Origin of the sequence: Hamadaea sp. NPDC050747 (genome assembly GCF_040654195.1) — a bacterium.
GTDB lineage: Bacteria > Actinomycetota > Actinomycetes > Mycobacteriales > Micromonosporaceae > Hamadaea.
On the sequence record NZ_JBFAHM010000008.1, the window covers coordinates 157,106 to 213,211 of the forward strand.

Genomic DNA, 56,106 nt, shown 5'->3' on the forward strand with positions numbered 1-56,106 from the left:
TGGGCCGCTGGTGCGCAGGAGTTCGGTCAGGCCGAACAGTTGGCCCGCGGTCTGTGACTTGAACTTGGCGTAGTCGCCGGCGAGACCGATGAACGTGGCTCGCTGCGCGGCGAAGCCGGCCAAGGCTGACTTGGGGGCGAACAGTTGGTAGGTGTCGATCGCCTTGGCAAACTGGCCAGCGAAGTGCTGCTTGAGCTGAGGGCTGCTCGCGATATATGCATCAGCCAGCGTCGTGTGCCCCGACTCGGGGCCAGCCGGGTCGCCCTGAACTGGCTCAAGCGGTTCGACGTCAGGACCGCTGGCTGATGTTGGAGCCTCGTCATCCATTAGGGGTTTCGTCAGATGCGATCCGGGCTCTGGCACCCGTCCACAATAGCGACCACGAGCGACAACTTGACGACGCTCATCGGGGAGGTCCAGACGGCTGACTCGATCGCCGATCGATTTCCTCGCCTTGATGAATCACCATCGACAGTGTGGCGCCGCACCGACCTAATGATGTGGCCCGCCAACAGGACGATCGATCCATGGGAACCGATGTGTGCTAGAATCCGGCTGTTGGCTTGCCGACGCCGGCGGTGCCGCCGATCACGGCGATCCTCATCGCCTGCTCCGGTGCGCCCGTCTCCGGGGTCAGGAACGTGTCGAGTCTGTCCAGTTCGGCGGCTCGCCCGGTGAATCCGGCGACGTCCGCCGGAAGCTGTGCCGGCACGACCGTCGAGGTGACCGAAGTGCGTTCGCGCGGCGTCTCCGGTTCTCCGGGAACCAGGTGCGGATCCTGCCGGAGGATGCGGTGATGGAGCTCCCGAAGGGCGGGTCCCGGTTCGTTGCCGATCTCGTCGACCAGCCGTCGGCGCAGCGTCCGGTAGTGGGCCAGGGCGTCGGCCTGGCGGCCGGCCGCGTACAGGGCGAGGAGGTATTGCCCGGCGACGCGTTCGTCGAGGGGATGATCGTCCGACGCCAGGGTGAGCTCAGGGAGGATCGCGGTGTGCTCGCCGGTGCGGAGCAGGACGTCGTTGCGGTCGAGGACGGCTGACCAGCGTTCACGTTCGAGCCCGGCGGCGACGGAGCGCAGCCAATCACTGTCGAGGTCCTCGAACGGCGTACCGCGCCAGAGCGTGAGCGCCTCGGGCCACAGCCGGGCCGCTTCGGTGTCGCCGGCAGCTCTCGCGGCGTCGGCGAACCGCCGGAACCGGTGCAGGTCGACGGCGTCGGGATCGGCGTCGATCAGGTAACCCCGGCCACTCCGCGCGGGCGTCGGGCCGCCGGCCGCTTCCAGCGTCGTACGCAGGCGGGAGAGGTAGCTGTGCAGGGTTTCCCGGGCTCGTTGCGGCGGCCGCTCGCCCCAGACCCGGTCGATCAGTTGCTCCGGCGTGACCGCCGTCCCGGATTCCACCAGCAGGATCGCCAGCACCGTTCGTTGCCGAGTCGGTCCCAACTCGACAGCGCCGTCGAGTCCAGACGCCGTGACCGGCCCCAAGACGCCGAACCGCAAGACGTCTCCTTCCCGCCCGGGACTGCGGGCGTTCGCGCTCACACCCTAGGCGACGGCCGCCAGGGTGGAGTTCGCTACGCCGGGAGCAGCTTGGCGACGTCGGGGGCGTACACGGTCATCCAATGCGGATGGAGGCGGTAGTAGACGACCTCCTCGTCCCAGTCGAAGGCGTCCGCACCGTAGAGGTCCTGGAAGTAGGCCAGCAGCTCCGGCCAGTCGGCGGCAGGTTCGTCGCCGGCCGGGTTGAGGATCTCGACCGTGCCATGGGTGAATACACCAAGGTCCTCGCCGCGTATGTGTGCCACGCTGGCCGCCGGGCGGGCGCCGAGGTGGTGGGCCTTGGCGGCCGTGCGCGCGGTGCCGAAGTGCCACTTGCCATGCAGGAAATGCCCGTCGGCGCCGCTGATCCGGGGTTCACCCCTCGCGGTGACGGTGGCCAGCGCGAGCGTGCACATGCCGGTCAGGACCTGGGTCAGCTGCGGTGCGGTGATCGTGCGGTCCACGACAATCGATCGCAGGTGTGCGGTGGATCCGGCGAGGGACCGGTCCAGCAGGGCTTGCAGTTCGGCGAGTTCTCCAGCGGTTTCGCGCATCACGTCACTCTATCGGCGCCGCACTGTTGAGGATCTTGCTATGGGTGCTCGCCACCAGGGTCGCCAGCTTGAGGTTCGGGTGGTGGGCGAGGATGGGCTCAGTCCCCTCGCCGGCTCAGCCGGCCGGGAACCGCCGGACGAAGCGGCGCTGCCAGGGCGTCTCGACCGCTCGCGGCGAGTAGTGCGTACGGACGAACGCGACCGCGTGTTCGCCGGGTACGCCGTCGAGCACGGCGAGACAGGCCAACGCGGTGCCGGTGCGGCCGAAGCCGCCGCCGCAGGCGACCTCCACCCGCTCGGTCGCGCTCCGTGTCCAGGCTTCGCGCAACGCCTCGACGGCCGCGGCGGGATCGGATGGCAGCCAGAAGTCGGGCCAGCGAATCCAGCGGCGCTGCCACGACGTCGGCGGCGGTTCGTGGCCCAGCAGGTACAGCGCGAAGTCCGGTGACGGCCCGGGCGGAAGGGGTCGCCGCAGCCCGCGTCCGCGCACCAGTCGTCCCGAAGGAAGGCGCAGTACGCCGTCGGCAGCGGGCTCCCAGAGGACGGCCATCGGGCGAGCGTAGCCGTCGGCCAATTTTGCGGATCACGCATCTTTGCGGAGCGCGCAGTTTTGTGTACGCTGGACGCATGGGGCTCCGCGAACGCAAGAAGCAGGCGACCCGGGCTGCGCTCAGCTGGGCGGCGATCCAGCTCGTGGTCGAGCGGGGCTTCGACAACGTCCTGGTGGAAGACATCGCTAACGCCGCCGGGGTGTCTCCGCGTACTTTCAACAACTACTTCTCCAGCAAGGCCGAGGCGGTGGCCGCCCGGCACCTCGACCGGTCGGCGAAGATGGCCGAGGATCTGCGCGACCGGCCGGCTGATGAACCACTGTGGACAGCCATCCGGCATGCTCTCTTGGCGCAGCTCGAACCCGGCCCGGAAGTCGCCGATCATCCGGTCGGCAACCGTGAGCGCTGGGCCGCCGGCATCAGCGCGATGATGGCCGCGCCGTCGCTGCAGGCCGAGTTCCTGCGAGCGGGGGCGACCGCCGAGACCGAAGTCGCCGCGGCCGTCGCCGAACGCACCAAGACGGTCGTCGGCCGCAATCTCTATCCGAGCCTGGTCGCGGCGGCGGTCAACGCCGCGAACATGGTCTGCCAGCAGCAATACCTCCAGGGCGACGCCCAGGCGGACATGAAGTCCCTGCTGATCGAGGCGCTCGACCTGATCGAGGCGGGACTGCCCGACCCCAGCGCCTGATCGTCCGTTCCACCACCCGTCGTCCGCGTCGCGTCGACGGGCGATCCCTCCTACCCGTGAACGGGAGATTTGTCATGGAAGATGTCATTATCGTGGGCGCCGGCCCCAACGGGCTCATGCTGGCGTGCGAACTGGCTCTCGCCGGCGTACGCCCGGTCGTGGTGGAGAAGCTGACCGAGCCACGCACCGAACAACGGGCCAACGGCATGGTCGGGCAGATCGTGCGGATGATGGATCGCCGTGGCCTCTTCGAGCGCCTGACCGGCACGGCCGGCCCGCCTCAGCCGGCCCCGCACTTCATGTTCGCCGCGTACCCGATGCCGTTCGGGGAGTTGGCCGACAACCCGGTCTACGTCCAGCTCGTGCCACAGGCCAAGGTCGAGCAGGTGCTCGCCGGCCGGGCCGCCGAGCTCGGCGTTGAGATCCGTTACGGCTACGAGCTGGTGGGTCTGTCGCCGTCGGAGGAGTCGGTGACAGCACGGTTCGCCGGGCCGTCCGGGCCGGTGGAGATCGCCGGGCGCTATCTCGTTGGAGCCGACGGCGGGCACAGCGCCACTCGCAAACTGGCCGGCATCGGCTTTCCCGGGATCACCAACGATCGGACGGTCAGCCGGACCGCGAATGTCGGCGTACAAGCTGAATTCCGTGATTCGCGCGGCGGCCTCCTGGTGCCGGGTTATGGAGTGATCCCGCCGTTCCGGCACACGCGGACGGAGCACGGCATGGTCTCCTTCGCGGCCTTCCCGGACGGCCGGGTACTGCTGAGCGTCTCCGAGCAGGCCGATGTCGACGAGTCACAACCGATGGACTTCGCCGAGCTGACGGCGGCGTTCCGCCGGGTGGTGGGCGCGGAGGCGCCGGTCGAGGAGCTGCCGGCACCAGGCCTGATGCGCCGCGTCGTCGGAGGCAACACGCGGCTCGCCGAGCGGTATCGGGACGGGCGGGTCTTCCTCGTCGGCGACGCCGCGCACGTGCACTCGGCCATCGGCGGCAACGGCCTCAACCTCGGCCTCCAGGACTCCATCAACCTGGCCTGGAAACTGGGCGCCGAACTGCACGGCTGGGCGCCGGCCGGACTGCTCGACACGTACGAGTCGGAACGTCGGCCGGCCGCGGAGAAGGTGACCACGCAGACCACCGCGCAGGGCGTGCTCGTCGGACCGGGACCGGAGATCACCGCGCTGCGGTCGTTCTTCGGCGACCTGCTCAGCGAACCCGCTGTGCTGCGCCACATCGCCGACCTCATCTCCGGCGCAGACATCCGGTACGCCGACATGGGCGCCTGGGCGCCGGACCTCACCGTCGACGGCCGCCGCCTCGCCGAATTGACCCGCGACGCACGTCCGTTGCTGCTCGACCTGACGGCCGACGGCGGATTGGCCTCGGTCGCCGCACCCTGGCGGGACCGCGTCGAGGTCGTCACCGGGACGAGCACGGACACCAAGGCGACCGGGCTGCTGCTGCGGCCGGACTGCTACGTGGCCTGGGAGTCGCACGACGCCCAGCCCGACCCGCTGACGTTGCGGGGCACGTTGACCCGGTGGTTCGGCCCGGGCGTCTGAGCCGACTGTAATCAAGATCACGAATTGGCGGATCGGCTAGGGTGGCCGGACAGATCCACTGAAAACGGGAGTCACTCGTGCCCAACCACACCACCGTGTCCGTCCACTTCGTGCCTGGCGACGGCGAGGAACTGGACCGAACGTTGGCCCTCTCGTCGAGCGAGCCGGTATGGCGGCTGCCCGCCGACCGCTACCGGGCCGAGGCCGCCGAACGCCAATACCGTCCGGAGTGGACCTGGGTGGCCGAGGACGGCGACGGCGGACTGCTGGCGCGTGCGCTCTGGTGGGGGCAAAGCGACAGCGCCCATCCACTGGCGCTGGACTGCTTGTCGGTCGCCGACGAAGTCCCCGCCGCCGAGCGTGCGACCCTCGCGGCGGCGTTGCTCAGCGCCGGGCACCAGTCGTTCCGGGACGCCGGGGCAGCGGCCCCACCGTTGTACAACCTCCTGCAGCTGCCCGGCGGCTGGCATGCCGACGCCGCGTACGCGACCGCAGTCGCCTGGCGGCGGGAGGCAGCGCAGCGGGCAGGATTGACGGTCGAGGTGGAACGGCTGCAGTTCGAGTGGACGCCGGACGCGGGTCTGCCCGACGCGCCCGGACGGCTGGAGTTCCGGCCCGAGCCGGACGACGAGGTGTTCCTGGCCGCGATGCTGCGCGTGGCCGCGGGCACGCTCGACGCGCATACGCTGGAGAGCGAACAGTCTCAGGGCGCGGAATCCACCGCCCGGGAGTCGCTGGCCTTCTACCTCGATCGCCCGGGCCTGCGCGAATGGTGGCGGCTCGCGTACACCCCGGACGGTGCGCTGGCCGGGCTCGCCATCCCGTCGGCGACGCCTTACCACCGGAACGTCGGGTACCTGGGCGTCGTCCCTGAACTGCGGGGACGCGGCTACGTCACCGAGATTCTGGCGGCGATCACCAGGTTCCACGCCGCCGACGGGGCCGAGCGCATCACCGCGACGACTGATCTGGCCAACCGCCCGATGGCCGCCGCGTTCGAGCGGGCGGGGTATCGCAACACCGAGGTCCGCTTGATCTTCTCCGCCCCGATCGGCTGAGTCAGAGCCGCCGCATCGATCAGGAGTCCGCTCGGGCCGCCTCGGCCAGCTCGACCAGGCGCAAGGTCGCTGTGACGGCGGCGGACAGCTCCGGCTCGGTCGCCGAGACGGCCATGGCGTGCAATCGCCCGGCCGTCTGATCGAGCCGGAGTCCGGCGGTTTCGGGGATCTTCGCGGCCAGCTTGGCGGCGTCGGATCGGGCGAGGTACTTCGCGGCCACTGCCACCCGCAGGAGCACCGCCGCGCCGCCGGACGCACCGGGCGCAGTCGGGTCGCTGTGCTCGGTGATGAGCGGAACGAACGCCAGCGGGCTGGCCGGCAGCCCGAGGTCGTCGTAGATCGGCGTCGCGTCCGCGGGAACCGCCGCAGTCGCGACCGGCCAGTGATACCAGTCCAACCAGAGGACGCCGTCGGCGATCTCCAGGCACACGCCGCGGTAGGAGCCGCCGACGGGAGCCTCTCGCGGGGCGTCGACCGTCGCGAGGACCCGGTTGCCGAAGACGTCGGCGAGGTCGAACGACGGATCGGCGGCGTCGCCGACCGCGATGAGGTCCAAGTCGGACCAGGCGTCGCCGCCGCCCCGGCCGAGCGACCCGATCAGCAGTAGAGCGCCGAGGTTCGCTCGACGAGCGGCCGTCGTGATCGTGTCCAAGGCGGCCTGGCGGTTCATCGTCATCCGCCGGAGTCGGTCGGGCAGGGCGAGCGTCGGCATGGCCCCATCCTTCCCGGCCCGGATCGGAGGCGTCATCACCGGTCCTATGCTGCGGCTACGCTGATCGGCAGACGGCGACCGACGAGGAGGCTGACGTGGCGGGAAGAACTGCGGCCGAGATGACGGTGGCGGGGGTGATGGCCGAGCTGGCCAAGCTCGAAGACCCGAAGGCCCGGGCGGTGAACGAACGGCACGGCGACGACCACGGAGTCAACCTCAGCCGGCTGCGTACGCTCGCGAAGGAGCTGAAGACGCAGCACGATCTCGCCCGCGACCTCTGGGCGACCGGCGACACCGCCGCGCGGCTGCTCGCCCTGCTGATCTGCCGCCCGAAGGCGTACGACCGGGACGAACTGGACAGCATGCTGCGGGCGGCGCGTACGCCGAAAGTGCAGGACTGGCTCGTGAACTACGTCGTGAAGAAGAGCCCGTACGCCGAAGAGCTGCGCCAGACCTGGTTCGCCGACCCGGATCCAGTGGTGGCGAGCGCCGGGTGGGCGTTGACCACCGAACGAGTCGCGAAGAATCCGGTGGGCCTCGACCTGCCCGGGCTGCTCGACCTCATCGAGGCGGAGCTGAAGGACGCCCCGGATCGGCTGCAGTGGGCGATGAACCACTGCCTGGCCCAGATCGGGATCGACCATCCGGCGTACCGGGCGCGGGCCATCGACATCGGCGAGCGCCTGGAGGTGCTCAAGGACTATCCGACGCCGCCCAACTGCACCTCGCCGTACGCCCCGATCTGGATCACCGAGATGGTGCGCCGGAAGGGATAGCCGGCAGCCGCCCCGGCGACCGATGGTCGCCGAGGCGGCTGGGGAGGGGTGCCGGCTCGCCGCGGTCACGCGCGCTTCGTGAAGGTCGACCGCGCCCACAGGTAACCGATGAGGGCGATGGCGACGCACCAGGCGAGGGCCGGGATGACGTCACCGGCGGAAGGCGCCCCGTTGATCAGCCCGCGCAGGGTTTCGATGATCGGGGTGAACGGCTGGTACTCCGCGAACTGCCGCAGGCCGGGACCCATCTTCTCGGCCGGCACGATCGCGCTGCTGAAGAACGGCAGCATGACCAGCGGCACCGCCGCCATGCCGGCCGTCTCCGGAGACTTCGCCGACAACCCGAGGGCGACGGTGAACCATCCGGCGGCGAAGGCCAGCAGCACGACCACCCCGACGACGCCCAGCCACTGGACCAGGTTCGCCTTGGGGTCGAAGCCCAGCAGGAACGCCACCCCGACGAGGGCCGCGATGGCCACCAGGTTGGTCAGTACGCTCGCGACGACGTGCCCGGTCAGCACCGCGCCCCGGGAGACGTCCATCACCTTGAACCGGTTGATGACGCCCTTGGTCATGTCGGCGTTCACCGAGGTCGCGGTCGCGCCGAGGCCGTAGCAGACGGCCAGCAGCATGAGGCCGGGTGTCGCGTAGTCGATGTAGTCGACGCCGACGTCGAACGCATCGCCGAACATGTAGACGAACATCAACATGATGACGATCGGCATGAGGACGGCGTTGAACACCGAGGTCGGGTTCCGCGTGATGTGCTTGGTGTTGCGTCGCAGCATGACCAGCGAGTGGGACTTGGCGCTCATTTGGCGGCCTCCGTGGTGTGGCCCGTCAGGGCGAGGAAAACGTCGTCGAGGTCAGGGGTGTGCACCGAGCACTCCTCGGCGCTGAGGGAGTGCTCGTCGAGCCGGTCCAGCAGCGCGCGCAGCGACTTCGTGCCGCCGTCACCGGGTACGCGCAGCGCCAGCGCCTCCGGCTCACGCGTGGCGTCGGTGAAGATCCGGGCGGCGGCGTCGAGTTCGGCGGCGGAGCTGAAACGCAGCCGGATGTGCGTACCGGGGATCTGGCGCTTGAGTTCGTCCGGAGTGCCGTTGGCGACCAGACGGCCGCCGTCCAGCACCGCGACCCGGTCGGCCAGCTGGTCGGCTTCTTCGAGGTACTGGGTGGTGAGGAAGATCGTCACGCCGTCGGCCACGAGATCGCGGATGATCGCCCACATCGTGTGCCGGCTGCGGGGGTCCAGCCCGGTGGTCGGTTCGTCGAGGAAGATGATCCGCGGATTGCCGACGAGCGTCATGGCCAGATCGAGCTTGCGGCGCATGCCGCCGGAGTAGGTCGACGCCGGCTTGGCCGCCGACTCCGTCAGCTCGAACCGCTCCAGCAGCTCGGCGACGACGCGCTTGCCGTCCTGGGCGGGCACCCGGCTCAGGTCCACCATGAGCTGCAGGTTCTCCTGCCCGGTCAGCAGCTCGTCCACCGCCGCGAACTGGCCGGTGACACCGATCGCCGCGCGTACCGCCTTGGCCTCGGTCGCGATGTCGTGACCGGCGACGCGGACCGTCCCGCCGTCGGCCTTCATCAACGTCGTCAGCACGTTCACCGTGGTGGTCTTGCCCGCGCCGTTCGGACCGAGCAGGGAGAACACCGAGCCGGCGTGGACCTCGAAGTCGATGCCGTCGAGGACGATCTTGTCCTTGTACGCCTTCCGCAGCCCGGAGACTGTGATCGCTGAAGTTGTCATGCGGCCACTATCGGGACCGGGACTGTCACCCTCCTGTCACGGCGCTGACACCGCCGCTGACACCGCGAAGAGCGGCGGGCTGCGTTGCTCTTGCGGCGCACAATAGCAATTTGGCAAAGATTTATCGATATCTTGCGTTGATGTATCGACAAGGCTACGTTTCTCCCGACACGCCTGCCCGCGTCGCCGATCCCTTGGCCTCCCACCCAGAGGAGCCGCGAGATGTCCCTATCGTTTCGTACGCGCAACCGCAGAGCCGCGGTTCTCTCCGCAGGGGCGCTGGTCGCCGCCTGCCTGGTCGTCCTGCCCGCCCAACCGGCGGCCGCCGCCACCGGCGGGGTCGGCGCGACGGTGCCCTACGTCGAGGTCCAGGCGGAGAACGCCACCACCAACGGGAGCGTGATCGGGCCGAGCACGGTCTACGGCACGCTGCCCGCCGAGGCGTCCTATCGCAAAGCGGTGACCCTGCAGGGCACCGGCAAGTACGTCGAGTTCACCACGCCGGTCGCGACGAACTCGATCGTGTTCCGCTACAGCATCCCCGACACCGGGAACGGGTCGGTCTACTCCGCCCAGTTGTCGTTGTACGTCGACGGAACCAAGCAGCCGAACTTCACCCTGACCAACGCCTACAGCTGGTACTACGGCGGCTATCCGTTCACCAACACGCCGGGCGGCAACCCTCATCACTTCTACGACGAGGCGCACCGCCTGTTCACCACCACGTACGCCGCCGGAACGAAGTTCCGCCTGCAAGTGGACTCGGAGGACACCGCCGGGTCCTACACGATCGACTTCGCCGACTTCGAGAACGTCGCCGGGGCGCTCGCCCAGCCCGCCGGGTCGATCTCGGTGACCAGCCGGGGCGCCGATCCGACCGGGGTCAACGACTCGACCGCCGCGTTCGCCGCCGCGATCTCCGCCGCGGGTGCCGGCGGCACCGTGTGGATTCCGGAGGGGACCTTCCGGATCCCAGGCAGCACGCCCGGTTGTGGCATGTCGTGCAGCCACCTCGTGCTGAACAACGTCACCGTCAAGGGCGCCGGGATGTGGCGCTCGACGATCGTCGGCAACGCGCCCGGCTTCTACGGCGGGTGGGCGCCCAACGGGGGCAGCGGCGTCCACCTGGCGGACTTCGCGATCTTCGGCAACGTCCAGGAGCGCAACGACGGAGACCAGGTCAACGGCATCGGCGGCGCGCTGAGCAACTCCACCGTCGACCGGGTCTGGATCGAGCACATGAAGGTCGGCGCCTGGATGGACGGGCCGATGACCAACCTGGTCCTGTCCGGGATGCGCATCCGCAACGTGACCGCCGACGGCGTCAACTTCCACAACGGCGTCACGAGCTCCAAGGTCACCAACAGCGACCTGCGCAACCTCGGAGACGACGGCCTGGCCACGTGGTCGGACACGAACGCCGACGTCAACGACTCGTTCGACCACAACACGGTCCAGTATCCGATCCTGGCGAACGGAATCGCGATCTACGGCGGCCACGACAACTTCGTCACCGACAACCGGGTCGTCGACGCCGGGCTGGCTCAGGGCGGCGGCATCCACGTGGCGCAGCGGTTCGCCTCGACTCCGCTCGGCCGCACCGACGTGCTGCGTAACACGATCATCCGATCCGGCAGCCTCGACCCGAACTGGAACTTCGGCGTCGGCGCGTTGTGGTTCGACGCCCGCGACGCCGCCATGTCGGGTCTGACCAATGTCGACAACATCCTCATCCAGCAGAGCCCGTTCGAGGCGATCCAGTTCGTCTCCGGATCGAGCATCTCCAACGTCAAGATCAACAACGCGACGATCCAGAACACCGGCACCTGGGTGGTCCAGGAGCAGGTCGGCGGCTCGGCCACGATCACCAACAGCACCGCCACCGGCACGCAGGCGCCCGCGGCCGTCTACAACTGCGGAGTCGGGTTCACCCTGACCGACGGCGGCGGCAACTCCGGCATCTTCGGGTCGACCGCGTGCCAGAACATCACCACTCCGGCGTTCCCGCCGTACCTGCCGGACAACGGGTCGCAGATCTCCGTCAGCCCGACCGCGCTCGGCTACGGCTCGGTGGCGACCGGATCGTCCAGCGCTCCGCAGACCGTGACGGTCACCAACAGCGGCACCGCGGCCGCCCCGGTCGGCTCGATCACGACCTCCGGCGACTTCAGCCAGACCAACACCTGCGGCTCCTCGATCGCCGCCGGCTCCTCGTGCACCGTCAACGTCGTCTTCACCCCGACAGCATCTGGTACGCGTACCGGAACGCTCGCCCTGACGGCTTCCGGAATCACGAACACCGTGCCCTTGTCGGGAACGGGCGTCGCGCCCGGACCGGTCCTGAGCCTCAACCCGGCGTCGCTGACCTTCGGCGGAACCGTCGTCGGCAGCCCGGCCGCCACCCAGACGGTGACCGTCACGAACACGGGCACCACCACGGCGACCGTCTCCGGCGTCACGGCCTCCGGCGACTTCAGCCAGACCAACAACTGCTCGTCGTTGGCGGTGAACGCCTCCTGCACGGTGACTGTCGGCTTCACCCCGACCGCGGCCGGTACGCGTACCGGGACCGTGACGCTGACCAGCAACGCCACCAACAACCCGGCCACCGTGGCGTTGTCCGGCAGTGGCATCGGCACCACCACCAACCTCGCCCTGCAGAAGCCCGCCACCGCCAGCAGCCAGGCCAACGGGTCGCTGACCCCGGCGCTGGCCGTCGACGGGGACGCCAACAGCTACTGGGAGAGCGCCAACAACGCCTTCCCGCAGTGGCTGCAGGTCGACCTCGGCGGCACCTACTCCGTCGGCAAGGTCACGCTGAAGCTGCCGCCGTCCAGCGCCTGGGGCACGCGTACGCAGACCCTGTCCGTCCAGACCAGCACCAACGGATCCACCTTCACGACCGCCGTCGGGTCGGCGACCTACACCTTCACCTCACCGGCCAACGTAGTGAACGTCGCCGTCCCCGCCACCAACGCCCGCTACGTCCGGGTGACCTTCACCGCCAACAGTGGCTGGCCGGCCGGGCAGGCATCCGAACTGGAGGTCTACCCGAGCGGCGGCGGCAGCACCTCGCCGGTGCTGAGCGCCGCCCCGGGCTCGCTCACCTTCGCCAGCCAGGCGCTCAACACCACCAGCCCGGCCCAGGCGGTGACCGTGACCAACACCGGCAACGCCACGGCGACCGTGTCCGGCGTCACGACGACCGGCGACTACAGCCAGACCAACAACTGCACTTCGCTGGCGGCCGGCGCGTCCTGCACGGTCAACGTCAGCTTCCGGCCGACGGCGTCCGGTACGCGTACCGGCGCGCTCACGATCACCAGCAACGCCGCCAACAGCCCGGCGACGGTCTCGTTGACCGGCACCGGAACCGGGGGCAGCACCGAGCTGGCGACCGGCAAGCCGACCACCGAATCCAGCCACAACGACGTCTACCCGTCGTCGAACGTGACCGACGGCAACCAGAACACCTACTGGGAGAGCGCCAACAACGCCTTCCCGCAATGGGTTCAGGTCGACCTCGGCTCGGCCCAGAGCGCGAGCCGGATCGTCCTGCAACTGCCCGCCACCTGGGGTGCGCGTACGCAGACCCTGGCGGTCCTGGGCAGCACGGACGGCAGCACGTTCAGCACGGTGAAGGCGTCGGCGGCGTACGCCTTCGATCCGGCGAGCGGCAACACCGTGACGATCACGTTCACCGCCACCAGCCGGCGCTACTGGCGGCTGACCTTCACCGCGAACACGGGCTGGCCCGCGGGGCAGTGTTCCACCTTCCAGCTCTGGACCAGCTGAGCAGCACGAAAGTTCCTCTCCTGGCAAGCCAGTGGTACGCGGTCCCGCCGTCGTCCGGTGGGACCGCGTACGCCTCGACCGGACTCGTCAGCTGAAGCTCGGGACGGCGGTGCTCGGGTCCACCCCCTTGCCGTAGAGGCTCATCACGAAACCGGCGGCCTCCTCCAGTTGCCGGGCGCGGTCCAGCCCGCCGATCGCGACCGGCGTACCGCCGAGATCGGTGACCAGTCGCCCGGCGACGTCGAGCGCGGCCTCGTCGTCACCGCACATCGCCACCGCCCGAGGCTTGTCCTGGGCGGTCAGCCACATCTGGCCGGCGTACATGTGGAGTGCTTTGACGACGGCGGCTCCGGTGGCCTGAGCCGCGATCGTCTCCGCCGCGGAACCCTCGGCCAGCCGATGCGCACCGGTGGTGAAGTCGAGCGGGTTGGTGCAGTCGAGGACCGGTATGCCCCGCAGCGATCCGCCCGGACCGCCGGCCAGGTCCAGGATCTCCGATACGCCCTCCCACAGCACCGCCACGACGACGGCGTCCGCCCCGGCTGCGGCGTCAGCCGGCCGCGCGGCCACGGCGTTGACACGGTTCGCCAGCTCCGTCGTCTTGGCCTCGGAGCGTCCCGCGATCGTGACCGTGTGCCCGGCCGCGATCCAGGCCTGTGCCAACGTCGCCGCCATGTTCCCTGACCCCAGAATGGAAATCTTCATGCCGTCGACGCTAGGGAGGCGGTTCCTACCGATCGGTGGGAAACCGCCTGGCAAGATCGGAGGCATGGCGCACGACGACTGCTATGGCTTCGTCTCCGATTGCCGGATCCGGGCCGTCACGGAGCTGCTCTCCCACACGTGGGACCCGGTCGTGCTGATCGCGCTGCGCCCCGGCCCGCAACGCCGCAGCACATTGATCACGGCGATCGGTGACATCAGCGACAAGGCCCTGACCGAGTCGCTGCGGCGGCTGACCGACCGCGGACTGGTGACGCGAACCAGCGAGTCGACCGCCCGGAACGTCGAATACCGTCTCACCCCGGTGGGGGCGTCCCTGGTGCAGGGCCCGCTCGCCACGATCGGCCAGTGGGCGGTGGACCACGGCGACGAACTCCTGGAGCCCGCCGCCGCTTAGCGGAGCTGCTCCGCCAGGCCGACGATGACGCCCGACGGCCCGCGGAGATAACACAGCAGGAAGATGTCCTCGAAGCGGGAGATCTCGCCGACCAGCTCCCCGCCGTGCTTCCGTAACCGGGCGACGGTGTCCTCGATGTCGTCGACGGCGAACATCACGCGATGCAGACCGACGGTGTTCGCCGGCGAGATCCTCGGCTCAGGAGTGATCGACGCCGGTGCGTGATACCGCATCAGCTCTAGCTTGCCGTGACCGTCCGGCGTCACCATCATCGCGATCTCCGACCGCATCCCGTCGAGCCCCACGACCTTCGCCGCCCAGGCCCCCTCGATCTGCGAGCGGCCCTCCAGCTCCAGGCCCAGCTCCGTGAAGAACGCGACGGCGAGGTCGAGGTCGTCGACGACGATGCCGACGTTGTCCATCCGCTGAATCGCCATCACCGCAGCATACGGGCCGGCGGGCGGCATGGCAGGATCCGCTGCATGGCTGATCGGAAGCACGGGCACGCGCCGCCGCCGACCGAGTCGACGCTGCGGGGCCTCGACTGGTACGGAGAGGACCTCTCCGGGCAGACGCACACGCGGGTGGCGTTCGTCGAGATCGACCTCACCGAGGCCATCGTGCAGAACGCCACCTTCACCGAATGCACCTTCCGGGGCGTGAAGTTCAACGCTTCGGCCCACACCGACGCCGCGTTCATCAACTGCACCTTCGTCCAATGCGGATTCTTCGACGTCGCGTTCGCCGGCTGCAAACTGGTCGGCAGCATGTTCGACGGGTGTGCGTACGACCTGATGACGGTGGCCGGCGGCGACTGGTCCTTCGTCGGCCTGCCCGGCGCCGACCTGCGCCGCACGAAGTTCGAGGGCGTACGCATGCGGGAGGCCGACCTCACGGGCGCCCGTCTCGACGGCGGCAGCTTCCGCCGGGTGGACCTGTCCGGCGCTTGGCTGGCCAAGGCGAGCATGCTCGGCAGCGACCTGCGGGGGAGTGACCTGACGGCCCTGGATCCGTTGACCGTCGCGCTGGCCGGCGCGATCATCGACGTCGATCAGGCCTGTGTCCTCGCCGCCCGCCTCGGACTCGACGTACGCGCCGAGTGATCGGCCGGCCTCACGGTCCACAGCCCGATCCGTTTCGAGATCGGGCTGGTGGGTGAGGCGTTCCCGCCGTCAGTGATTCGGCGTCGCCGAGCTGATGTCGGCCAGCGCGGAGTGCGGATCGCGTTCGACCGCCATGTCGCCGAGCGAGACGACACCGACGAGCTTGCCGCCGTCGGTCACCGGGAGGCGGCGGATCTTCTTGCCGCGCATCAGCTCCACGACGCGCTGGGTGCCGTCGTCGGGCTTCACGGTGATCAGCTCCTGGCTGCACACCTCGCCGACCGTCGTGGTCAGGTCCCGGCCCTCGGCGATCGCCCGGACGATGATGTCGCGGTCGGTCAGGATGCCGACCGCGCGGTCGCCGTCGGTCACGATGACGTCGCCGATGTCGTAGTCCCGCATCATCGTCGCCGCGCCGATCAGCGTCTCGCGCGTGCCGATGGTCACCGGCTCCCGGGTCATCACCTCATGAACCTTTTGTCCGTTCATCCTGGTTCCTTCCTCCTCTCAGGTGCCGTTCGGGTACCCGCGTCACGGAGGACTACTCATCACCGGTCTGGTCATGTGGCGCGGTGACCGGTTTCGACTGCGGCGAGCCGTGCTGGCGCAGCACGACCGAGAGGAGAACCAGCGCCCCGACTGAGAAGAACTCGCTCTGCCAGTTCTGCATGGACTGAAACCAGAAGTCGGGCGTGCCCGCGAACTGCCAGACGCCGATCGCGGCGGCTCCGGTCTGGAGTTTCTGCTCCTCGTTGTACGCGGCCGTCCCCGCGATGAGGTGCCCCAGGAAACTCAGCGCGAAGAAGAGGAGCAGGACCAGCGCGAGACTGTTGCGATACATCACCTGACGCCAGCCGGGGCGTCGTGACCAGCTGGGTGAGTCGTCACCGGCGTGATCCGGATCGTCGCCGGGGCGGTCCTTGCCGTCCAGCGGCTTGGACTCGGGCGAGCCCTTCTGCACCAGGTACGCCGTCAGCAGCACATAGGCGCCCATCTGCAGGAACTCGGACTCCCAGTTCTCGAGCAGTGCTTCGCCGAAGTGGCCCGAGCCCAGGTAGGCCCAGAGGGAGTCGCCGGCCAGGCCCGCCTGGGTGAGCTCCTCGTTGCGGACTTGCCAGCCGGCCAGCGCCTGCCCCGTCACGAAGACGACGAACGCCGCCAGCATGACGATCGACAAGCTGTTCGACCAGAGCCACCGCCGCATCAGGCGGCCACCCGGAGCGCGTTCACGGGCCTCGGCTACCCGGAGCGCGATGATCGCAAACTACTGAGGAGTCCTGGGTCACCTGGGGGTGAGGAGGCAGAACTCGTTGTCCTCGGGGTCGGCGAGAACCTTCCACGAGATGTCGCCGACATCGATGGAGGTGGCGCCGAGACCCCGCAGTCTGGCCGCCTCGGCCTCCAGGTCGTCACCAGGGTAGGGACGGATGTCGAGATGGACGCGGTTCCATCCGGTCTTGACGTCGGCGGTTCGGACGAACCGCAGGTAGGGGCCGACGCCCTGCGCGGAGCGCAGGACCGCGCTGTCGTCGGTCACGGTGTGCACAGTCCAATCCGTGGCCTCGCCCCAGAAGCGGGCCATGGCTCGCGGATCCGCGCAGTCGACGACCACCGACGCGATGGGACCGGTCTCGTCATAGCCGGAGTCCACGACGCAGAACTCGTTGCCCTCCGGGTCGGCCAGGACCGTCCACGAGACGTCACCCTGGCCGATGTCGATCGGCGTCGCGCCGAGTTTCCGCAGGCGTGCGACCAGTTCGGCCTGATGGGCCGCCGAGGTGGCGGCGAGGTCCAGGTGAACGCGGTTCTTCGCCGTCTTGGGTTCCGTCGACGTGACGAGGTCGACGCAGACCGCGACCGGGTCAGGGTAGACGTAGCCGCCCTGGGGTTCGAGGTTGGTCACGCCGGGCGCCTCGCTGTCGACGCCCCAGCCGAGCGCCTCCGCCCAGAAACCGCCCAGGGCGGCATGGTCATGGGCCTTCATGTTGATCTGCACGAGCCGGGTCGCCATTCCGACGATGCTAGCCCGCCACGTTCCGCCCTGACCTGGGCGGGTACGCGTTGTTACTGCGCGGTGTAGCCGCCGTCGGTCAGGTAGTAGGACCCGGTGGTGTTCGACGCCCGGTCGGAGGCCAGGAACGCCACCACCTCGGCGACCTCCTCGGAGGTGCCGAGCCGCTGGACGGGGTGCAGTCCGGAGACGGCCCCGATGATCTCCTCCGTCAGCAGCGGCGTACGGATGAAGCCCGGTCCCACGCTGTTGACCCGGATGTTCTGTGTGGCGTACTCCAGGGCGGTGGCCTTCGTCATGCCGAGGACGCCGTGCTTGGCCGACACGTACGCCACGGACTGGGCGAAGCCGACCGAGCCCAGAATGGAGGCCACGTTGACGATCGAGCCGCCGCCGGCCGTCAGCATCGCCGGGATCTCCGAGCGCATGCAGTAGAAGACGCCCGTCAGGTTCACCCCGATCACGGCGGCCCAGCCGTCGACCGGATATTCGCCGGTCGGGGCCTGCGGGCCGCCGATGCCAGCGTTGTTCACGGCGACGTCGAGCCGGCCGAACGCCTCGACCGCCCGGGCGACCATCGCCTCACAGGACGACAGGTCGCTCACGTCCGTCCGATGGGCGAGGGCGGCCGCGCCGATGCCCTCCGCCACCTTGGTGGCCGCCGGCAGGTCGAGGTCGGCCACCAGCACCTTGGCTCCGCGCTGGGCGAGCAGCACCGCGCAGGCCTCACCGATGCCGGAGCCGCCGCCGGTCACCACGGCGACTTTGCCCGCAAAGTCCGGTTCTGTCATAAGGCCGATGCTGCCACCGGCGACCGGCGCGGCGACGGCAGATTCCCACATCCGCACAGATCAGCGGCGGCTCACGACTGCTGGTACCGCACCTCGCCGCCGACGACCGTGGACAGGACACGCGTACCGAGGACGGCCGCGGGCGAGTCGGCGTACGGGTCGACGTCAACCGCGATGAAGTCGGCCAGCTGCCCCGGCGCCAGCAGCCCCTTGCGGTCCTCCTCACCGGCGGCGTACGCCGCGCCCAAGGTGTGCGCGCGGATCGCCTCGGCCATGGTGATCCGCTGCTCCGGCTGCCAGCCCCCGATCGGGCTGCCGTCCGGCCGCGTCCGGGTCACCGCCGCGTACAGGGCTGCGAACGGATTCGGGTCCTCGACCGGCGCGTCCGAGCCGAAGGCGACGGCGGCGCCCGCGTCGAGCAGGCCGCGCCAGGCGTACGAGGCGAGGTCGTGCCCGGCCAGCAGCGAGTCCACCAGGTCCATGTCGCTCGTGCAGTGCACCGGCTGCATCGACGCGACGACGCCGAGCCGTGCCATGCGCGCCACGTCGCCCGGCTGCAGGTGCTGCGCGTGCTCGATCCGGTGCCGCAGCCCCGGCGTCGGGCCGATCTGCTCGTACGCGTCCAGCACGAGATGGTTGGCCTGATCCCCGATCGCATGGGTGGCGACGGCGATGCCGGCCTGCGCCGCCGTCCGGAACAGGCGTACCAGCTCCTCGTAGGGTTGGACGGCGATGCCCTGGTCGCCGCCGGTCATCGGCCGGCTCGTGTGGCACGTGTGCGAGCCGAGCGCGCCGTCACTGAAGACCTTCAGCGGCCCGACGCGGTACCAGTCGTCGCCCTGCCCGGTCCGGCGGCCTTCGGCGAGCGCGAGGTCGAAGTGCGGCAGCCGGATCGCCTTGTGGACCCGCAGCTTCAGCTCCCCGGCCGCCTTGAGCTCCAGGTACGCCTGATGGCAGTCCTCGCCGTCGATGTCGTGCACGCTGGTGATGCCGAGCGCGAGCAGCTTGTCCTGACCGACGCGGAGCAGCCGGCCCAGATCGGTCGCGGCCATGAACGGATTCAGCGGATGCATCGCGGTCTCGCGGAGAATCCCGGTCGGCTCACCGGAGGCGTCCTTCACGATGTGCCCGCCGACCGGATCCGGCGTGCTCGCGTCGATCCCCGCCACCCGCAGGGCCGCCGAGTTCGCCCAGCACGTGTGGCCGTCCACCGTCGGCAGCGCCACCGGGTTCTCCGGGCACACCGAGTCCAAGGCGTACCGGTCGGGCTGGACGGGCGGGTCCCACACGTTGCTGTTCCAGCGGCCGCCGAGCAGCCACTCGCCGGGACGCAGCGCGGCCGCGCGTTCGGCGATCATCGCCAGCGCCTCCGCCAGCGACCGCGTCCCGGCCAGGTCGACCGTGGTGAGGCTGTGGGCGTACTGGGCGGTGTGGATGTGCGCGTCGTAAAGGCCGGGGATGACCGCCGCCCCGTCGAGGTCGACGAGGTCAGCCGCCGGACCGGCAGTCGCGCGTACTTCGGCTTCGGAGCCGACCGCGAGGATCACCCCGTCCTCGACGGCGATCACCCGGGCGGCCGGACGGTCCCCGGTGTGGATGGCGGCATTGCGAAAGACCCGGATGCTCATGCGACGACACCGTACGCTTTTCGCCGCGATGTGATCACCCTCGAGGCCGCGCTCGATTCACTCCGCCGGGCCGAGCTGGAGCTCACCGCCGGTGATGATCACGTTGGCCGGCAACGGGCCGATGCGGGCGGCGAGCTCTTCGATCGCGACCAGGATCTGATCGACCTTCTCGGCGAGGACCTTCTGCTCCGCCTGGATCTGGGCGACCGTGGCGAGGGTGTTCTTGGCGTCGCGGGACTGCGATCCCGGGGGCCGGTCGTTCGTGTCGTTCTTGAACATCGCGTAATGCAGATCGCTGACTTTCTGGTCGGTCTCGACGGACATCTCGTCCACTCCCCACTGGCCGTAGTCGGCCGGCTCGGCTCGGTTGAGGTCGACCGTGCCGCCGCCCAGCGACACGCCGTTTCGGTACTGCTCGATGTGGTTGCCCGGATACCACTGGCCGCCGGACCACGCGTAGGTCTGCCAGAACCACCGGGCCCGGCCGTTCCCGGCGAGGTGCCGGACGATCGAGTACTCGCCGTAGACGCCGGTGCGGTCGCGGCCGATCACCGACGCGATGCCGTCGAACGCCGCGTCGAGCACCGCCCAGTCGCCGGAGGTGGTGTCGAAGTCGACCGAGAAGTAGATCGGCCGATCCGAGGGCATGCCCAGCGCCCGGAAATGATCGGCGGCCGAGGTCGCCCACGCCACCCCGGCGGCACGGCCCCCCAGCAGGCCGTCGGCGGTGCCTTCGGCGTTGGCGACGATCGCGATCCCGGCCGCCGTCAGCTCGCGTACCTCGGCCAGATCGATGTGCTTCCACGCGCCGCCCGGCCCGCCGTAGCGGCAGGCGAACACCTTCCCGGCCGCCTTGAGCGACGCGACCGTGGGCCGCTCGGGGGTTGTGTAGTCGACGCCCTCAACGCTCATGCTCGAAGATCCCATCCGGCCGCCCCCGCGCCACCGGCACCGTAACCGACGATCCCCACGACACGCCCGTTATGTCGCTCCAACGTGTCGCGAACGGTGTCGTTCAGGCGGTCGGCCCGGACGAGCCGGGCCGAACTCTTCGTCGCGCGGCCTGCCAGATCCGGGCGCCGACGGCGACCGCGCCGAGCCAGGTCAACGCCAACAGCCAGCCGCCGATCACGTCGCTGGGATAGTGCACGCCCAGGTAGACGCGGGACAGCCCGACCAGGACGGCTCCCGCCACGGCCAGCGCCCACGCCGCCGCCCGGACCGCGATCCGCGTCGTCAGCAGGCACAGCAGCCAGGCCAGCAGACAGAAGCCGACCAGGGAACCGGTGGTGTGCCCGGACGGGAACGAGAAGCCGGTGACCGGGACGGCCTGGTCCGGCGGATTCGGCCGGGGCCGGGCGACGAGCACCTTGATGAGGTTCGTCAGCAGGTGGATGCCGCCCAGCCCGGCGAGCGCCAGCAGGATCGGTCCCCAGGACCGCCGCCGCGCGGCCACCGCGATCGCGGCCAGTGATACCACCGGCACCAGCACCTTGGCGTCCCCGAGCGTGGTTATCGCGATCTGCACAGTGGTCAACGGAGGCGTACGGTGGGCGGCCAGCCAGTCCACGGTGGGACGGTCGATGACGGTCAGGTCGTCGGCGTCACCGACGGCGTCGAGCACCTCGACGAACAGTCCGCCCAACGCCAGGACCGCGAAGACCCCGGCGACGAGCACCAGGATCTCCGCGGACACCCAGCGCGTCACGCGTTTCCACCAGATCACGGATATCCCGGCCACCAACGCCCATGATCACATGGATATCCGCGATCTGCCGCTAGGAACGGCGTCAGGTTCCGGCGAGCGCCTCGGTGGGGGAGAGCCGCGAGGCCCGCCACGCCGGATAGATCCCCGCGCATACTCCGATGATCAGGGTGGCGGCGAGACCACCGGCCGAGGCCCACGGCGGCACGACGGCAGGCCAGTCCTGATAGGACGCGTACGCGCTCGTCACCGCGATGCCGAGCAGTGCTCCGCCGGCTCCGCCGAGCCCGGACAGCAGCAGCGACTCGGCGAGGAACTGCAACCGGATGTGCCGCCGGGTTGCGCCGAGGGATCGCCGCAACCCGATCTCCGCCCGCCGTTCGAGGACGGAGATGACCATCGTGTTGGCCACGCCGACCCCACCGACCAGGAGGGCGACCGCGCCCAAGCCCAGCAGCAGTGCGGTCAGTGTGGCGTTGGCGGCCTGTTTGGCGGTCAGCGCGTCCGAGGGCCGGGAGACCTGCACCTCGTTCGGATGCTCCGGATTCGCCGTACGCGCCAGCACACCCTTGACGGCGAGCACGGACTCATCCCGCGTACGCGTGTAGATCGTCACCGGGAAGCCGTCGAACCGCAGCCGGGCCACGGCGACCGGCCAGCCGACCAGCGCGCCGTAGTCCAGCTCGGTGGCCAGCGGCACCGGGTTCAGGATGCCGACCACGGTGAACCACTGCCCTGCCAGCCACACCTTCACTTCGGGCGTGGCCCGGGTGATGCTGAGCCGTTGGGCTGCGGCCGCTCCGAGCACGACCGCCGGGAACCTCCCGATGGCCGGGTTGAGCCACGCCCCGCTGGCGAGCGAGCCGCCGACGGTGTCGAGCAGGTCGTCGCGGGCGGCGAAGACCGTGAGGTTCCCGGTCTCCCCGATGCCGATCTTGTCGCTGCGGTATACGTGGACGTCCGGCAGCCGGGCGGTGGCGCTGGCCGACTCGACCGGGCCGATGCGCTGCACCATGTCGACCGACTCGGCGGGCAGATGCGACGCGTCGCCGTGAATCGTCTGGCCGGGTTCGACGCGCAGCAGATTGGTGCCGAGCACGGCGAGCTGCCGGTCGAGTCCAGCCCGGCTGGAACTGGCGATGCCGACGACGCACACCATGGCCGCGATGCCGATCGCGATGCCCAGTGCGGACAGGAACACGCGCAGTGGACGGGTGCGCAGGCCGGCCGCGCCGACACGCAGCACGTCGCGCGGCAGCAGACGAGACGGCGCGGTCACGAGATCACCGTCCTGCGGCCGGCGCTCGCATGACGGGTACTGTGCCGGCCGATGATCCGCCGAAGGCCGCTCATGCGATCACCTGCCCGTCGCGTACCTTGATCTGCCGGTCGAGCCCGGCCGCCACCTCCTGGTCGTGCGTGATCACCACGACGGTGGTGCCGTCCGCGTTCAGCTCCCGCAACAACCCCATGACCTCCGCGCCCGCCGCCGAGTCCAGGTTGCCCGTCGGCTCGTCCGCCAGCAGCACCTCCGGCCAGCCGATCACGGCCCGCGCGATCGCGACCCGTTGCCGCTCCCCGCCGGACAACTGATGCGGCCGATGCTCCAGCCGATGCCCGAGGCCCACCCGCTCCAGCGCCTCGGCGGCCCGGCGCCGTCGTTCTCGCTGCCCGACCCCGGCATACAGCAGACCGTCGGCGACGTTCTCCACCGCTGATACGCCGGAAGCCAAGTGGAACTGCTGGAACACGAAGCCGATGACGCGACCCCGCAACGCCGACAGGTCGGCGTCGGACAGCCGGGCGACGTCGGCGTCCTTGATGCGTACGGAGCCGGTGGTGGGAGTGTCCAGCGCGCCCAGCAGGTGCAGCAGCGTCGACTTGCCCGAACCCGACGGGCCGACCACCGACACCAGCTCCCCGGCGTCGATTGACAAGGACACGTCGCGCAACGCCGTCACGCCACCGGGATACGTCTTGCCAACCTGATCGAGGACGATCACGACGGCACCCCCACCTTGGTCTGCTCCGACAGGCCGTCGCCGCTGACCTCGACCCGGCCGTCGGCGAACATGCCCAGCTGGACGCTCACGTAGTGGCTGCTCGCGCCGTCGACGACCTGTACGCCGTAACCGCCCTCGGCCAGCGCGACCAGCGCGGCGACCGGCACGGTGATCACGTTCTCCGCCTTCGCGGCAGTGATCGCGACGACGACGGGGGCCTCGTCGAGCCCGCCGAGCTTCGACTGGTCGGCGACGGTGACGGTCACCGCGATGGTGGCCGGCTGGTTGTCCACTCCCGGTGTCGCCACCGTTCCGACCGTGGCCAGCACGCCGTCGACGGTTTGCCCGCCGGGCAGGGTGACCTTCGCCGGGTTTCCCGGCTTCACCAGGTTCTGCAGGGCGACGTCGAGCGCGACGCTGACGACGCGCCGGGTCCCGTTGTAGGAAAGGATCGGGCCGTCGGCGTGGTCGCCCGGGTGGGCCTGGACGGCCGCTACGCGGATCGCGCCCGGGGCGACGACGACCGCCGCCGGGTCGAGCACGCCGGTCTGGGTCAGTCCCACCGCCTTCTGCCATTTTCTCACGGCGGCGGCGGTCGCCGCGGTGTAGCGACTGTCCACAGTGATCCCCGAGTAGCCGAGCGCGGCGAGGTTGCGTTCGATCTCCCGGACGTCGTCGCCGATGTCGCCGGCGTGCAACGCCCGGTAGAGCGGCAATGTGCCGTAGAACAGCACGACCGGCCGGTTGTCCGCCCGGTAGACGGCCCGGCCCCGGCTGATCGTCGCGCCCGGCGTGGGCAGCCAGGTCAGCACCGCCCCCGTGGCGGTGCTGACCGGCGTCGGGGTGCCGTAGCCGAGGGTCCCGTTGACCTCCTGGGTCTGCACCAGCGTCGTCCGCGTGACGGGTGCGGTCGCCTGCTGCGGCGCCTGAGCCGCCGGAGTGCCGGTCCCACCGCCGATACCCAGGGCCGCGGCGGCCACGGCGGCGGTGGCCAGCGCGGCCGACCCGGTCACCAGACCGGTACGCAGCGGCCGCTTCACTTCTTCTTCCCGTCGTCGACGGGCAGCAGGTGCTTGCAGGCGTCCTCGGCCGCCCGGAACTGCGGATCGGCATTGAGCTGCGTACGGTTCAACTGACCCAGCCGGCCGTTGATCTTCATGTTGCCGTCCGGCAGTGGATCGGTCATCTCGATGCCGTGCTCGCGCATGCACACCGCGAAGGCCCGCAGCTTCTCCATCTCCTGGGGCGACGGCGGCTGGCCGAGAAGGTTCTCGCCGAGGAAGCTCTGGCAGGTACGCACCGCGGCCTCGAACTGCTCCCGGGTCACCTCCTTCGGCTTGTCCGGCCGCCATTCCTGGCCCGGCACCGGATCGGGAATGGTGACGTTGTGGTCGCGCATGCATTTGGCGAAGGCCGCGGGGTCCGGCTGGAACGACGCGGTCGGGCTCGGCGATGCCGTGCCCTGAACGGTCGCGATGCCGTCGCCGTCGTTGCTCTTGCACGCCGTCACGGCGAGCGTGGCGAGCGCCGCGGCGGTGGCGATGAGGAGGATTCGTCTCATGCGTCGGTGTCTACGCGTACGCCGGTGACACGGGCGCTACTCGTCGTGTCGGACGGATGTCATCTCGCCCGGCGCACAATTGCCCGCATGCGGGTGCTGGTCGCCGAGGATCACGTGACGTTGGCCGTCCGCGTCGCCGAAGGACTGCGCGACGCCGGGATGGCCGTCGACCTCGTCCATGACGGGGCGAGCGCCCTGACCGAGGCGGGGCTCACGGCGTATGACGTGATCATCCTGGACCGTGACCTGCCCGCGGTGCACGGCGACCAGGTGTGCCGCACGCTCGCGGGCGGCCCGGCGCGGATCCTGATGCTGACCGCGGCGGCCGAGGTCGACGACCGCGTCGACGGCCTGGAGCTGGGCGCGGACGACTACCTGGGCAAGCCGTTCGCCTTCCACGAGCTGGTGGCCCGGGTACGCGCGCTGGCCCGCCGCGCGCCGTCGGCCCCGCCGCTCGTACGCCGCGGCGATCTGGTGGTGGACCGGGCGCGGCACCGGGCCAGCCGCGGTACGCGCGCGTTGTCGTTGACCCGCAAGGAGTTCGGCGTGCTGGAAATGCTGGCGGCGGCCGACGGCGGAGTGGTCAGTGCCGAGGATCTGCTGGAGCACGTGTGGGACGCGCACGCCGATCCGTTCAGCAACATCGTGTCGGTCACGATGACCCGGCTGCGCCGCAAACTCGGCGACCCGCCGCTGATCGAGACCGTCGTCGGACGGGGGTATCGCCTGTGAACCGGCTGTCGATCCGGGTACGCCTGACGCTGCTGTACTCCGCGGTGTTCTTCGTCTTCGGCGCGGTCGTCGTCGGAGTCAGCTACGCGCTGGTCGCGAGCCTGTCGGCGGTGGCGCCGTCCTCGACGACCTCGCCTGCGGGAAAGGCGGACACCGGCCAGGACGTGTACTTCATGGAGCACCCAGATGCGTTCATCGACTATTGCCGGCAGATCGTCGAAACCACGACGGACGAGAACCTGCGGCACAAGTGCGAGTCGGCCTTCCGGGAAGGCGTACGGGCGGGCGCTTTGACGCAACGGGACACCACCCTGTCGCACCTGTTGCGGTACTCGGTGATCACGCTGGTGGTGGTGACGTTGCTGGCGGCGCTGGCCGGCTGGCTCGTCGCCGGGCGGGTGCTGCGTCCGGTGCATCAGATCACGGCGGCGGCGCGGGCGGCGTCGGAGCACAACCTGTCGGCCCGGGTCGGGTTGGCCGGCCCGCACGACGAACTGCGCGAACTCGCCGACACCTTCGACGCCATGCTGACGCGGCTGGAGGCGTCGTTCGTCAGCCAGCGGCGGTTCATCGCCAACGCCTCGCACGAACTGCGTACGCCGCTGGCTGTGATGGGCGCGTCCGTCGACGTCGTGCTGGCCAAACCGGCGCCGACCGCCGACGAGCTGCTGGCGATGGGGCGGGATGTGCGTACGGGGGTGGACCAGGCGGAGGCGGTCGTCGGTGCGCTGCTCACGCTGGCCCGCAACGATCACGGCCTGACCGTACGCGACCAGGTCGACCTCGCCACCGCCGCCGAGGACGCCCTCGACGGCGTCGACACCGGCGACCGGATCGTGCACGCCGACCTCGAACCGGCCGTCACCACCGGCGACCCGGTGCTGCTGGAACGGCTCGCGGCGAACCTGATCGACAACGCGGTGCGCTACAACGTGCCCGGCGGCCAGGTGTGGATCAGCACTCGGGTCGACGGCGACCGGGCGATGCTGGAGGTGGCCAACACCGGTGCGGTCGTGCATCCAGAGCGCGCAGGCGACCTGTTCCAGCCGTTCCAGCGACTGCACGACGGCACCACCCGGGACGGGCTCGGCCTGGGGCTGGCGATCGTCGCCTCGATCGCGTCCGTCCATGGTGGAACGGTCACGGCGGTGCCCCGGCCCGATGGGGGCCTGCTGGTTACGGTGTTGCTGCAGGGTTAGCGACGTGGCACTCCATGATCATGGAAAATTCTGCGGTGCCATGACGACAGGGAATTGACCATGATCATGGGCCGGAAGCGTCACCACGACGGTGAGCCCGCCGTCGGCGTTCGGCGTCGCCGTGATCGCTCCGCCGTGCGCCCGCACGATGGACCGCACGATGGCCAGGCCGAGCCCGGTCGAGCGTACCGGCGCCGGTCGCGTCGAAGGTTGGGCGGGCAGCCGGTGGAACGGTTCGAACAGACGGTCGACCTCGGCTTCCGGGACGACCGCGCCGCTGTTGCGTACGGTCAGCGTCGCGATGCCGTCGTCGTGGGTGGTGGCCACCTCTACCCGACCGCCCTCTTGGTTGTGGCGTACGGCGTTGTGGACCAGGTTCGCCGCCAGCCGATCCAGTAACGCCGGGTCGCCGACGACGGGTGCGGGCCGCAGATCGCTGATGACCGTGAGCGCGGCCTGCTCGGCTTCGTCGTCGGCGTCGGCGAGCGCGGTGGCCGCCGCGACGGCCAGATCGTGCGGTTCGGCGGCGAGCACTCCGCTGTCACTGCGGGCCAAGGCGAGCAGCCCGTCGAGGAGCCGTTCGGCGCGTCCGGCCGCCGACAGCACCCGCCGGGCCGACGCCTCCCACTCGGCCGGGGTGCTGTCGCGTCGCGCCAGCTGAACCTCCGCCCCGGTACGCACGATGGCCAGCGGCGTACGCAGCTCGTGCGCGGCGTCGGCGACGAACCGCCGCTGACTGGCGAACGACGACTCCAGGCGGGTCACCATCTCGTCGAAGGTGTCGGCCAGCTCCTTCAACTCGTCGCGCGGCCCCGTCAGGGCGATGCGTTCGTGCAGCCGGTCCTGCGAGATGCGCCGGGTGGCGGCGGTGAGCGTACGCAACGGGCGCAGCATCCGGCCGGCGAGCAGCCAGCAGATGCCCAGCCCGAGCAGTGCGGCGACGGCCAGCGCGGCCGCTGACGGGCCCGCTGCGCTGCGCAGGGCGCCTGCACGCAGGTCGGCCGCGAGCGTTTGCTGCACCGCTAACGCGTGCGCCTTCCGCGCGTCCTTGTCTGCCAGGTCCTCGGCGTCGGTGGTCGGCTTCGGCTGCGACTGCTCCTCGCTCGAGCCGTTGATCTGCGCGTACAAGCTGTTGTAGAGCAGGGCGTCGTTGATGGCCAGGACCGTGGCGCAGGTGCCCAGCAGCAGGACGGCGAAGGCGAGGGTGAGCCGCAGCCGGATGGTGGGCTTCACAGCCGGTACCCTGCGCCGACGACGGTCTCGATCAGCGGCGGGTCGCCGAGTTTGCGGCGCAACCGGGCCACCGTGACCCGGACGGTGGCGGTGAACGGGTCGGCGTGCTCGTCCCAGGCTCGTTCGAGCAGGTCCTCGGAGCTGACCACCGCGCCGTCGGCGCTCATCAGGATCTCCAGCACGGCCAGCTCCTTGGTGGTCAGCGGCAGGACCCGGCCGTCGCGGGTGACGATCCGGCGGGCGGTGTCGAAGGTCAGCCCGGCCTGGTGCAATGTGCGCGGCGCGTTGGCCGACCGCCGAGCCAGCGCCCGCAGCCGCAGGACCAGCTCGTCGAAGACGAACGGTTTGGGCAGGTAGTCGTCGGCGCCCAGGCGCAGCCCGGCGACCCGGTCCGCGGCCTCGCCGGACGCGGTGAGCATCAGGATGCGGGCCTCGGCCTCGCCGGCGGCCAACGCGGTGCACACCTGATCGCCGTGGACACCAGGCAGGTCACGATCCAGGACGATCACGTCGTAGCGGTTGGCGGCGGCCTTGTGCAACCCGTCCAGCCCGTCCCTGGCCAGGTCGACGGCCATGCCATGGTCGCGCAGGCCCTCTGCGATCTGCTCGGCGAGCAGCTGCTCGTCCTCGATCAGCAGTACGCGCACCAGACCCTCCTCTCCGTCAGTGTCGCCGTCGACCGGTTACACCGGCGTTACAGCCGCTGTGACTGTGGTGTTGCCGCCGCTTTGCTCCACTGAGCCGCGAATTGCTCGCCTTCGCTACCGAGCTGCTGACGGCTCGACCTCGAGGAGGACGGATGCGTACGAGGATATGGGGGATCGTGCTGGTCCCGCTGCTGCTCGCAATCGCGGGCTGCACCGATGACGGGCGACCGTCGGTGGCCAGCGCGGGCACCGCCACGGCTACCCCGGCTCCGTCGAGCACACTGAGCCACTACGACCAGGTGGTCGCGTACACGATGTGCATGCGCCAGCACGGTGTGCCGATGGACGACCCGATCGGCACCGGCGACGACGCCGACGAGGGCCACGTCCAGCCCGGCTTCGACAAGGGCAAGGCGGACGCCGCCCTCGCGGCCTGCCAGAGTCTGCGACCGCCGCGGGTCGGCCCCGAGATCGACTTGAAGACCGAGCTGAGCCGCAGGTACGCGCGCTGCATGCGCGAACACGGCGTCGAGCAGTATCCGGACCCGGACGCTCAGGGCCAGACCCGGGTGTCGCAGGAGGTCGGCGAGGACCCCGACTACCCGGCGGCCAAGAACGTGTGCGATCAGCTCACCGACCAGTGGTACGCGTCGGCGGCGGCGACGTTGCGGCCCAGCTCGTGAACCGCCGTACGCGTACCGCGGTGGCGACCGGGGCGATCGTTCTCGTCGCTGGGGCCGCGACCGCCGCCGCCGTCGGCATCGGCGACTCCGGGCCGGCCGAACGCACGGCCGGCGATCTGCCCCCGCAGACGGCCCAGGTGACCCGGCAGACGTTGCAGGACAGCGTCGAGGTGATCGGCGACCTCGGGTACGGCGCCGCCGACACGGCGCCCGGCTGGATCGGCGGAGTGGTCACGCGGGTGCCGGTCGCCGGTGCGGTGATCAGCCGGGGGCAGGCCGTCTACCGGGTCGACGATCGGCCCGTCGTGCTGCTGTACGGGACGGTCGCGGCGTACCGGGCGATGGGGACGGGGACGGTCGGCAAGGATGTGCGGCAACTGGAGACCAATCTGAAAGCCTTGGGATATCAGGGATTCGACGTCGACGACCGTTTCTCGGCGAGCACCGCGACGGCGGTACGCCGGTGGCAGCGGGCGCTCGGCGTGACCCAGACCGGCCGCGTCGAGCTGGGTCAGGTGCTGTACGCGGCCGGTCCGATCCGGATCGACGCGGTCACGGCCGGGGTGAACCAGCCGACCGGCGGCGGGCAGCCGGTGCTCACCTACACCGGCACCGGCCGGACGATCACCGTACGCCTGGAGGTGACCGAGCAGCGGCTGGCGCGGGTCGGCGTACCGGTGACCGTCCGAATGCCGGACGGCACCGAGACGCCCGGCCGGGTCGAGCGGGTGGCCACGGTGGTCGACGAGCAGACCACCGGCGACGCCGCCCCGACGACGATGATCGAAGTCCTCGTCTCGCTGCGGGACGCGAACGCCGCCCGGGGCGTCGAGGCCGCGGTCGTCACAGTCGGATTCACCGCGGCCGAGCACGTGGATGTGCTCACCGTCCCGATCGCGGCGCTGGTGGCGTTGGCCGAAGGCGGATACGGCGTCGAGGTCCTCGACGGCACGGCCACCCGGTATCTGCCGGTCCAACCCGGTCTGTTCGCCCACGGGCGGGTCGAGGTCACCGGGAACGGGCTGGCTGCCGGGATGACCGTCGGGATGCCCGGATGATCGCGCTCACCGAGGTGACCAAGCAGTACGCGGGCGGCGTACGCGCGCTCGACGGGGCGAGCCTGACGATCGGGGCGGGCGAGTTCGCGGCGATCGTCGGGCCCTCCGGCTCCGGCAAGTCCACATTGCTGCACCTGGCCGGGACGCTCGACCGGCCCACCGCCGGTCGCGTCGTGGTCGACGGGCACGACGTCGCCCGGCTGTCCGACCGGCAGCTGTCGGCGTTGCGGGCGCGCCGCATCGGCTTCGTCTTCCAGCAGTTCCACCTCGCGGCGGGCGTCCCGGCGCTCGACAACGTGGCCGACGGCCTGCTGTACGCCGGGGTGCCCGCCCGATCGCGGCGGGCGCGGGCGCGTACCGCGTTGGAACGAGTCGGCTTGGGACATCGGCTGAACCATGAACCGCATGCCCTGTCCGGTGGCGAACGGCAGCGAGTGGCGATCGCACGTGCCGTCGTCGGCGAGCCGGCGTTGCTGCTGGCCGACGAACCCACCGGCAACCTCGACTCCGCATCCGGCGCGGAGGTGATGGCGTTGCTGCGTAGTCTGCACGACGACGGGACGACGGTCGTGGTGATCACGCACGATCGCGAGGTCGCCGCCGCCACCGACCGATGCATTCGTGTACACGACGGGCGGGTGACCGCATGAGCACGCTCACCCCGAGCCGGTTGGCGCCCGCCGACGTCGTCCGGGTCGGCGCGGCCGGACTGCGTACGCGTCCGGTCCGGGCCTGGCTGTCGGCGCTGGGCATCGCGATCGGCATCGCCGCCATGGTCGCCGTCGTCGGCATTTCCGCCTCGTCGCGCGAACAGCTCAACCGGGAGCTCGCGGCGCTCGGCACCAACCTGCTGACCGTCTCCACTGGACGGACCGCGACCGGCCAGGACGCCGCGCTGCCGGCCGAGGCCGAGGCGATGATCGGCCGGATCGGGCCGGTGACCGGGGTCTCGGCGATCGGCCGGATACCCGGGCTGCGGGTATACCGGTCGGACAAGATCCCCACCGTCGAGACGAACGCGCTCAGTGTGCTGGCCGCCCGGACCGGTCTGCCCGGCACGGTCAGCGCCACCCTCCGCCGGGGAGCCTGGCTCAACGACGCCACCGGCCGTTACCCGGCGGCCGTGCTCGGCGCGTCGGCGGCGACCCGGCTCGGCATCGGCCGGCCCAGTCCAGCGGTGGAGATCCTCGTGGGCGGTGTGCGGTTCACCGTGATCGGGGTGATGGCACCGGCTCGGCTGGCCCCGGAGCTGGACACCGCCGTTCTGATCGGCTGGGACGAGGCGGCGACCGCGTTCCACTTCGACGGGCTGGCCACCACCGTGTACGCACGAGTCGACGACCGCGACGTCGAGGCGGTGCACGCCGTGCTGGCCCCGACGGCGAACCCGCGCGCGCCGGGCAACGTCACCGTCTCGCGCCCGTCGGAACTCCTCGCCGCGCGCCGCGCCACCGACTCGGCGCTCAACGGGCTGCTGCTCGGACTAGGCGCGGTGGCTCTGCTGGTCGGCGGGGTCGGCGTGGCCAACACGATGGTCATCTCGGTACTCGAACGACGGGCCGAGATCGGGCTGCGCCGCGCGCTGGGCGCCACCCGAGGCCAGATCCGGCTGCAGTTCCTCGCCGAATCGCTGCTGCTGTCCGCGCTCGGCGGGCTCGGCGGGGTGGCGGTCGGCGTCGCGGTCACCACGGCGTACGCGGCGTATCAGCACTGGCCGCCGGTCGTCCCGGCCTGGGCGAGTAGCGGCGGTCTGGTCGCCACGATCGTCATCGGCGGCCTGGCCGGGCTGTACCCGGCGATCCGGGCCGCGCGGCTGTCGCCCACCGAGGCCCTCGCCGCCCCATGACAACTGGCGCTCCGCGCGTTGCTTTCGCGCTGGATCAGGGTTCCGGGTCGAATCTTGCACCAAGATTCGACAGAGAACCCTGATCCAGCGCGAATGGCGCTCGGTGGGCGCTCAGGCGGCGGAGCGGGTGAGGCCCTGCGTCGCGATGAGGTCCTCGTGCAGCTCGAACCAGACTCGGTGGCAGGAGTCGACGTCGGTGCGGTCGATCCAGCCGCCATCGCCTGCCACGGCTCGCTGCCGGGCGTCGGCGAAGCGAGCGTCGTAGCCGCGCAACCGGGTCAGGATGTCACCGAGCCGCCGGGCGAGCGGGCCGAGGGCGAGGTCGATGGCGGCCAGTTCGACGTGGACAGCGGCGTCCCACGCGGGATCACTGTGGTCGTTGGGCGCGAGCGGATCGGCGTCGTTCGGCCGTAGCTGCCAATGCGTACAGGCCTGCTGCAAGCGGGTGTTCAGCGGCAGGAACCGCCGGTAGACCTCGCCCACCTCGGCTGCGCCGCCGGCTTGGTCGAGTTCGGCGGCCAGCCGGCGTTCGTTCTCCGTCCGGCCGCGGTCGGTCAGCGACCAGCCGCCCAGGCCGGCGAACTCGGTGTGCGTCACCCAGCCGTACGCCTCGGCGTCGCCGAGCAGCTCCTGCGTCAGGTCTTCGTCGAGGGCGTACCGGGCGGCGATCGCTTGGGCGTCGGCGTAGCCGAGGATGCGTACGGCGTGCAGGACCAGCAGATCGGGTGCGGAGGCGTGGCTCACGACTCGGCGTCCTGCCGGGCGGCCAGGCGGTGGAAGTGCTGCTGGCACGCTTGCGGGGAGTTGAATCCCATGGATTCGGCGATCTGCGCCCACGTCAGTCCCGCGCTGCGGGCCGCGAACAGCAGTCCGCTCTCCAGCGCTTCGACTTCGGCTCGCGCGGCGGGGAGCAGGGTGAGCGCGCTCAGCACGGCTTCGGTGTCCAGGTCGGCCGATCGGAACAGGGCGAAGTGGGCTAGATCGACGGCCGAAGGCGGTACCGGGGCCGGCCGCCACGGCCGGTCGGCGAGCTGGTCGGCCCCCAGGCGCAGCAGCCGGGCGGTCGCCTCCCGCTCGTCGCGGGCTTGGCTTTGATCAGCCTGACTTGTACGCGCGGCGTCGTGCTTGCGGGGCATGACGCCGATCCTGCAGAATCAACAAGTTGTTGTCAACATTATGTTGAAGGTGTCTTGATGATCGTCCCGTTGGTGCAGGCCACCGTGGCGAGCTGCGGTGCGAAGGCGACCGCGCTCGGCGTACTCCTGCGCGCCGGTCTGCCGGTGCCGGACGGCTTCGTCGTGCCGTTCGGCGTCCACCGCCGGGCCGAGGGGAATGCCGACGCAGCGCTGCCCGCCGATCTGGTCGAGTTGTTGCGGCGAGGGCTGGACGAGATCGGTGATCCACCGGTCGCGGTTCGATCGTCAGCCGCGCACGAGGACACCGCAGCCGCGTCGGCCGCCGGGCAATACGACAGTGTTCTCGGCGTACGCGGAGTCGGCGAGGTGGCACAAGCGATCCGGACGTGCTGGGCTTCGCTGCACTCCGCTCGGGCGGTCGCGTACCGGGAGGGGACCGGCTCCGAACCGGCGATGGCGGTACTCGTCCAGCGGCTGGTCGACGCCGATGTCGCCGGGGTCATGTTCACCGCGGGTCCGGACGGCCCGACCGTCATCGAGGCGTCGTGGGGGCTCGGAGCGAGCGTGGTCGGCGGCGCTGTCACGCCGGATGCGTACCAGGTGATGGACGGTGTGGTCAGCACGACCGTCGGCGACAAGCGAATCCGGTTGGACCGGCGGGCCGGTGGTTTGATGACCAGCACCGTGCCCGGTGCGGACCGGTGGCGCGCGTGTCTGGACGACGCGACCGCCGTTCGGGTCGCCCGGTTGGGCGACGTCGCCGCGGGACTGTCCGGCGAACCACAGGACATCGAGTGGGCGATGAGCGACCAATCGATCTGGCTGCTGCAATCCCGGCCGATCACCGTCGCGCCACCTAAGCCACCGTCAGCGCCGTTGTCAGTGCCGCTGTCGATGCCTTCGCCGGGGACGGGCAAGGCGGGCGCGTTCACCGGGACACCGGCCAGCGGGGGGATCGCCACGGGCGTCGCGCGCATCGTCCGTGGGCCGGCCGACTTCGCCCGGTTCCGCCAAGGCGACATCCTTGTCTGCCAATACACCGACCCGGCGTGGACCCCGCTGTTCCGCGTTGCCGCCGGTGTCGTCACCGAGACCGGCGGTGTGCTGTCCCACGCCGCGATCGTCGCCCGCGAATACCGGATTCCGGCCGTGCTCGGCCTGCCGCAGGCCATGACCGTGCTCGGCGACGGAGCCCTCATCACGGTCGACGGGACAGCTGGAACCGTTACGACGCAGTGAATTCCGCTCGACGTCGGAGCCGGCCCGACGTGCCGGACGGCTCGGCTCCCTAGCCGGCGCGGCGGCGAGCACGGCCAAGAACGAACCGATCTGACCGATCGAGAGGAGCGGCGCGGACCGCGCCTGTCACGACCTATGCGAACGCGGCATCTCTATCTCGCCCGCCACGGCCATGCCGACGCCCTCGGCGATCTCACGGCCGACGGCCGCCGGCAGGCGGACCTGCTCGGCCGACGTCTGGCCGCCGTCCCCGCCGACGTCATCTGGCATTCGCCGGTGCCCAGGGCGGCCGCGACCGCGCGGCACATCGCGGAGCACCTGCCCGATGTGATCGTGGCCGCGGCGGACGAACTCGCCGATCACGTGCCGTACATCCCGGCCGCCGAGGAGACACCCTCGGCCTGGCGAGGCCGATTCGACGGCTCCAGCGCCGGGGACGTCGCCGCTGCCTCCCGTCGCGCAACCGCGCTGCTTGCCCGGTTCGCCACGGCCGACCCGGTGCCGGGCGTTCCAGAGACGGACACGCACGAGATTCTGATCGGCCACGCCCCGCCGATCGCCTGGCTGGTCCGTGACGCGCTGGGCGCTCCACCGGCCCGGTGGCTCGGCCTGGACAGCGCGAATACCGCGCTGACCGTTCTCCGCTACCGGATCGGTGAACCTCCCGCACTCGTCGTCTTCAACGACCAGAGCCACCTGCCGCCGGAGCTGCGCTGGACGGGCTTTCCCCGGACGGTGGCGCTATGAGAAGGGTCCGGCCGCTCGTGGCGACCGGACCCGGTGATCACCCGGCGATCAGGCGTGCCGGATGAAGGCGTTGGCCAGAGTCAGGTCCTCCATGATCGCGACCACGTCGGGCAGGCCTTCGGTGTACGCACCGGCGGCCAGTTCCCGCGAGTGCGCCTCGTACCGCGTGGCGAGCACGTTCGTGCGGTGCTGGCCGATCCCGAGAAGGCAGTCGCCGACGGGGTCGCCGCTGGCGCCGGGAGCGCCGTTGGCGGTGCAGCCGTTCCAGACGGTCGCCTGGTTCGCCATCGGGTCGACGAGTTGCGCGCCTTCGGCGCACGCCCCGCCCGGCCCGGTCAGCGCGCAGCCGGCGTAGTTGGTCTGCGCCTGGAGGAAAGCCTGGCTCATCGTGTTGATGCCGTACAGGTCGGACGGCAGTCGTTCGCCGCCGACGGTGAGCAGGCCGAGTAGTTCGTCCTGGCTCATCGCCTTGGCGAAGCCGACCTGCGTGTACGCCCGCAGCATCGCCACCGCCCGGGTGAGGCGGGTGTTGGCGGCGAACAACGGAACGTTGGGCGACGCGAGTGCGGTGACGACGGCGTTGTAGTACGCCTTCTGCCGCCCGGTGAGGTACTCGTTCATCCGCTTGCGGGCGTACGTCGCCGGGGTCTCGTCGGTCTGGGTCGTCGCCCCAGCGGTGAACCCCGCGAGGTACGACGCGTCCCACTTGTTCAGGTAGTAGGTGAGGTTGTTGCAGAAGCCGCCGGGCGCACCGGTGACGTAGCTGCGGCAGATCTCACCGAGGTACCACGACGAGTGCCAGGTGCGGTAGTCCCACTCCTGGCCGCCCCAGGTGACCTTGATCTTGAAGGTCATGTCCAGGTCGGCGTAGGTGTGGTTGAACTTGTAGTCCTCGGCCGTCTCCACGTTGGCGAAACTGGCCGTGTAGCAGAGCCGCACGGTGGGCTGTTGCGGGTGGGCGTACTTGGCGAACTGCAGCGCGCTGGGCGCCTGGGTGATCGACATCGTGGACGGCCGCGTCAGCGACGGCGTCGCGCCGGTGCACGGGCCGACCTTCGCCGGATCGGTGAGCTGCGCCGCCGTGTTCAGCGGCTGGTCGGCGTTGCCGAACATGTTGTAGATCTTGTTGTCGGGGTTGGCGCCCCGGATGGCGCCCAGCTCCGCCGAGAACGACTGCAACGCGGTGCGGTACTCGGCCATCGCGTTGGTGAACAGGGCGTTGGTGCGGTTGCCCTGAGCGTCCGGTGTGGAGCGGGGCACGCTGAACCGCCGGGCGGCGGCCAGAATGCCCTGACCCTTGGCGAGGATCCCGTTGGTCTGGGTCTCGCTGACCTGGACGGCGTAGTTCGGGTTCTCCGCCACCATCCGGGCGTACGCCCGCGCCGACGTCGTCCACGGCCCGATCGCTGCGGGCTTCGTGTCCGACGACCGGGTTCCGCCGTAGTACGTGGCCGCGTACCAGTCGAGATAGTCGATGGCGGTGGCCGGGCCGGTGTCGTCGTCGTCGAAGGCACGCGTGATCGTCACCGGGTCGAGGTCCTCGTACTGGGACTCGACGAACGGGAAGAACACCGTGTTGTACGCCTTGTAGGTGGTGGCCATGACGTCCAGCTCGTTCACCACACCCTGGTATTCGCCATAGGTCTGGATCGGCTCGTTGTAGGTGTACTTGTGACCCACACCCCAGTTGATCGCGACGATGGCGTCGTGCATCTCGGCCTTCGCCAGCGCCCGGACGATGGCCGTACCCCAGTTGTCGACCTTGACGTTGAGGGCGTAGAGCTCCTGCTCCAGGTAGGTCAGCTCGGCGAGCGTCGCGTGCTGGAGACCGATGACCTCGTCGAACCGGCTGAGCATCGCCCCGTACATGACGGTCAGGGCATGGTCGACGCGGTCGAACCGCGAGGTCATCGTGGTGGCCAACTGGCCCACCTGGTCACGGAGCCGGTGAATCTCGTCCATGAGCAGCTGGTCGGGGGTCGGCCCGTCGGCGAAGACCGGCAGCAGCGCACCGATCGCGCCGAGGATGTTGCCGGTCAGCGCCACCGTGCTCATCGAGGTCAGCGCCTGCGTGAGGCTCAGACCGGCGATCGACGGGATGTACTTGTTGATCGCGGTCGCCACCTGCATCAGCGACTTGCCGACTCCGCCGACGATCCGCCCGGCCGTCGGGTCGGCGAAGCCGAGCGCCGTGGCCAGCGCCTGGATCGCCATGCCGGCGGCGTCGATGTCCTTCTGCCGGTCGACGGCCGCCTGCCGCTGAGCGCTGAACGTCGCCGGGCTCGGCGGCGTCGTCGTGGACGTCACCGGGAACTGCTGCCCAAGCTGGCCCACCTGGCCGATGAGCTGGGCGTTCTGGGTCTCCAGCCGGGTGATCGCCGAGACGATCTGCGACCGTGCCTCGGCGATGTAGCCCTCGGTGTTGGCCGCGTGCTCCAGCAGCGCGTTGACGTTCATCCAGGTGGCGATCGCCGGGTCGGCGGCGAGCTGGTCCATGGTGGCGGTCGACAGCACGCCCAGCCGGGAGCCGAAGTTGCCGTCCCAGGCGGCCGCGAAGGTCGGATCACCCTGCGCCTGGGTCGTGATCCGGCGCCAGATCATGTCCTGCACCGGGTAGAACCGTTCGAACTGGTCGTAGGAGAACTGCGCCGTCGCGACCTGATCGATGCGCTCGCCGTACGCCTTGCCCACCGGCGCGACCGTCATCTCGAGCAGTTCTTTCATGATCGGCGCGGCGACGGCCGCCTGCGGCCAGGCCGACATCATGGTCAGCACGTGCGGCAGGGCCTCATAGGTCTGCAGGGCGAAGTCGGTGCCGTCCAGGTGGCCGTCATACCACTGGCTCATGAGCGCCGCGTGCGCCAGGATCTCGTCTTTGGTCTTGGTCGGGAACCGCTGGTGGTAGCCGAGCATCTCGGCGCTGAGCACGAGATCCTTGAGTCCCTGCGCGTCCTGGGTGCGGGAATGCACCGATGCGACGAACAGGTCGTCGCGCAGTCGCTGCGCTTCGACGTCCACCGGGTCGGCGTACGCGGCATTGCTGACCGCGAACACCGCGGCGACCGCGAGAGTGGTCGCGATGGCGACCCTTCGCAGGTTGGCCGTGAGTCTCACGTTACGTCCCTTCTAGGTGGCGAGGCACGGTCGTGCTCGCTTCGCCAGGACAGCCGACGCGACTTGGGAACGACTTGGGTCAGACATCGACGGCGATGCCGCTACCTGGGCGCCGTGACGCACGCCACGCTGGGGCTGTCGATTTCTCGACGATGCAACGAAAGCGATGGAACGAACCGGGTCCCAGGCCGTACTTTCCCTTCCCATGTCCACAGTTGAGATTCGAGTCCTCGGCAGCCTCAGCGCCCGTGTCGACGGCGCCGAGGTTCCCCTGGGCGGCCCCAAACAGCGGGCCGTCCTGGCCAGCCTGCTGCTGGCGCGGCCCCGCTCGGTCTCCACCGGACGCATCATCGATGACGTGTGGGACGGGGAGACCGCTCCGTCGCTGACCACACTGCACGCGTACATCGCCGAACTGCGGCGGGTCCTCGAACCGGGCCGGCGGATTCGAACCGCCGCCCGCGTGCTGACCACCGAAGGCAACGGGTACGCCCTGCGGGTGGACGCCGCCGGCGTCGACAGTGCCGAGTTCGCCCGGCTGGCCGCCGACGGCGCCCGGCTGCTGCGCGACGGTGACTGCGGTCCCGCACTGGCCGCGTTCGACGAGGCGCTCGCGTTGTGGCGCGGCCCGGCGTACGGGGACTTGGACGGCTTCGGTTTCCTGGACGCGGAGATCCGCCGGCTCGAGCAGGCGCACGACACCGTGACGCTCGACCGCTTCGAGGCGCTGATCGACCTCGGGCGGCACAACGAAGTGCTGGGCGACCTGCACGCGTACGCCGCCGAGCAGCCGCTCGCCGAACGCGGCTGGCGGCTCTACGCTCTCGCCCTCTACCGGGCCGGGCGGCAGACCGACGCGCTCGACGTTCTGCGTACCGCTGAGGACCTCCTCGCGGACAGCTTCGGGCTCGACGCGAGCCCGGTGCTGCGCGATCTGCGTACGGCGATCCTGCGGCACGACTCGCAGCTCGCGCCCGCTTCCGTGGCCTCACCGGAAACGATTCCGCACCTGCCGCATCCGGTGTCCTCCTTCATCGGCCGTGCGGACGACCTCGCCGCCACCGAGCGCGCGCTCGCCACCGCCCGGCTCGTCACCGTCACCGGCCCGGCCGGCATCGGCAAGACCCGGCTGGCGATCGAGACCGCCCACCGCCGCCCCGGCCCGGACGGCCCCTGGTTCGTCGACCTCGCCGACCTGCGGCAGCCCGACCTCGTGGCCGCGCAGATCGCCCGGACGCTGGGCGTACCCGTCGAAGCGCTGACCCACCTGCTCGCCGCGCGGCAGACCTTGCTCGTGCTCGACAACTGCGAGCACCTCGTCGACGCGGTCCGCGACTGGTGCGCCCAGATCCTGACCCGATGTCCCGGCGTGCGGATCCTGGCCACCAGCCGCGAAGCGCTGGGCATCATCGGCGAAGTCATCGTCGACCTGCCGCCGATGACCACCGACGCGCACCGGCTCTTCACCGACCGCGCCGCCAACGTCCTGCCCGGTTGGACGCCCGACGCGGACGAGTCGGCGCTCATCGACCGGATCTGCGGGCAGCTCGACGGGCTCCCGCTGGCGATCGAGCTGGCCGCGGCCCAATGCCGGGTGCTGTCGCTCAGCCAGATCGCCGCCGGGCTCCCCGGGCCGACGCCGGTCACGGAACCGGACCGCGCCCCGCGTCATCGCGACCTCGGCCACGCCATCGCCTGGAGCTACGACCTGCTGCCGCCCGCCGAACAAGCCCTCTTCGAACGGCTCAGCACGTTCGCCGGACGCTTCGACCTCGACGCGGCCGCCCAGGTCACCGCCACCCCCGACGCGCTGCCGTCGGTGGCGGCGCTCGTGCGGAAATCACTGCTGCGCGTCGAATACGGCGCCGGGCCACGCCGCTACCGCATGCTCACCGCGCTGCGCGCGTTCGCCGCCGCCAAGCTCTCCACAAGCGACACCGCCGAGCTCGCGGCACGGCATCGGGTCTGGGTCACCGGCTGGGTCGAGGCCGCGGAATCCGGTCTGCGTGGCTTCGAGGCGTACGCCGAGATCCGCCGGCTGGAATCCGATCAAGCCGAAGCCCGAGCGGCGCTCACCTCGGCCCTGCTCGACGGCGACGGTCGCACCGCACTGCGCATCGCGGCCGCCCTGCACTGGTTCTGGTACCGGCGCGGCTACATCACCGAAGGCCTCACCTGGTTGCAGTCGGCGCTCGACCTGGCCCGCGACGCGCCCGACTCGTTGCGCGCGCGGGCGCTGCTCGCGGTCGCCGGACTGAGTTACCTGCGGGGCGACGCGGCGACCGCCATCAGCGCCGCCGAACAGGCGCACGAAGCGGCCCGCCGCGCCCGCGACCGGCTCACCACCACGTATGCGGTGATGCACCTCGGGCACTTCCGCGCCCTCCTCGGCGACCTCGACACCGCGTACGCCCACGCCGTGATGGCCGAGCGAGGTGCGCGGGCACTCCGCGTACCGTGGCTGCAGACGGAATGCCTGATGATCCTGGGCAATGTCCACCGCCTGCGCGGCGACCCCGCGCGAGCGCGCGCCGACCTCGCCACCGCGATCAAGATCGGCGAAGCCTGCGGCCATCGATGGGCGACCGGCTCCGCGGCCTGGACCGCGATGAAGTCCGCGATCGACGCGGGCGAGCCGGAAGCCGCGCTGGCCATGGTGGCCGACATCGTCGGCCCGTTGGAGGCGGACCTGGACCTCACCGCGTGGCTGGTCCTGGCGCACACGACGGCCGCCGCCTTCGCCCACAGCGGCCGTCCCGAGCCGGGCGCGCTGCTCCTCGGGGCCGTCCAGACGCTCGGCGGCCACATCGGCTTCTCGCCCGAACTGATGGACCCGATCGACGGCCCACGCGAAGCCGCCGCCGTCCGCGACGCGCTGCCACCCGCTGTCCTGCGGGAACTCGTGGCACAGGGCGCGCAGCTCAGCCGTGTTCAGGCCACCGAGATCATCGCCGCCGCCCTCCCCGTCGGCTAGGCGTAGGTGATGGCGAAGAGGCGGTCGGCCGGGTCCACCCGGGCGGACAGCAGCGCGCCGGGCACGAGGGCCGAGTCGGTCGCGTGGGTCGTCTCGGCTTCGAAGGTTTCGAACCCGGGGCCGCTGATCCGCAGGCGGAGCATCAGTTCCGGGTCCTCGCCACCCAGATGGTTCGCCACGGTCAGGATCTCCGCCGTCGCGGCGACACCGGCGGCGGTCAGCTGACGGGCGTCGCGGCGGGAGCGGTTCACGATATGCCAGCCGAACAGGCCGAAGCCGACGCCGACGATCGTCGTCAGCACACCGCCGGCGAGCGGGCCCCAGAAGTCCTTTCCCGACAGCTGGCGGCCCTGTGACACGTCGGCGGCGAGCAGGATGGGGCCTGGCAGACAGATCGCCAGGAACAGCAGTCGGCAGAGCAGTGCGCCGATCGGACCGATGCGGGCTTCCGCCTCCCGGGGCGTACTCGTCATCCCGGTAATCTACTGCCTGGCCGTGGTGATCTAGGGGTGCAGATGGTTCGATGGTGAGCGGCAAGCTCATCGAAATCCGGACGGGGAGGATTCATGGCCAGGCGTACGCTTCTGCGCGTCGCTGTCACCGCAGCGCTCGTACTTACGTCCACAGTGGTGCTTCGAGCGCCGGCCGCCGAGGCGGCTGCCGTCAATCCGGTCGTCGTCTGGGACGCCAACGCCCAGCAGGCCATCTGGGACGTCGCCCAGCAACAGCCGAACGAACAGGCCCGCAGCTTCGCGATGGTGCACGGGGCCGTCTACGACGCGGTGAACGCCATCGCAGGGAAGCCGTACCAGCCGTATCTCGTCGCACCGGCCGCCGACGGCACGGAGTCGGCCGAAGCGGCGGTGGCGACCGCTGCGTACCAGATGCTCCTCTCGTTGTTCCCTGCGCAGCAGGCCCGCCTGCTGGCGCAGTACGACGACGCCTTGGCCGCGATTCCCGACGGTGCCGCGAAGCAAGGCGGCATCTCGGTGGGTACGCAGGCCGCGGCCGCGATGATCGCGGATCGGCAGAACGACGGCGCGTTCGGTGCTCAGACGTGGATCGTCGGCACGCAGCCCGGCCGGTGGCGGCCGACGCCCCCGACGTACGCCTCGGCCGGCGCGTGGACCGGGCACGTCAAGCCGTTCCTCCTGCCCAGCGCGTCGATGTTCCGTACCTCCGGGCCGCCCGTGCTCACCAGCGCGGCCTACGCTCGCGACGTCAACGAGGTGAAGCGGATCGGCGGGGCCACCAGCACCGTGCGCACGGCCGACCAGACCGAGGCCGCGATCTGGTGGCACGACCGGCATCTCGCCGAGTGGGAGATCAAGCGCCAGATCGCCGTCGGCCAAGGGCTGAGCACCTTGCAGGCCGCGCGCATGTTCGCCATGGTCGACATGACCGAGGCCGACGCGCTGATCGCCTGCTACAACGAGAAGGAGTACTGGAGCTTCTGGCGGCCGGTGACCGCGATTCAGCTCGCCGACACCGACGGCAACCCGGCGACCGTGGGCGACCCGACCTGGATGCCGCTGCTGGTCACGCCGGCGTTCCCCGAGTACACGTCCGGCCACACCTGCTTCACCTCGGCCTCGATGACGACGCTCGCGTACTTCTTCCACCGCGACGACATCCCCTTCAGCGCCTACAGCCCGGCGGCCGATGCGACCCGGCACTACGGCAGCTTCTCGCAGGCGTTGGCCGAGGTCGTCGAGGCGCGTGTCTGGGGCGGCGTCCACTTCCGGTCCGCCGACAACCAGGGTGTGCGGATCGGCCTGTCGGTGTTCGCGTACATGGCGGCGGGGCGGTACTTCAAGCCGCGCAGGTGAGCGCGGCGGGATCAGTCGTCCGTGGCTGGCGTGATGATCACTGCTAGCGCTGTGCGGTGAACAGACGATCGAGGTGATACGTCAGAATCGCCTCGGCCGCCTGGCCGTCGCGTTGGCCGCCGAGCACGCTGGAGCCGAGCCCGTTGGTGAGCGCCAGCAGCCCGGCGGCGATCGTCGGAGCGTCCAGGTCCCGATCGACCTCGCCCTGCTCTTGGGCACTCTGCAGGTGCCGGGTCAGGAACCGTTCCAGCGCGTCCGGATAAGTGCCGCCGTGCTCGGCGCCCAACGCCGGCTCCGCGAGGACGAGCGTGTAGTAGGCCGCGTAGGTTCGCGTCAGCCGGCGACCCTCGTCGTCGGTGGGCAGGATCGCCAGCAGCGTTCCGTAGACCGTCGATTGTGGAGTGGGCGGCAGACCCCGAGCGCGGATGTGCCGTTCGACCCGGGCCGACAGCTGCTCGCCCAGGTACGCCATCGCCCCGAGCAAAAGCTCGGTCTTGCTGTGGAAGTAGTACTGCACGAGGCGCAGCGACACGCCTGCCTCGGCGGCCACCTCACGCATGCTCGCCGCCTGAAGTCCTCGGGAGGCCGCGATACGCAGCAGCGCCTCGCCGATCTCGCGACGGCGTACGTCGTGGTCCACTCGCTTCGGCATCCGATCAGCCTACCTTCGTGATACAGTCGTATCATCAAAACTAGGGAGGCGCGCCATGGGAATCAGCACCTTCACCGGTGATCACGCCCGCGACAAGTTCCTCTCGGCATACGAGCAGGCGATGGAGCGCTGCTGGCCGGCCGGCTGGACCGTGGCCGACGTCCCCACGACGTTCGGTCCGACGCGGGTTCACCAGTACGGACCGGCTGGCGGCATACCCGTGGTGTTGCTGCCGGGCGCGGGCGGCAACTCTCTGATGTGGCACCGATACGTGGCGGACCTCGGACGCGATCGCCAGGTGCTGGCCGTGGACCCGGTGGGCGAGCCGGGCGGCTCACATCAGGACAGGTCCATCGAGAACTCCAGCGACATCACCGACTGGCTGAGCGAAGTGTTCGCCGAGGTGGGCGTCACACAGGCGCACCTGATCGGCTGCTCCTACGGTGGCTGGACCGCGCTGCAGCTCGCGTTGCGCCATCCGGAGCGCGTGGCGACGATGACGCTGCTGGACCCGGCCGGCTTCGGAAAAGTCGGCAGCCGGTTCCTCGCCTGGGTGATCCTGGGCGGACTGGCCGGCTTGACCCCGAGACCCGTACGCCACCGAGCCGCCCGGTGGCTGCGGAACGCGACGCTGCTCGACGACGACCTCATGGGGCTGGCTCGCGCGACGATGGGGTTCCGGCGACGGCTGCCCGTCCCGCCCGCGTTGACCGACGACGAACTGCGAGGTTGTTCCACGCCCGCGCTCGTTCTGCTGGGCGAGCGCAGCCAGCTCTATGACGCGGCCTCGGTCGCGCGGCGGCTGCAGGCGCTGAGCGACTTCTCCGTGGAGATCGTGCCGGACACGGGGCACGACCTGCCGGTAAGCCATCCTTCGCTGGTTGTGGAGCGCGCCCTGGGCCTCGTGACGCTTTCCTCCACCGGCACGCCCTGACACGCTCCCCGCTTGGCGCTCCCCGCGTGGCGCTCCCCGCGTGGCGCTCCCCGCGTGGCGTGATCATTGCGTCAGCCATGCTGTTTCAACGGACAATTCGCCGCGCGAAGCAGCATGGCTGACGCGATGATCAAGAGGATAGCTGCTCGGCGAGGAAAGCGCGCTCTGCCTCGTTCGTGGTGAGCGCCAGGGCCTGGGTGTAGGCATCCCGAGCCTCGGCCTCGCGGCCGAGCCGCCGCAGCAGGTCGGCCTTGACCGCGGGCAGGTAGTGGTACCCGGGCAGGTCCAGCTGGGAGATCTCGGCGAGCGCGACCTCCGGCCCGGCGACCATGGCCAGCGGCACTGCCCGGTTCAGCGCCACGACCGGCGAGGGCCAGATCTCCAGCAATTTGTCGTAGAGCTGCACGATCTGCGGCCAATCGGTCTCCGCGTACGATGGTGCTTCGGCGTACAAGGCGGCGATCGCGGCCTGCAGCACATAGCGTCCGATACGTCCTGCGCGGAGCCCGGCCACGATCAGCTCGTGCGCCTCGGCCATCGCGGCGCGATCCCACAATGCGCGATCCTGGTCCGGCAGGCGGATCAGACGGCCCGCCGCATCCACGCGGGTCGCTCGCCGGGCATCGGTGACCAGCAGCAATGCGAGCAGGCCGGCCACCTCGGGCTCGTCGGGCATCAGCTCGCGCAGCATCCGCGCGAGGTGCAGCGCGCGATCCACGAGGTCCGTGCGGACCAGCTCCGCGCCCGACGGCGCGGTGTGCCCGGTCGTGAACAGCAGGTGGATGACCGCGAGCACGCCCCGCAGGCGATCGGGCAATTCAGCCCCATGTGGTACGCGATAAGGAATGCGAGCGCCCGAGATCTTCTTCTTCGCGCGCGTGATCCGGGCCGCCATCGTCGGTTCCGAGACGAGGAAGGCGCGCGCCACGTCCGGCGTGGGGATGCCGCAGACCAGCCGCAGAGTCAACGCCACCTGGGCCTCTTGCGCGAGGGCCGGGTGGCAACAGGTGAAGATGAGCCGCAGTCGTTCGTCGGGCACTTCGTCGTCGTGGTCTTCGGCCGGCAGATTGTCCATCACGGTGTCCTCGACGGTCTCCTCGGACGCCGCCAGCAGCGGAAGCTTCGACCGCAGGGTGCGTTCCCGCCGGATCGCGTCCAGCGCTCGCCGCCGGGCCGTGGTCGTCAGCCACGCCTCCGGATTGGCCGGGACGCCGTCGCGGGCCCAGCTCTCCAGCGCTGCGGCGTACGCCTCCTGCACGCACTCCTCGGCCAGGTCCAGGTCGTTCGTCAACCGCGCCGTCGCGGCGAGCACGAGTGCCCAGCCGCGACGGTGTGCCTCGGCGACCGCCTCCTCGATCACCGACGCTCGACCGGCCCGCCGCCGGCGACCGGGCGTACCTCGACGCCGCCGCCGAGTTGGCAGGCCGGGTTGAGCTTGGCGATCGCCAGCGCCGCGTCGAGATCGGGCGCCTCGAGGATGTAGAAACCGGCGACGATCTCCTTCGCCTCGACGAACGGGCCGTCGGTGATCGCGTCGCCGCGTACCGAGGTTGCGAGCTCCCTCGGGGTCAGGGCGTACGCCGCCAGCAGAGCACCGGAGCGCTCCAGCTCCTCGGCGTGCCGGTCGTGCGGCGCGGTGTCCTGCGGGGTCGAGTCCGGCCCGTGGGCGGAGTCACCGGCGTAGATGAGAACTGCGTACTGAGCCATGATGGGTGCCTTCCTGCTCGGCTGTCGATCGGTACGCCTATACGTCGAACAGGCTCCGCGAAATCGACAGGCGGCCGGGCAGATTCTTCCCGGAATGTCGCCACCTTGCGAGCTCGTGTGCTCAGTATCCCGCGACCTGCGAGTAAGCGGGACTGTCGGCCGCGCGAATCGGGTCCTTGTGCCCTGCCGCGACCGTGGCGTCCGCTGCAGGCTGATCGCCGAACAGCGTCGGGCGAGCGGGAGGTCCACATGTCGGGGTCGGTCACCACGTCGGCGGTGCGCGTCGACGGCCTCGTCACCGGCGACGAGCGAGACTGCGCCGAGGCGATGATCGGTGCGGTGCTGGCCCACCACGCCGGCGTGACGGACCACGCGCGGCTCCGGGTGACCGGCGGCCGATGCGCGGGCGGACCCGGACTGGTCCAGGTGAACCTGCGGGTTCATGGCGCGCCGGCGCGCATACAGGTGCCGGGGCGGACGATCGTCGAGGCGATCTCCGCTGCGGCCGCGCGGCTGGATCGCCAGGTTCATCGGTTGGCGACGGCGTGGGAGCAGTGGCCGTGGCCCGATCCCGAGCGGCGCGCGCTCGGCCTGCCGGGTGGTGGGTCGGTCGCCCGGGTCAAGAATGTCCGGCTGCACATCGGAAGGCCATGCCAGGCGGCATCGACGCTGAGCGCGATGGACTACGACGTCTACCTCTACACCGATGCGGAGACCGGCGAGGACGCGGTCGTGTACCGGTCGGGGCCGACCGGCTTGTGCTTGGCGCGGCAGCGGACGATGCGGCCGCCGTCGCTGCCGTCGGCGTTGCCGCTGACGGTCAATCCTCGCAAGACATCCGTGATGACGGTCGGACAGGCTGCGGCCCGGCTGGCTGACGGCTGGCTGCCCTTCGTGTTCTACACCGACCAGGAGACTGGGCGAGGCAACCTGCTCTATCGGCGCTACGACGGGCAGCTGGGACTCGTCGCGCCGATCGGGAGCGTGTAGTCGCCCCAGCCGCAGAATGCCATTAACGGATCTCGCGTGGTCAGCGAGAATCATTGACGGTGAAGATTCTTCATGATTCGATGTGGGCCCCCGTCCCCATTGGAGATGTCTCTGTGTCAATCCTTCGCCGGGCGGCGTTGGCCGCCGCACTTCTCCTCGCCACCTTGCCGGCCCGCGCAATGGCCGCGCCCGCCCTCGAACTCGACGCCCTGCCCACCGCCGCTGTCGTGATGGGCGACAGCTTCGTCAGCGGCGAAGGCGCGGGCAACTACTCCAACGTCGTCGACGTCAACGGTGTGTCCCAAGGCTTCCCCGGCTGGTCGGCCGCCAACTCGAACGCCTACTTCTGCCACCGGTCGCCGAACGCGTCGATCTTCCAGGCCGCGCTGCCCGGCATCCAGACCCGCTTCAACCTGGCCTGCTCGGGTGGTCGCCCGTACGACATCACCAGCGCGTCGGCCACCCGCGACAAGGGCCGCTCGGTCGCCTCGCAGATCGACCAGGTCCGCGCGGTCGCGCAGAACAACGACATCGACCTCATCCTCATCGGACTCGGCTCGAACAACAGCTCGTTCAGCTTCGGCGACGTCGCCAGCAAGTGCGCCAACCGGTTCATCGCCGACGCGTGGACCGGCTGGTGGGAGTTCTGGGCGTACATCAACGGGCCGATCGAGCAGGACCCGTGCACCTCCGACGATCTGGCCACCGCCGCCCAGGTGACCAGCGCCACCGCCGAGACGATCACCGCGCTGCGGCAACTGCTGACCGTGCTCGACCAGGTGGACGCCGACCATCAGCACCGGATCGTGCTGCAGGACTACACCAACCCGCTGCCCTTCGACGTGATGCCGAGCCTGATCAGTGCGGACGGCCGCGAGGACGACCGGGACAAGTTCCGCGAACTGGGCGCCGCCCGCTATGCGGCCGGCTGCCCGATCCACCGCGCCAGCCTCGGCCCGGGCCACCAGTTCTCGGCGAACCTCGGCACCATCGTCAAGACCGCCTACACGACGCTCGCGGCCGAGTTCCCGGCCGACGACCTGGTCTACCTGAACGTCCAGCAGGCCTTCGACGGAGCGCGGCTCTGCGAGGTCTCCACCAACCCGGCCACGGCGTTGGCCACGCCGGTACGCGTACAGGACGGGCCGACCGGTGTGCCGATCACCAGCCTGTCCGGCAAGGACAAGCTCGACATCAAGCGGTACGCCGACACGTGCATCACGTACTTCCAGACGTGCCAGGAGTCGTGGCACCCGAACGTGGCCGGCCACGCCGTCCTCGGTCAGTGCCTTGCGGGGGCCTACTCCGCGACCGCGCACTCGGTGAAGTGCGTACGCCAGGCCAACGGCACGATCGTCGTGTCGGCGGCCTGACGACGTGTCCCGCGATCCCGCCGGGCTAGGCCTCGACGGGATCGCGGGCGTCGAGGATCTCGTCCCGGCCTCGACTGGGTCGCGGTCAGCCCTTCGGGGAACTTCGACGTCGCCGGCGAGCCCGTCGGGGCGTACCAGATCAAGCCGGGCGACCTGACCGCGAGCATCACGTATCCCGATCTCGCGCGGGCGCTGATCGACGAGGCCGAGCGAGACCAGTTCCGCCGTACGCACATCGGCGTGGCCGGCCGCCCGGCCGACCTGCCGTGGATCAGGAGGTCGAGCCGGCGCTGATCGGACGGCGCCGGACGACCGCCCTACGGGAGGGCCTCCTCGGCGGCGGTGGTCGACCATTCCGCGAGCAGCACGGTGGCGTCGTCGGCCGGCGGTCCATGGTGATGTTCCATGACGGCGCGGGTGAGCAGACGGGCGATCTCCGGGCTCGTCTGCCCGGCGGCGATCAGCTCCTGGGCGGTGCCGACCAGCCGTTCGACGCCGAAGAGTGTGCCGTCGGCGGCGCGGCTCTCCACGATGCCGTCCGTGTAGAGCAGCAGCCGGTCACCGGGGAACAGCTGGTGCTCGGCCGACTCGACCTGGTCCGGGATCCCCAGCGGCGGACGCCGGGCGGCGGTGAGCGGCACCGCGCCGCCGGACGCGGGGAGCACGACCGGCTCGGGATGCCCGCAACTGACATAGCGAAGGACCCCGGTGACCAGATTGAGATCGGCTAGGACGCCGGTGACGTACTGGCTGTTGGTGAACTCCTCGGCCAGCTGGGCGTCCGCCTGCTCGGTCATCTCGCCGAATCCGCCGCCGTTGCGGCGAGCCGCCCGGATCGCGGACAACGCGACCGCGACGCTCAGCCCCGCCGTCATGCCGTGCCCGGCTCCGTCGAGCACCACGATGCGGGCGAGGTCGCCGTCGACCGCGTAGTCGAAGCAGTCGCCGCCAACCGCGTACGCGGGCTGCATGGCGGCGGCGAGCACGAGCCGATCACTGGTGAACGTCGAGGGTGGCAGCAGTTGCCTTAGCAACACCGAGGCCATCGTCATCGCCTGACTGCTGCGTACGCGGTGCAGCCGGTCGCCGTAGGGCATCTTGGCGGCGACCAGGTGCCCGAGGAGATGGGCGAACTGGATGTCGGGCTCCTCGCCCTCGAAGACGCCCGACTCCGGTTCCGCCGCGACCCGCAGGACGCCGAGCCGTTCGGTGCTGTCCACGAGCGGCACCCACAGCAGACCCGGGTCGGACGGGTCGGCGACGACCTTGCCCACCCGGTACGCCTCCCCGGCCGTGCTGTGCTGGACCGGCTGCTCGTCGCCGGTCGCCGTAGCGGTGAGTTCGCGCAGGGTCTCCTGTTCATAGTCGACCAGGTAGATCCGAACGTCCTTGGCGAGCTGGGCGGTCACCGCCCGCACCAAATGCGGCAGCTCGTCCGGCTGACTCAGGTTCACCTCTTTGAGCAGGTCGACTATGGCGGCGTGCCACTGCTCGGCGCGTGACTCCAACATCCGTCCCGCCTCCCTGGGAAAGAGGGCCGTCTTACCCAGGACCGCCGCTCCGCATGCCACCGGACCTGCGCCGGCACGAAACGCCCGGGTCAGGCCGGGATGTGGATCGTGGTGATCCACGGGGGCGGCTCGGGCGCGCCCTCGCCGATGACGCCCGCGATCACCCGAGTGCGGACGAGCTGCTCGTCCGGCCAGGGTGTGTAACCGTCAGAGAGGACGATCACGAACGCGGGCGGATCGGGGACCGCGATGGCGGCGTCGATTCCGATGCGCATGTCGGTGCCCCCGCCGCCGGCGAGCACCACTTCGCCGACGGTGCTGACCCGGCGCGCCACGTGCACCGCCGCGTCGCAGGACAACACGGTGACCCGGTTGCCGCCGATCCCCACCGCCCGCAGGACGCCGCCGATCTCGGCCAGCGCCGTCGCGAGTGCCTCGGAGTCCATGGAGCCGGAGGTGTCGACGACCACGGCGACTCGGGGCACCGGCTGCCGCAGGCGGGGGAGCACGACCCCGCGCAGCGCGGCCGACCGGCGGGACGGCCGCTGATACGTGTAGTCGACCGCGCCCGCCGCCCACGCCGCGGCTTCCCGGATCGCACCGGTCAACGCCCGCCGCCAGTCGACCACCGGCTCCAGTACGCCGTCGGCCCACCGCACCCAGCCGTCGGGAACCGAGCCCCGGCCACGGGCGGCCTGCCGGATCGCGGCGGCAGTGGACCGGCGCAACGCCTGGGATTCGACGTCGCTGACCGATCCGGCGTCGCTGCCGGGCAGGTCCCACGGGCGGGCGACGCCGTGCGCGGCCGACCCGCAGTCATGCGAATGAATGTGGGCGGGCAACAGCGGCAGGTACTGTTCGAAGAGCAGCCCGGTCGGCAGCCCCAGCCGGGCCGGGTCCACACGCTCCTCCGGCAGCGGTTGGCCGTCGGCGAGCAGATCGTCGTTGATCTCGGCGTCCTGCGCGACGTTGACCCGATGGTGATCCCGCCGTTGCCCCGGCGGCAGCAGACTCGCCCGGCCGTGATGATCCCGCAGCAGGTGCGCGACCTCGTGCAGCCAGACGGCGGCGAGCTGGGCGACCGGCAGCCGGTCGACGAACTCCGCCGACACGTAGCAGCGCCAATGCCTGTCGACGGCCATCGTCGGCACCGTCTGCGACTCCACCACGGTCAGGCTGTAGAGGGCACTGGCCAGGTAGGGCCGATCGGTGGCCGCCCGGAACCGGGCCGCGAGCAGCTTCGTGCGGTCCAGCTTGCGGTCCGGCTCGGACTCGGTCATCAGGCCAGGCGGCCCGACAGGCGCAGCACGTCCACGAACGCGTCCACCGTGGCGGGCACCGGCCAGTCCGTGTCGCGCAAGGCGGCCAGGTCCATCGCCGCCCGCGCGGCCACGTCGGGCACTCCCGCCTTCACCGCCTGCGCCAGCACCACCCAGGCCGCTTCCCAGCGCATACGCGTGGTGGTGCCTTGAACGGCCGAGACGACGGCGGTGAGGCAGGCCAGTTGGCGGTCGCCTCGGTCGGGCAGCACGAAGGCGTCCGGGTTGGCCAGCACCCGCTCGGGATCAGGCAGGTCCAGTTCGGACAGATACGTCGTGAACTCCAGCCCGGGGCCGTCGCCGATCGCCCCGCAGACCGCGAGGGCGAGCGCGTCGGCCGAGGCGTTCGCGCAGTGGTGCACGGCCAGCAGCCGGAGCACCATCTCCCAGGTGCGCGGGGACGGCCACGCGCCGCCGCGACCCTCCGCGTCGGTGGGCAGATGATGGGCCAGACCGGGCCGGGCGGTCAGGAAACCGGCGACCGTGCCCCTCGCCTTGGCGATCGCCGTCCCGGTACGCGACGCGTCCACCAGCGGCACTTCGATAGCGGGCCACGTCCCGGCCAATCCGCGGGCGACGACCGCGGCGTCGTGTGTCCACTGAAGATGGACGAACCGGTTCGCCAGCGGCGGGCTCAGATGCCAGCCGTCGGCGGCGCTGGCCGGTGGATTCGCCGCGGCGACGATGCGGGTCGCGGCGGGCAGCTCGAGGCTGCCGACGTGCCGTTCCAGCACCACGCGCAGCAGAGCGGCCTGCACAGCCGGCGGCGCCGACGACAACTCGTCGAAGAACACCAGGCCGCCGCCGCGCCGGGCGACGCGTACCGCCCAGTCGGGTGGCGCCATCGGCACCCCCGTGGTCGCCGGATCGTCGCCGACGATCGGGAGCCCGGCGAAGTCGCTCGGCTCATGGACGCTGGCGATGACCGTCTCCAGTGGCGTACCCAGGCTGTCCGCCAGGTGCCGCAGCGTCGCGGACTTGCCGATGCCCGGCTCGCCCCACAGCAACACCGGCAGATTCGCCGTCACCGCCAGGGCGAGCGCCTCCACCTTCGGATCCCGCACCGGCTCCGTACGCCAGGCGCGTACCGCGTCGAGCAGCGCGTCGGCCGCGCCGAGCACATCGGTCATCGGTACATGCTCGCAATCGCGCGTACATCCTCGGGGATCTCGATCGTGTCGCGGCCCGGAAGCTCCGCGGCGACCTGGCGCCGCATGCGCCGCGGGACACCACCACGTAGCCCGAGGTACGCGAGGGTCGGATGGTTCTCGGCCGCCGCGACCAGCAGCCGCGCTCCGCGCCCGCCTATCCCGGTACGCCGCAGGTCGAGCCGCCGCAGGGTGGCGGCGGGCAACGCCTCCGCGAGGGCGGCCGCACCGGCGTCGCCGACCTCGTTCGGCACCGCGAGCAGGGCGCGTTCGGACGGTGGCCGGCCCAGATCCAGCACCCGCCAAGCGCTCAGGTGCCCCGCGAGCGCCGCAGCGCCGGCCGGGGTGAGCCCGTTGCCGCCCAAGCCCATCGTCATCGGGAGGCCGTCGGCTGCCTCCGCGAGAGTCCGCGCTCCGGCGTCGCCGAGGTGGTTGCAGGCGAGATACAGCTCGTGAATCCCGGCGTCGCGGACGAGAGCGGCCAGCAGAGGCGCGGCGTCGGCCGTCAGCCCGTTGCCGCCCAGGAACAGCCGATCCAGCTGGACGGACCGCTGGACGAGCGTCGCCGTCAGGTGCCGCAGCCCGTCGACGCTCAGGCCCACGTTGACCAGGTCCAGCGTACGCAGCGTCGTGTTGACCGCCAGCGCCGAGCAGATGCGGGCGACGCCCTCGTCCCCGATCGGATTGCGTTTGAGCCACAGCGCCCGCACGGTGTCGTCGGTGGCGAGCCGATCGGCCAGTGGTGCGACCGCGTCGGCGTCGATCCGGTTGCAGCCAAGGTACAACGTGCGCAGATGATGGCCGGGTCGCAGGGCGTCGGCCACCGCCTGAGCCCCCTGCGCGCCGAGATTGTTGGTCCCCAGCAGGAGATGACGGACGACCCCGGATCCGGCGGCCGCCTCCGCGAGCCGTGCGGCCAGCACTGGTCCGACGCCTTGCTTGCACAGGTCGAGGCGACCGTCGGGCTGGATCGTCCCGCGCGGGAACACCTCGACCGCGGTCGCCCCGGACGGCCGGCCCAGCCGGTCGAGCAGCGCGACGAAGTCGCCGGGGTCGGCCAGCTGCCGAGTCGGGTCGGTGATGACCGGGCAGCGCACCGGCGTCGGTGTGCCTTCGGCTTCCATGCACGAACCCCTTCGCTTCGTGGGCGGCCCGCTCAGTGGGAGACGGGACCGGCCGGATTCGCACCGGCGTCTTCACCATGAGCAGTGGTGCGCGACGACTTCTGCGCTACGGCCCCGCCTCGCGCGAAAGTGTAGATCAGCCGCGGCCCTGCTTGGGGAGCATGTCGCGGACCCAGCCGCTGCCCCGCCACGTCGCCGTGTAGGAATCCGCGCCGTGAACCGTCTCGATCGACGGGTCCGCCCCGCGATCGAGCAGCGCCTGAATGAACTCCCGGCGTGCGCCGCCCATGATGGCCAGGTAGAGCGGCGTACGCCCAGTGCGGTCCTGCGCGTCGACCGGCAGCCCGGCGGCGTCGAGCAGCGGCAGCAGTCGGTCGTGGTCGACCAGCATCGCCAGGTGCAGCAGGGACCAGCCGGCCGGGTCGCGCATCAGTGGATCGATCGCCCCCGTACGCAGCCCGCCGACGAGCCAGTCGGTGTCACCGGCGAGTGCGCGTTCGCGTACCACCCTGGCCTGCCGGGCCAGCGCCTTCGGCAGCCGACCCGCGCCGGTGAGCCACGTCTGGCGTACCGCGAAGCACCCGGCCGACGCGCCGCCGAGCGATCGCAGCACCGATTCGCGCTGCACCTCCTCGTCGGAGTGGTCGTGCAGCCGCAACGCTCCACTTTCGACGGAGACGAGGTGCCACCCGCCCCGGCAGCGGACGCGTACCGGATCGGGCTCGCCGACGCGAGACGCGGTCATCACATTCGAAGGGGCGGTCGTCACATTCGAAGGAGTGGCGAGATTCGGCAGCGCTGCGCGTACCAGAGGGTGAAGGTCCTCCGGTGTCAGCAGGCCGGCGTCGAGCAGGGCGAGATCGGCCGGGACCGGCTGCACGACCACGCTCGGCACCTCGTAGAGGTCGTAGAACTCCGCCGCAGCGCCCGTGATGGTGTCGTCGTCGACGGTGAACATCAGCGGGGACGAGTGCAGCGCGCCGACCTTCTCCACGCCGAACGCGCGGGCGACGTCCAGCACCTCGCGGGCCACGCCGATCGGACACGTGGGCAGCGTCGGACGCGGCTGTAACCCCTCGTCCGACTCGATCGCGATCCCACAGTGTTGCCACGCTTCGGCGTACGCCCCCACCGCGAGCAGCCGGTAGATCTCCGGGGTGGCCGGGTCGCCGACTCCCCACGCGGCGGCCAGCTCACCGCTGCGACGCACATCCCAGGTGTAGCGGGGCATCACGACCCAGCGCTCGAACTCCAGATCCTCGAAGGACCCCACGGACAACTTCAGCCGCTGCGGGCCGAACGGAGCCAGCGGCGTCGACACCCGAAGGTGCGGTCCCTGGGTCGCGTTCTCCTCCGGCGGGAGAACGAGCGTCTGCCGGGCCAGCACAGTCGTCATCCCGGCCCGGTGCCGGGGCAGATGCCACCACAGCAGGTCCGGCGCGAGATGACTCAGATCGGCTTCCAACGCGGCCGACGCCTCCGCGCCGAACTTCTGGCGTACGGCGTCGAGGTCGATGTCGACGTCGATCCGGGCCGCCGCCGCGGCCGCCCGCCAGTCGCCGGCCTCGCGGGCCGCCGTCGCCGCCGAGATGAGCTCCGGCGACACCGTGAGCGACCGGATGCGGCGCCACTGCGGCAGATCGTCACGCAGGGACGCGATCACGGCCGAGCCCACCCTTTCCGGACTTGAGGTGGCAGACCGGCCGGATTCGAACCGGCGTCCTCCAATTTCGCGAAGTGGCGCGACGACCTCTGCGCTACAGCCTGCCGCGCGGGAGCATACCTCAGTGGACACGGGACCCGATCGTCGCGACCGCCGCCCGCTCGGCCAACAGGAATGCCATCACCAGACTGATCACCCCACCGGCTACCAGCGCGACCACCACACTCGTCGCGTACCCGCTGAAGCTTTGACCGGCCGGTGCCCACCGATCGCCGGCCATGATCCCGGGCAGGTCGAGGACACTCGCGCCGAGCATGCCCCCGGCGCCGAGCCACGCCGCCGC

The 56,106-nt window shown here is 70.6% G+C and carries 55 protein-coding genes and 2 tRNA genes (1 of these 57 running past the window's edge); 20 read left to right on the forward strand and 37 right to left on the reverse strand.

The features are described from left to right. The 4 genes from AB0H43_RS20465 to AB0H43_RS20480 form a co-directional block, all read right to left on the reverse strand. The coding region (locus AB0H43_RS20465) for a hypothetical protein (protein WP_360001188.1) at nt 1–327 on the reverse strand (327 nt) is incomplete at its 3' end. A 217-nt stretch (nt 328–544) separates the two neighbouring features. After that, nucleotides 545–1,495: an AfsR/SARP family transcriptional regulator gene (locus AB0H43_RS20470; protein ID WP_360001190.1), complete on the reverse strand. Its 951-nt coding sequence runs from the start codon at nt 1,493–1,495 to the stop codon at nt 545–547. Nucleotides 1,496–1,569: 74 nt separating this feature from the next. After that, nucleotides 1,570–2,088 carry a pyridoxamine 5'-phosphate oxidase family protein gene (locus AB0H43_RS20475; RefSeq protein WP_360001192.1) on the reverse strand — a complete coding sequence of 173 codons (519 nt, stop codon included), beginning with the start codon at nt 2,086–2,088 and terminating at the stop codon, nt 1,570–1,572. A gap of 115 nt (nt 2,089–2,203) precedes the next feature. After that, nucleotides 2,204–2,638, reverse strand: a complete 435-nt coding sequence (locus AB0H43_RS20480; protein WP_360001193.1) for a protein-tyrosine phosphatase family protein — start codon at nt 2,636–2,638, stop codon at nt 2,204–2,206. 77 nt (nt 2,639–2,715) lie between these two features. Here AB0H43_RS20480 and AB0H43_RS20485 point away from each other — a divergent pair, with 77 nt between their 5' ends. The 3 genes from AB0H43_RS20485 to AB0H43_RS20495 all read left to right on the forward strand — a co-directional run bounded on the left by AB0H43_RS20485 (nt 2,716) and on the right by AB0H43_RS20495 (nt 5,950). Then, entirely contained in the window at nt 2,716–3,330 is a 615-nt protein-coding gene (locus tag AB0H43_RS20485; protein WP_360001195.1) for a TetR family transcriptional regulator, read from the forward strand. A 74-nt stretch (nt 3,331–3,404) separates the two neighbouring features. Next, a complete protein-coding gene (locus AB0H43_RS20490) occupies nt 3,405–4,892 on the forward strand; it encodes an FAD-dependent monooxygenase (protein WP_360001197.1) in 1,488 nt (495 codons plus the stop codon). Between the two features lie 77 nt (nt 4,893–4,969). After that, entirely contained in the window at nt 4,970–5,950 is a 981-nt protein-coding gene (locus AB0H43_RS20495) for a GNAT family N-acetyltransferase (protein ID WP_360001199.1), read from the forward strand. A gap of 19 nt (nt 5,951–5,969) precedes the next feature. Here the strand turns inward: AB0H43_RS20495 and AB0H43_RS20500 are convergent, their stop codons facing one another. Continuing rightward, the gene (locus AB0H43_RS20500; protein WP_360001201.1) at nt 5,970–6,662 is read right to left on the reverse strand and encodes a hypothetical protein; all 693 of its coding nucleotides are present in this window, start codon (nt 6,660–6,662) and stop codon (nt 5,970–5,972) included. 119 nt (nt 6,663–6,781) lie between these two features. Between AB0H43_RS20500 and AB0H43_RS20505 the strand changes: the two genes are divergently transcribed. Next, nucleotides 6,782–7,438, forward strand: coding sequence for a DNA alkylation repair protein (locus AB0H43_RS20505; protein ID WP_360001678.1), 657 nt, complete (start codon nt 6,782–6,784; stop codon nt 7,436–7,438). 65 nt (nt 7,439–7,503) lie between these two features. Here the strand turns inward: AB0H43_RS20505 and AB0H43_RS20510 are convergent, their stop codons facing one another. Both AB0H43_RS20510 and AB0H43_RS20515 read right to left on the reverse strand, forming a co-directional pair. Then, nucleotides 7,504–8,253, reverse strand: a complete 750-nt coding sequence (locus AB0H43_RS20510; protein ID WP_360001203.1) for an ABC transporter permease — start codon at nt 8,251–8,253, stop codon at nt 7,504–7,506. Then, nucleotides 8,250–9,188 (reverse strand): ATP-binding cassette domain-containing protein, encoded by a 939-nt coding sequence (locus tag AB0H43_RS20515; protein ID WP_360001206.1) that lies wholly within the window; start codon nt 9,186–9,188, stop codon nt 8,250–8,252. The genes AB0H43_RS20510 and AB0H43_RS20515 overlap by 4 nt, the downstream gene beginning before the upstream one ends. Nucleotides 9,189–9,410: 222 nt before the next feature. Between AB0H43_RS20515 and AB0H43_RS20520 the strand changes: the two genes are divergently transcribed. After that, the gene (locus AB0H43_RS20520) at nt 9,411–12,983 is read left to right on the forward strand and encodes a choice-of-anchor D domain-containing protein (protein WP_360001208.1); all 3,573 of its coding nucleotides are present in this window, start codon (nt 9,411–9,413) and stop codon (nt 12,981–12,983) included. 87 nt (nt 12,984–13,070) lie between these two features. On the opposite strand, the gene AB0H43_RS20525 is transcribed toward AB0H43_RS20520, so the two are convergent. Beyond that, on the reverse strand, nt 13,071–13,754 hold the full coding sequence (locus AB0H43_RS20525) for an NAD(P)-binding domain-containing protein (RefSeq protein ID WP_360001210.1): 684 nt from the start codon (nt 13,752–13,754) through the stop codon (nt 13,071–13,073). On the opposite strand from AB0H43_RS20525, the gene AB0H43_RS20530 reads away from it, so the two are divergent. After that, complete coding sequence (locus tag AB0H43_RS20530) at nt 13,753–14,103, forward strand: helix-turn-helix domain-containing protein (protein WP_360001212.1); 351 nt, start codon at nt 13,753–13,755, stop codon at nt 14,101–14,103. The two genes, AB0H43_RS20525 and AB0H43_RS20530, sit on opposite strands and share 2 nt — an antisense overlap. Here the strand turns inward: AB0H43_RS20530 and AB0H43_RS20535 are convergent. Beyond that, complete coding sequence (locus AB0H43_RS20535) at nt 14,100–14,540, reverse strand: VOC family protein (RefSeq protein ID WP_360001213.1); 441 nt, start codon at nt 14,538–14,540, stop codon at nt 14,100–14,102. The two genes, AB0H43_RS20530 and AB0H43_RS20535, sit on opposite strands and share 4 nt — an antisense overlap. Nucleotides 14,541–14,585: 45 nt before the next feature. Between AB0H43_RS20535 and AB0H43_RS20540 the strand changes: the two genes are divergently transcribed. Further along, the gene (locus tag AB0H43_RS20540; RefSeq protein ID WP_360001215.1) at nt 14,586–15,206 is read left to right on the forward strand and encodes a pentapeptide repeat-containing protein; all 621 of its coding nucleotides are present in this window, start codon (nt 14,586–14,588) and stop codon (nt 15,204–15,206) included. A 69-nt stretch (nt 15,207–15,275) separates the two neighbouring features. On the opposite strand, the gene AB0H43_RS20545 is transcribed toward AB0H43_RS20540, so the two are convergent. The 11 genes from AB0H43_RS20545 to AB0H43_RS20595 all read right to left on the reverse strand — a co-directional run bounded on the left by AB0H43_RS20545 (nt 15,276) and on the right by AB0H43_RS20595 (nt 24,905). Beyond that, nucleotides 15,276–15,695, reverse strand: a complete 420-nt coding sequence (locus tag AB0H43_RS20545) for a CBS domain-containing protein (RefSeq protein WP_360001216.1) — start codon at nt 15,693–15,695, stop codon at nt 15,276–15,278. 52 nt (nt 15,696–15,747) lie between these two features. Further along, entirely contained in the window at nt 15,748–16,410 is a 663-nt protein-coding gene (locus AB0H43_RS20550) for a DUF6766 family protein (protein ID WP_360001218.1), read from the reverse strand. Nucleotides 16,411–16,488: 78 nt separating this feature from the next. Next, nucleotides 16,489–17,217 (reverse strand): VOC family protein, encoded by a 729-nt coding sequence (locus AB0H43_RS20555; RefSeq protein ID WP_360001220.1) that lies wholly within the window; start codon nt 17,215–17,217, stop codon nt 16,489–16,491. 53 nt (nt 17,218–17,270) lie between these two features. Further along, nucleotides 17,271–18,008 (reverse strand): SDR family NAD(P)-dependent oxidoreductase, encoded by a 738-nt coding sequence (locus tag AB0H43_RS20560; protein WP_360001221.1) that lies wholly within the window; start codon nt 18,006–18,008, stop codon nt 17,271–17,273. A gap of 71 nt (nt 18,009–18,079) precedes the next feature. Continuing rightward, nucleotides 18,080–19,636, reverse strand: coding sequence for an amidohydrolase (locus AB0H43_RS20565; RefSeq protein ID WP_360001223.1), 1,557 nt, complete (start codon nt 19,634–19,636; stop codon nt 18,080–18,082). A gap of 57 nt (nt 19,637–19,693) precedes the next feature. Beyond that, the gene (locus tag AB0H43_RS20570) at nt 19,694–20,548 is read right to left on the reverse strand and encodes a DUF1906 domain-containing protein (RefSeq protein WP_360001225.1); all 855 of its coding nucleotides are present in this window, start codon (nt 20,546–20,548) and stop codon (nt 19,694–19,696) included. A gap of 103 nt (nt 20,549–20,651) precedes the next feature. Continuing rightward, a complete protein-coding gene (locus AB0H43_RS20575) occupies nt 20,652–21,344 on the reverse strand; it encodes a phosphatase PAP2 family protein (RefSeq protein ID WP_360001227.1) in 693 nt (230 codons plus the stop codon). Nucleotides 21,345–21,426: 82 nt separating this feature from the next. After that, entirely contained in the window at nt 21,427–22,620 is a 1,194-nt protein-coding gene (locus AB0H43_RS20580) for an ABC transporter permease (protein ID WP_360001229.1), read from the reverse strand. A gap of 70 nt (nt 22,621–22,690) precedes the next feature. Continuing rightward, complete coding sequence (locus AB0H43_RS20585) at nt 22,691–23,344, reverse strand: ABC transporter ATP-binding protein (RefSeq protein WP_360001231.1); 654 nt, start codon at nt 23,342–23,344, stop codon at nt 22,691–22,693. Next, nucleotides 23,341–24,384, reverse strand: a complete 1,044-nt coding sequence (locus AB0H43_RS20590; RefSeq protein ID WP_360001233.1) for a peptidoglycan-binding domain-containing protein — start codon at nt 24,382–24,384, stop codon at nt 23,341–23,343. The genes AB0H43_RS20585 and AB0H43_RS20590 overlap by 4 nt, the downstream gene beginning before the upstream one ends. Continuing rightward, on the reverse strand, nt 24,381–24,905 hold the full coding sequence (locus AB0H43_RS20595; RefSeq protein WP_360001235.1) for a hypothetical protein: 525 nt from the start codon (nt 24,903–24,905) through the stop codon (nt 24,381–24,383). Before AB0H43_RS20595 ends, AB0H43_RS20590 begins: the two co-directional genes overlap by 4 nt. Nucleotides 24,906–24,992: 87 nt before the next feature. Here AB0H43_RS20595 and AB0H43_RS20600 point away from each other — a divergent pair, with 87 nt between their 5' ends. Further along, nucleotides 24,993–25,637: a response regulator transcription factor gene (locus tag AB0H43_RS20600; RefSeq protein ID WP_360001237.1), complete on the forward strand. Its 645-nt coding sequence runs from the start codon at nt 24,993–24,995 to the stop codon at nt 25,635–25,637. Then, entirely contained in the window at nt 25,634–26,836 is a 1,203-nt protein-coding gene (locus tag AB0H43_RS20605; protein ID WP_360001239.1) for a HAMP domain-containing sensor histidine kinase, read from the forward strand. The genes AB0H43_RS20600 and AB0H43_RS20605 overlap by 4 nt, the downstream gene beginning before the upstream one ends. Nucleotides 26,837–26,854: 18 nt before the next feature. On the opposite strand, the gene AB0H43_RS20610 is transcribed toward AB0H43_RS20605, so the two are convergent. Further along, the gene (locus tag AB0H43_RS20610; protein ID WP_360001241.1) at nt 26,855–28,069 is read right to left on the reverse strand and encodes a HAMP domain-containing sensor histidine kinase; all 1,215 of its coding nucleotides are present in this window, start codon (nt 28,067–28,069) and stop codon (nt 26,855–26,857) included. Beyond that, entirely contained in the window at nt 28,066–28,716 is a 651-nt protein-coding gene (locus tag AB0H43_RS20615) for a response regulator transcription factor (protein WP_360001242.1), read from the reverse strand. The genes AB0H43_RS20610 and AB0H43_RS20615 overlap by 4 nt, the downstream gene beginning before the upstream one ends. Before the next feature lie 152 nt (nt 28,717–28,868). Between AB0H43_RS20615 and AB0H43_RS20620 the strand changes: the two genes are divergently transcribed. The 4 genes from AB0H43_RS20620 to AB0H43_RS20635 are packed head-to-tail and all read left to right on the forward strand — an operon-like array spanning nt 28,869 to nt 32,303. Further along, the gene (locus tag AB0H43_RS20620) at nt 28,869–29,399 is read left to right on the forward strand and encodes a hypothetical protein (RefSeq protein ID WP_360001244.1); all 531 of its coding nucleotides are present in this window, start codon (nt 28,869–28,871) and stop codon (nt 29,397–29,399) included. Then, entirely contained in the window at nt 29,336–30,457 is a 1,122-nt protein-coding gene (locus tag AB0H43_RS20625; protein ID WP_360001246.1) for a peptidoglycan-binding domain-containing protein, read from the forward strand. Before AB0H43_RS20620 ends, AB0H43_RS20625 begins: the two co-directional genes overlap by 64 nt. Beyond that, nucleotides 30,454–31,107 (forward strand): ABC transporter ATP-binding protein, encoded by a 654-nt coding sequence (locus tag AB0H43_RS20630; RefSeq protein WP_360001248.1) that lies wholly within the window; start codon nt 30,454–30,456, stop codon nt 31,105–31,107. The genes AB0H43_RS20625 and AB0H43_RS20630 overlap by 4 nt, the downstream gene beginning before the upstream one ends. After that, nucleotides 31,104–32,303, forward strand: a complete 1,200-nt coding sequence (locus AB0H43_RS20635) for an ABC transporter permease (protein WP_360001250.1) — start codon at nt 31,104–31,106, stop codon at nt 32,301–32,303. The genes AB0H43_RS20630 and AB0H43_RS20635 overlap by 4 nt, the downstream gene beginning before the upstream one ends. 111 nt (nt 32,304–32,414) lie before the next feature. Here the strand turns inward: AB0H43_RS20635 and AB0H43_RS20640 are convergent, their stop codons facing one another. Next, nucleotides 32,415–33,047: a transcriptional regulator gene (locus AB0H43_RS20640; protein WP_360001252.1), complete on the reverse strand. Its 633-nt coding sequence runs from the start codon at nt 33,045–33,047 to the stop codon at nt 32,415–32,417. Continuing rightward, the gene (locus AB0H43_RS20645; protein ID WP_360001254.1) at nt 33,044–33,439 is read right to left on the reverse strand and encodes a DNA-binding protein; all 396 of its coding nucleotides are present in this window, start codon (nt 33,437–33,439) and stop codon (nt 33,044–33,046) included. Before AB0H43_RS20645 ends, AB0H43_RS20640 begins: the two co-directional genes overlap by 4 nt. A 57-nt stretch (nt 33,440–33,496) precedes the next feature. Here AB0H43_RS20645 and AB0H43_RS20650 point away from each other — a divergent pair, with 57 nt between their 5' ends. Together AB0H43_RS20650 and AB0H43_RS20655 are read left to right on the forward strand one after the other, a co-directional pair. Next, nucleotides 33,497–34,678, forward strand: a complete 1,182-nt coding sequence (locus AB0H43_RS20650; RefSeq protein ID WP_360001256.1) for a PEP/pyruvate-binding domain-containing protein — start codon at nt 33,497–33,499, stop codon at nt 34,676–34,678. 135 nt (nt 34,679–34,813) lie between these two features. Then, complete coding sequence (locus tag AB0H43_RS20655) at nt 34,814–35,425, forward strand: histidine phosphatase family protein (RefSeq protein ID WP_360001258.1); 612 nt, start codon at nt 34,814–34,816, stop codon at nt 35,423–35,425. A 48-nt stretch (nt 35,426–35,473) separates the two neighbouring features. Here the strand turns inward: AB0H43_RS20655 and AB0H43_RS20660 are convergent, their stop codons facing one another. After that, nucleotides 35,474–38,539 (reverse strand): hypothetical protein, encoded by a 3,066-nt coding sequence (locus AB0H43_RS20660; protein ID WP_360001260.1) that lies wholly within the window; start codon nt 38,537–38,539, stop codon nt 35,474–35,476. Between the two features lie 205 nt (nt 38,540–38,744). Here AB0H43_RS20660 and AB0H43_RS20665 point away from each other — a divergent pair, with 205 nt between their 5' ends. Next, nucleotides 38,745–41,513, forward strand: a complete 2,769-nt coding sequence (locus tag AB0H43_RS20665; protein ID WP_360001262.1) for a BTAD domain-containing putative transcriptional regulator — start codon at nt 38,745–38,747, stop codon at nt 41,511–41,513. Here the strand turns inward: AB0H43_RS20665 and AB0H43_RS20670 are convergent. Then, nucleotides 41,510–41,986 (reverse strand): hypothetical protein, encoded by a 477-nt coding sequence (locus tag AB0H43_RS20670; RefSeq protein WP_360001264.1) that lies wholly within the window; start codon nt 41,984–41,986, stop codon nt 41,510–41,512. The two genes, AB0H43_RS20665 and AB0H43_RS20670, sit on opposite strands and share 4 nt — an antisense overlap. 93 nt (nt 41,987–42,079) lie before the next feature. Between AB0H43_RS20670 and AB0H43_RS20675 the strand changes: the two genes are divergently transcribed. Beyond that, nucleotides 42,080–43,342, forward strand: a complete 1,263-nt coding sequence (locus AB0H43_RS20675; protein ID WP_360001265.1) for a vanadium-dependent haloperoxidase — start codon at nt 42,080–42,082, stop codon at nt 43,340–43,342. Between the two features lie 43 nt (nt 43,343–43,385). On the opposite strand, the gene AB0H43_RS20680 is transcribed toward AB0H43_RS20675, so the two are convergent. Beyond that, nucleotides 43,386–43,994, reverse strand: coding sequence for a TetR/AcrR family transcriptional regulator (locus AB0H43_RS20680; RefSeq protein ID WP_360001267.1), 609 nt, complete (start codon nt 43,992–43,994; stop codon nt 43,386–43,388). Between the two features lie 55 nt (nt 43,995–44,049). Here AB0H43_RS20680 and AB0H43_RS20685 point away from each other — a divergent pair, with 55 nt between their 5' ends. Continuing rightward, nucleotides 44,050–44,928: an alpha/beta hydrolase gene (locus AB0H43_RS20685; protein ID WP_360001269.1), complete on the forward strand. Its 879-nt coding sequence runs from the start codon at nt 44,050–44,052 to the stop codon at nt 44,926–44,928. A gap of 130 nt (nt 44,929–45,058) precedes the next feature. Here AB0H43_RS20685 and AB0H43_RS20690 read toward each other — a convergent pair whose 3' ends face one another. Continuing rightward, nucleotides 45,059–46,240 carry a sigma-70 family RNA polymerase sigma factor gene (locus tag AB0H43_RS20690; protein WP_360001680.1) on the reverse strand — a complete coding sequence of 394 codons (1,182 nt, stop codon included), beginning with the start codon at nt 46,238–46,240 and terminating at the stop codon, nt 45,059–45,061. Nucleotides 46,241–46,284: 44 nt separating this feature from the next. Next, nucleotides 46,285–46,635, reverse strand: a complete 351-nt coding sequence (locus AB0H43_RS20695; RefSeq protein ID WP_360001271.1) for a YciI family protein — start codon at nt 46,633–46,635, stop codon at nt 46,285–46,287. Between the two features lie 249 nt (nt 46,636–46,884). On the opposite strand from AB0H43_RS20695, the gene AB0H43_RS20700 reads away from it, so the two are divergent. Together AB0H43_RS20700 and AB0H43_RS20705 are read left to right on the forward strand one after the other, a co-directional pair. Then, entirely contained in the window at nt 46,885–47,625 is a 741-nt protein-coding gene (locus tag AB0H43_RS20700; RefSeq protein WP_360001273.1) for a sigma 54 modulation/S30EA ribosomal C-terminal domain-containing protein, read from the forward strand. A 113-nt stretch (nt 47,626–47,738) separates the two neighbouring features. Next, a complete protein-coding gene (locus tag AB0H43_RS20705) occupies nt 47,739–48,998 on the forward strand; it encodes a hypothetical protein (protein ID WP_360001275.1) in 1,260 nt (419 codons plus the stop codon). A 317-nt stretch (nt 48,999–49,315) separates the two neighbouring features. Here the strand turns inward: AB0H43_RS20705 and AB0H43_RS20710 are convergent, their stop codons facing one another. The 8 genes from AB0H43_RS20710 to AB0H43_RS20745 form a co-directional block, all read right to left on the reverse strand. Further along, nucleotides 49,316–50,509 carry a PP2C family protein-serine/threonine phosphatase gene (locus AB0H43_RS20710; protein ID WP_360001277.1) on the reverse strand — a complete coding sequence of 398 codons (1,194 nt, stop codon included), beginning with the start codon at nt 50,507–50,509 and terminating at the stop codon, nt 49,316–49,318. 89 nt (nt 50,510–50,598) lie between these two features. Next, entirely contained in the window at nt 50,599–51,789 is a 1,191-nt protein-coding gene (locus AB0H43_RS20715; RefSeq protein WP_360001279.1) for a VWA-like domain-containing protein, read from the reverse strand. Next, nucleotides 51,789–52,958, reverse strand: a complete 1,170-nt coding sequence (locus AB0H43_RS20720) for an AAA family ATPase (RefSeq protein ID WP_360001281.1) — start codon at nt 52,956–52,958, stop codon at nt 51,789–51,791. The genes AB0H43_RS20715 and AB0H43_RS20720 overlap by 1 nt, the downstream gene beginning before the upstream one ends. After that, on the reverse strand, nt 52,955–54,100 hold the full coding sequence (locus AB0H43_RS20725; RefSeq protein WP_360001283.1) for a gala protein: 1,146 nt from the start codon (nt 54,098–54,100) through the stop codon (nt 52,955–52,957). The genes AB0H43_RS20720 and AB0H43_RS20725 overlap by 4 nt, the downstream gene beginning before the upstream one ends. A 43-nt stretch (nt 54,101–54,143) precedes the next feature. Beyond that, nucleotides 54,144–54,216 (reverse strand) — tRNA-Ser (locus AB0H43_RS20730). 20 nt (nt 54,217–54,236) lie between these two features. Then, complete coding sequence (locus tag AB0H43_RS20735; protein WP_360001285.1) at nt 54,237–55,763, reverse strand: ankyrin repeat domain-containing protein; 1,527 nt, start codon at nt 55,761–55,763, stop codon at nt 54,237–54,239. 30 nt (nt 55,764–55,793) lie between these two features. Then, nucleotides 55,794–55,868 (reverse strand) — tRNA-Arg (locus AB0H43_RS20740). A gap of 16 nt (nt 55,869–55,884) precedes the next feature. Beyond that, on the reverse strand, nt 55,885–56,106 hold the 3' portion of the coding sequence (locus AB0H43_RS20745; protein ID WP_360001287.1) for a hypothetical protein. It continues 726 nt past the right edge of the window; only the last 222 of its 948 coding nucleotides appear in the window; its start codon lies beyond the right edge, outside the window; its stop codon occupies nt 55,885–55,887.

Coding starts and splice junctions, on each gene's coding strand:
- AB0H43_RS20475 (WP_360001192.1), bottom strand. CDS start 2,088: ATGCGCGAAACCGCTGGAGAACTCGCCGAACTGCAAGCCCTGCTGGAC.
- AB0H43_RS20480 (WP_360001193.1), bottom strand. CDS start 2,638: ATGGCCGTCCTCTGGGAGCCCGCTGCCGACGGCGTACTGCGCCTTCCT.
- AB0H43_RS20485 (WP_360001195.1), top strand. CDS start 2,716: ATGGGGCTCCGCGAACGCAAGAAGCAGGCGACCCGGGCTGCGCTCAGC.
- AB0H43_RS20490 (WP_360001197.1), top strand. CDS start 3,405: ATGGAAGATGTCATTATCGTGGGCGCCGGCCCCAACGGGCTCATGCTG.
- AB0H43_RS20500 (WP_360001201.1), bottom strand. CDS start 6,662: ATGCCGACGCTCGCCCTGCCCGACCGACTCCGGCGGATGACGATGAAC.
- AB0H43_RS20505 (WP_360001678.1), top strand. CDS start 6,782: ATGACGGTGGCGGGGGTGATGGCCGAGCTGGCCAAGCTCGAAGACCCG.
- AB0H43_RS20510 (WP_360001203.1), bottom strand. CDS start 8,253: ATGAGCGCCAAGTCCCACTCGCTGGTCATGCTGCGACGCAACACCAAG.
- AB0H43_RS20515 (WP_360001206.1), bottom strand. CDS start 9,188: ATGACAACTTCAGCGATCACAGTCTCCGGGCTGCGGAAGGCGTACAAG.
- AB0H43_RS20520 (WP_360001208.1), top strand. CDS start 9,411: ATGTCCCTATCGTTTCGTACGCGCAACCGCAGAGCCGCGGTTCTCTCC.
- AB0H43_RS20530 (WP_360001212.1), top strand. CDS start 13,753: ATGGCGCACGACGACTGCTATGGCTTCGTCTCCGATTGCCGGATCCGG.
- AB0H43_RS20525 (WP_360001210.1), bottom strand. CDS start 13,754: ATGCCTCCGATCTTGCCAGGCGGTTTCCCACCGATCGGTAGGAACCGC.
- AB0H43_RS20535 (WP_360001213.1), bottom strand. CDS start 14,540: ATGGCGATTCAGCGGATGGACAACGTCGGCATCGTCGTCGACGACCTC.
- AB0H43_RS20540 (WP_360001215.1), top strand. CDS start 14,586: ATGGCTGATCGGAAGCACGGGCACGCGCCGCCGCCGACCGAGTCGACG.
- AB0H43_RS20545 (WP_360001216.1), bottom strand. CDS start 15,695: ATGAACGGACAAAAGGTTCATGAGGTGATGACCCGGGAGCCGGTGACC.
- AB0H43_RS20550 (WP_360001218.1), bottom strand. CDS start 16,410: ATGCGGCGGTGGCTCTGGTCGAACAGCTTGTCGATCGTCATGCTGGCG.
- AB0H43_RS20555 (WP_360001220.1), bottom strand. CDS start 17,217: ATGGCGACCCGGCTCGTGCAGATCAACATGAAGGCCCATGACCATGCC.
- AB0H43_RS20560 (WP_360001221.1), bottom strand. CDS start 18,008: ATGACAGAACCGGACTTTGCGGGCAAAGTCGCCGTGGTGACCGGCGGC.
- AB0H43_RS20565 (WP_360001223.1), bottom strand. CDS start 19,636: ATGAGCATCCGGGTCTTTCGCAATGCCGCCATCCACACCGGGGACCGT.
- AB0H43_RS20570 (WP_360001225.1), bottom strand. CDS start 20,548: ATGAGCGTTGAGGGCGTCGACTACACAACCCCCGAGCGGCCCACGGTC.
- AB0H43_RS20595 (WP_360001235.1), bottom strand. CDS start 24,905: ATGAGACGAATCCTCCTCATCGCCACCGCCGCGGCGCTCGCCACGCTC.
- AB0H43_RS20600 (WP_360001237.1), top strand. CDS start 24,993: ATGCGGGTGCTGGTCGCCGAGGATCACGTGACGTTGGCCGTCCGCGTC.
- AB0H43_RS20620 (WP_360001244.1), top strand. CDS start 28,869: ATGCGTACGAGGATATGGGGGATCGTGCTGGTCCCGCTGCTGCTCGCA.
- AB0H43_RS20630 (WP_360001248.1), top strand. CDS start 30,454: ATGATCGCGCTCACCGAGGTGACCAAGCAGTACGCGGGCGGCGTACGC.
- AB0H43_RS20635 (WP_360001250.1), top strand. CDS start 31,104: ATGAGCACGCTCACCCCGAGCCGGTTGGCGCCCGCCGACGTCGTCCGG.
- AB0H43_RS20645 (WP_360001254.1), bottom strand. CDS start 33,439: ATGCCCCGCAAGCACGACGCCGCGCGTACAAGTCAGGCTGATCAAAGC.
- AB0H43_RS20650 (WP_360001256.1), top strand. CDS start 33,497: ATGATCGTCCCGTTGGTGCAGGCCACCGTGGCGAGCTGCGGTGCGAAG.
- AB0H43_RS20655 (WP_360001258.1), top strand. CDS start 34,814: ATGCGAACGCGGCATCTCTATCTCGCCCGCCACGGCCATGCCGACGCC.
- AB0H43_RS20665 (WP_360001262.1), top strand. CDS start 38,745: ATGTCCACAGTTGAGATTCGAGTCCTCGGCAGCCTCAGCGCCCGTGTC.
- AB0H43_RS20670 (WP_360001264.1), bottom strand. CDS start 41,986: ATGACGAGTACGCCCCGGGAGGCGGAAGCCCGCATCGGTCCGATCGGC.
- AB0H43_RS20675 (WP_360001265.1), top strand. CDS start 42,080: ATGGCCAGGCGTACGCTTCTGCGCGTCGCTGTCACCGCAGCGCTCGTA.
- AB0H43_RS20680 (WP_360001267.1), bottom strand. CDS start 43,994: ATGCCGAAGCGAGTGGACCACGACGTACGCCGTCGCGAGATCGGCGAG.
- AB0H43_RS20685 (WP_360001269.1), top strand. CDS start 44,050: ATGGGAATCAGCACCTTCACCGGTGATCACGCCCGCGACAAGTTCCTC.
- AB0H43_RS20695 (WP_360001271.1), bottom strand. CDS start 46,635: ATGGCTCAGTACGCAGTTCTCATCTACGCCGGTGACTCCGCCCACGGG.
- AB0H43_RS20700 (WP_360001273.1), top strand. CDS start 46,885: ATGTCGGGGTCGGTCACCACGTCGGCGGTGCGCGTCGACGGCCTCGTC.
- AB0H43_RS20710 (WP_360001277.1), bottom strand. CDS start 50,509: ATGTTGGAGTCACGCGCCGAGCAGTGGCACGCCGCCATAGTCGACCTG.
- AB0H43_RS20715 (WP_360001279.1), bottom strand. CDS start 51,789: ATGACCGAGTCCGAGCCGGACCGCAAGCTGGACCGCACGAAGCTGCTC.
- AB0H43_RS20720 (WP_360001281.1), bottom strand. CDS start 52,958: ATGACCGATGTGCTCGGCGCGGCCGACGCGCTGCTCGACGCGGTACGC.
- AB0H43_RS20725 (WP_360001283.1), bottom strand. CDS start 54,100: ATGGAAGCCGAAGGCACACCGACGCCGGTGCGCTGCCCGGTCATCACC.